Origin of the sequence: Pseudomonas sp. B21-054, from assembly GCF_026016345.1 — a bacterium.
Classification (GTDB): domain Bacteria; phylum Pseudomonadota; class Gammaproteobacteria; order Pseudomonadales; family Pseudomonadaceae; genus Aquipseudomonas.
Genome location: NZ_CP087204.1, coordinates 5,204,932 through 5,261,052, shown reverse-complemented (window position 1 = coordinate 5,261,052; position 56,121 = coordinate 5,204,932). Strand labels below are relative to the sequence as shown.

Genomic DNA, 56,121 nt, shown 5'->3' with positions numbered 1-56,121 from the left:
CCGTCAGCCCCGCCGGGGCTTTGGAATATATCCATGGACTTACCCAGTAGTTACTCAAAATTTCGCTTTGCCAATCATGAATTAACTGATTGATCCTTCCGGCGTGCTCCACTGCTGGGAGTGGAGTTCGCCTATGACCCAAGTAGAAGTAAAAAAAACGCAGGAAAGCCTTCAGGACCGTCTCGCTCAAGTCGTTGAGCTGCTGCATCGGCAGCGGGTCGTTGAAGACCTGACGCATCGCCAGGAAGGCGCGCATCAAGACCGGGTCGAGAACCTGGTTCATCGGCAGAACCTCGTCGAGTTGCAACGCAAGCTCGATGATCTGCACTCCGCCGACGTCGCCTACATTCTTGAAGCCTTGCCACTGGAAGAGCGCCTGACGGTCTGGCAGTTGGTCAAGGCCGACCGCGACGGTGACATCCTGCTCGAAGTGTCCGACTCGGTTCGTGAAACCCTGATCGCCGACATGGATGATCATGAGCTGTTGGCAGCGGCCAAGGAAATGGACGCCGACGAGCTCGCCGACCTGGCGCCCGAACTGCCGCGGGACGTCGTCCACGAACTGATGGAAACCCTCGATGGCCAGCAACGCGAGCGTGTGCGCTCGGCGTTGTCCTATGACGAGGAGCAGGTCGGTGCGCTGATGGACTTCGAGATGGTGACGATCCGCGAGGATGTCAGTCTTGAAGTGGTATTGCGTTACCTGCGTCGTCTCAAGGAGCTGCCGGGCCACACCGACAAACTCTTTGTAGTCGATTACGACGGCGTGCTGAAAGGCGTGCTGCCCATCAAGCGTTTGCTCGTCAACGATCCGGAAAAGCAAGTGGCCGAGGTCATGGCCAGCGATCCGGTGAGCTTTCACCCGGACGAAGACGCTTATGATGCGGCCCAGGCGTTCGAACGTTATGACTTGATTTCCGCTCCGGTGGTCGACAAGAACGGCAAGCTGATCGGCCGTCTGACCATCGATGAAATGGTTGACCTGATTCGTGAGGAAAGCGAAAGCGAAGTCCTCAACATGGCCGGTTTGCGCGAAGAAGAAGATATCTTCGCCTCGGTCTGGAAATCCCTGCGTAACCGTTGGGCCTGGCTGGCGATCAATCTGATTACGGCTTTCGTCGCCTCTCGGGTCATCGGCCTGTTCGAGGGTTCTATCGAGAAGCTGGTGGCACTCGCGGCGCTGATGCCTATCGTCGCCGGGATTGGCGGTAACTCCGGCAACCAGACCATCACCATGATCGTCCGTGCCATGGCGCTGGACCAGGTCAGTACCGGCAACACATCGCGACTGATGCGCAAGGAGCTGGCTGTATCCTTGATCAATGGCGTGATTTGGGGTGGTGTGATTGGTGTGGTGGCTTATCTGCTCTATGGCAGCTGGTCACTGGGGGTGGTCATGACCGCCGCGATGACACTCAACTTGCTGTTGGCGGCGTTGATGGGGGTACTGATTCCCATGACCCTGGCCCGCATGGGGCGTGACCCTGCCATGGGCGCCAGTGTGATGATCACTGCCGTGACCGACAGCGGCGGGTTCTTTATTTTCCTGGGGCTGGCGACGATTTTCCTGCTCTGAATCGCTGATCAAAAAGGCCCGCCTATCTGGCGGGCTTTTTTTATGGGTGTTCGAAAACACAGTTCGAGGACCAAACCCCGGGCAAAAAAAAAGCCAGCACAAGGCTGGCTTTAAGATCTTGGGTGCGATCAGGACGCGTCTGCGGCCATTTCTACATCATGGGCAATCAGCGAAACAAGAGCGTTCTGCTGGCGATGGGAGAGTTGTCGGAAGCGTTGCAGCAGCTCGCGCTCGTGCATCGACAGCTCCGGGCTGTCCAGGCGCATGCTGAGCTCTTCACCCAGCGCGCCTTCTTGAATAAGGCTTTGCTCAAGGCGCGCGATGATTTCAGAGTTCATGCTGCGGTGATGAGTGCGAGCCACCTCGGCAATGCGTTCCCGCATTCCGTCTGGCAAACGTACGACGAACTTGTCAGCCGTACGGCTGGAATAAACTGCCTTTGTCATTGGGCGCATATTTATTTAACCGGTTAGTTCAGGGGAGCGGTTCTCGGGATTGGCCGCGGGATGTCGATAGGACAAGCCCCTTGGCCAAATGTTCAACCTGAATTGTTAAGAGGCCCGCATCATGCCTCAAAATTGCCAGATCATTGGCGCCAATTCTGTGACAAATATTGATCCGGGTAAAGGCGTTATGCCAGTACCCTTCATCAAAAAATGCGGACTGGTTGGAAAAAATCAACAGGTCCGGCATTTGTGACCATCGCATCGTGTCTATGTGCCATACCGTCCGGCGGATAGCCGGAACAGGGCAAAGGCGTTTGCGTCCTTGGTTTGTATAGGATAGTGGCAATTGGCCGATTTACTAGCGCGAGCTCGCCAAAGATAGATGAGTGGCAGTCGGATGCGCGGTCTTATCGGCCTGTGATACGGGCGAGTTGAACCATTTGCCTACACTTAAAAAGCCATGGACGACATGACAAACGCAGGGCCGACCGTTAACATGCACGCCGTCCTTCGCACCACGGTTCTCGTGGTCGCTTTGTGTCTCAGTAGCTCAATTGGATAGAGCATCCCCCTCCTAAGGGGAAGGTTGGCAGTTCGAACCTGCCCTGGGACACCATATTTCCTGACGCCAGCCCTGCCCAATCTCTTCCATACTCTGTGCTTAACGGAACGCCATTTGCGGCCGATACCCTGATGAGCCCTGTTTTCTCCGGCGTTTCGGCGCGCAGGAATGGCTCGCAATGTGCGCCACGACACAGCCAGGGCAAGAGGTTTGGAAAACCCTTGATCGGGAATGGCTGGTGGCTATCATCTGCGCGCCCTACGGGCTGTGACACGGCGTTTTGTTGTTTTGCCATTGGGTTATCTTCTTACTTGCCTGGACATCCTCGATGCTGGCGTACCACCAAAAAAGTTTTCTGATCGTCGATGATTTCTCGGATTTCCGCAGCTCCGTTCGGTCCATGTTGCGTGAGCTGGGCGTCAAGGATGTGGACACCGCTGATACCGGTGAAGTGGCGCTGCGCATGTGCTCGCAGAAGCGCTATGACTTCATTTTGCAGGATTATCACCTGGGCGATGGCCGCAAGAACGGCCAGCAGGTGCTGGAAGACCTGATGGTCGAGAAGCTGATCAGCCATGAAAGTGTGTTTCTCATGGTGACGGCGGAAAGCAGCCAGGCAATGGTGCTCAGTGCCCTGGAGCACGAACCCGATGCGTACCTGACCAAACCGTTCAACCGCTCCGGCCTGGCTCAGCGGCTGGAGCGACTCGAGCAGCGCAAGACTTTGCTCAAGCCGATCCTGCAAGCCCTTGATCGGGGCAAGCCGATGGAAGTGCTCAATGCCTGTATCGCCCTGTGCAAGGAGGACCCGCGCTACGGGCCGTTGTGTCTGCGTTATCGGGCCGATGCGTTGCGCGACCTGAATCAGAACGAAGCCCTGGAGCGCCTGTACAACACCATTCTGGCCGACCGACCGTTGCCGTGGGCCTATGTGGGCCTGGGCAAGTTGATGTTCAAGCGCGGGCAGGTGGGGCAAGCCAAGGCGGTTTATGAAAAGGCCTTGAAAGTATTTCCGATGATGCCCGCGTTGTACGACGGCATGGCCGAAGTGTTGGTGGCCGAAGGTGACACGAAGCAGGCGCAGCACGTGTTGGAAGAAGCCGTGCGCCTGTCGCCCCTGGCGGTGCGTCGGCAATCGCTGTTGGGCAAACTGGCGATGACCAACGAGGATTATGAAACGGCATCCAAGGCCTATCGCCAGGCGGTCGGGCAGGGCGCGCAGTCGCGCTTCAAGGATCCGGAAAGCAACCTCGGCCTGGCCCATGCGTTGATCAGCAAGGGCAGTGAGAAAGGCCTGGATACCCGCACCCGGCTGGAGATCAATACGACCCTCAGCGCCGTGGCGAAAGAAAACCTCAACGACCCGGGCCTACAGGTGCGGGCGCGGCTGATGAAGGCTACGAGCCTGCTGCTCAATGACGCCGAAACCGCCGAAAAGCTCACTGAACAGGCCATGCAGCGCCTTGACGGCATGGAGCAGTTCATGAGCGCCGAAGCGGCGTTGCTGGTGGCCAAGCAGCTGCAAATGCTCGGTCAGGCCAGTGCCGGCGAATCGATGCTCAAGAACTGCGCGGAAATCTACGGCGACGACCCGACGGTGATGCAAGGCATCGCCAAGCTGACCGATGATCCGAACATCCTCAATCAAGGCAATGCCGCCGCCGAACTGAATCGCGACGGCGTGCGCGTCTACAAGACCGGCGACTTGCCGCAGGCGCGGGACCTGTTCCGCCGCGCCCTGAAGATGCAACCGAAGAACATCAGTATTGCCCTGAACATGGCGCAATCCTTGCTGCATGGCACCGATACCAGCGTGGAGTCGGAACTGCTGCAGGAATGTCGCGCCTGCCTGAAACTGGTGGGCATGATGCCCGATACCGATGCGCGTTTTGCGCGTTATCAGAAACTACGAAGCAAGGCATTTGGCGATGAATGACAGCGAACAGGCACTCGATTTTTCCACGGTGATCGCCTCTACCGTGCACGACATGAAGAATTCCCTGACCTTGCTCATGCAGGCACATACGCAATGGCTCGAGCGTTTGCCCGATCCCGAGCGGCAGAGCTCGGAGCAGGGCGTCATGGAGTTCGAGTTCGCCCACCTCAACGGCTTGCTGGTGCAATTGCTGGGGCTGTACAAACTGGGGGTCAACCAGCTGCCGTTGCATCCGGCCTACCATGAGCTGGATGACTTCATCGAGGCGCAACTGGCCGGCCATCAGGAGGTGTTTCGCAGTCGCGGGATCATGGCCACCTACGAAGTCGACCCGCTCAGTCCCTTGGGCTTTTTCGATCGTGAGCTGATTGCCTCGGTGCTCGACAACAGCATCAACAATGCGATTCGCCATGCGCGCCAAACGTTGCTGATCAGTGTGAGCGATGAGGCCGGGCAACTGGTGCTGACCATCAATGATGACGGCGAAGGGTACCCGCCCGAGATGATCGAGCGTCAGGCCGAATATGTGCAGGGCATCAATCACAGCAGCGGTAGCACCGGGCTGGGCTTGTACTTCGCGGCGCGGATCGCCGGGCTGCATCAGCGCGGCGGTTTATGCGGGCGTACCGAGATCGCCAATGGTGGAGTGCTGGGCGGGGGCGTGTTCCGGCTTTACCTGCCCTGAACATGCCCTCCATTGAGTATCCCTATCAACACAACCCCCGCTGTGGGAGCGAGCTTGCTCGCGATTAGCGTCAGCTCAGCCAATATTGAGTTGACTGATATACCGCTATCGCGAGCAAGCTCGCTTCCACAGTCGTACCGCATAAGGTTTTAATTGCCTCCGGGTGCTTGATATTCCGAACAGCCGAAGCCTATTTTGTACGGGTTGCCGTTCGCGGCTCGCACATAACAAGGATTGCGTCATGACGACCGATGGCCAGCGTTCACTCGCGCAGCGACTGACGGGCATTGATGAGATTGAATGCGTTACGCCGGATTTGAATGGTGTGCCGCGCGGTAAGGTGATGACGGCCGAGGGTTTCCTCGAAGGTCGGCGGTTGCAGATGGCGCGAGGGGTGTTGCTGCAATGCATCATGGGGGGATATCCGCCCTCACGTTTCTACGGCAGCGACGACGGTGACCTGGCACTGATGGCCGACCCGAACCAGATCCACCGCCTGCCCTGGAGCCAACAACCGCGTGCCCTGGCGATCTGCGATGCTGATGAGCTGACCGGTGAAAGCTCCCGGCTTTCCACGCGCGGCCAGCTCAAGACCGTTATCGCTCGCTATGCCGCCCTTGGCCTGGCGCCGGTGGTGGCCACCGAACTGGAGTTCTTCGTGTTCGCGCCCAACCCGGACCCGACCCAGCCATTCCAGCCGCCGGTGGGCCTGGATGGACGGCGCGAAGACGGCCATTCGGCGTTCAGCATCAGCTCCAACAATGGCCTGCGCCCGTTTTTCAGTGAGGTCTATGCATGCATGGCGGCGCTGGGCTTGCCTCGTGACACGTTCATGCATGAAATGGGCGTTAGCCAGTTCGAGATCAATCTGCTTCACGGCGACCCCTTGTTGTTGGCTGACCAGACATTTCTGTTCAAGCACCTGCTCAAGGAAGTGGCGCTCAAGCATGGCCTGACCGTGGTCTGCATGGCCAAGCCCTTGGCCCATACGCCGGGCAGTTCGATGCATATCCACCAAAGCGTCGTCGAGCTGGACAGCGGTCGCAACGTGTTCAGCGATGCGGCGGGCGAACCGACTGCGGCCTTTAGGCACTTCATCGGCGGGCAACAGGCTGGCATGGCGGATTTTACGGCGCTGTTTGCGCCGAACGTGAACTCCTACCAGCGCCTGTGTCATCCGTTTGCGTCACCGAACAATGCCTGTTGGTCCCATGACAATCGCTCGGCCGGCTTGCGCATTCCCGCCAGTTCGCCGGTGGCTCGTCGGGTCGAGAACCGTTTGCCGGGGGCCGATGCCAACCCTTACCTGGCGATTGCCGCCAGCCTGGCAGCCGGCCTTTATGGCATTGAACACCGGCTGGAACCGAGCGCCGCGATCCAGGGCGAATTCGAAGTGCCGGACAATCTGTCGCTGCCATGTACCTTGCATGCTGCCCTGGAGCGTCTGAAGCGTAGTCATTTGGCGAAGGAACTGTTCGGGACGGAGTTCATCGAAGGCTACATCGCCTCGAAGACCCTGGAACTGACCAGCTTCTTTGATGAAATCACGCCCTGGGAACGGCGTGTTCTAGCGGCCCAGGCATAACGAACCGTTGCATTAGGGCTATCGTCAACGATAGCCCTTACTTACCTCAAGGAGCCGCTCGGAACGCCGATGCGCCAAATCTGGAAACCTTTTCGAGCGCTTTATTTCGCCTCGCTGATGATGTTGATCGGCTCCGGCCTCTTGAGTACTTACCTCGCCTTGCGTCTGGCCGCCGACCACGTGGACAGCCTGTGGGTCGGTGCGCTGATGGCCGCCAACTATTTCGGCCTGGTGCTGGGCGGCAAGATCGGCCATCGGCTGATTGCCCGGGTCGGGCATATCCGCGCCTATTCGGCCTGCGCCGGGATCGTCGGTGCGGCGGTGCTGGGTCATGGCCTGGTGAACTGGCTGCCGGCGTGGATCGTGCTGCGGATGATTGTCGGCCTGGGCATGATGTGCCAGTACATGGTCATCGAGAGCTGGCTCAACGAGCAGGCCGATGCCAAGCAGCGCGGGACGGTGTTCAGCGGCTACATGATCGCTTCGTACCTGGGGCTGGTGCTGGGGCAACTGATTCTGGTCATGCACCCGGCCCTTGGCCTGGAGCTGCTGATGCTGGTGGCGCTGTGTTTTGCCCTGTGCCTGGTGCCAGTGGCGTTGACCCGGCGGATTCACCCGTCGGCGCTGCATCCGGCGCCGATGGAGCCGCGCTTCTTTATCAAGCGTGTGCCGCAGTCGTTGAGTACGGTGCTGGGCTCCGGGCTGATCGTTGGCTCGTTCTATGGCTTGGCACCGCTGTACGCCTCTCAGCAGGGCCTGTCGACCGAGCAGGTCGGTCTGTTCATGGGTAGCTGCATCTTCGCAGGGTTGCTGGTGCAGTGGCCGCTGGGCTGGCTGTCCGACCGTTATGACCGGGCGATGCTGATCCGCTGCTTTGCATTGTGTCTGGCGGTCTGTGCGCTGCCGTTGGCGATCCTGTCGAAGGTGCCACTGGAAGTCCTGTTCGTCGCGGGTTTTTTCTGCTCGCTGGTGCAGTTCTGTCTTTACCCGCTGGCGGTGGCATTTTCCAACGACCACGTCGAGGGTGATCGCCGGGTGTCACTGACGGCGATGCTGCTGGTGACCTACGGCGTGGGCGCCAGTATCGGGCCGCTGGTGGCCGGGGTGCTGATGAAGATGTTCGGCAGTCAGATGCTGTACGGCTTTTTCGCCTTCTTCGCGTTGGTGCTGGTGTGGCGGATCCGGCCGAAAGCGGTGACCAATCTGCATCAGGTCGATGACGCACCGCTGCATCACGTGGCGATGCCGGACAGCATGTCGAGTTCGCCGCTGGTGGCGTGCCTCGATCCGCGGGTGGATGAGCAGGTGGTGCAGGAACAGATGCAGGCACCGGCCACGCCGGACGTCGAGCCTGCGCCGGTTGCGGAGCCGGCCAGTGAAACCGATACCGAAGCTGCAGCTGCAGCTGCAACCGATGAGCCGCAGGCGCCCAGTTTTACCCAGGCCAGGCCTTGAAGCGGGCATAAAAAAACGGGCAGTCACCGCAAGGGACTGCCCGTTTTTTCATGGTGTGAAGAAGATCAGAGGTCGTCTTTATCGAAACGCCGGGCTTCGCGCTGCAACTGATAGACGAAGCGCTCAACCTGGCGCTGCACCAGGCCACTGATATTGTGGAAGCGCACACCGGCGAAGGTGGTGTTGATCCTTTCTTCGAAGTGCAGGTAACGCAGTTCTACCGGCGCGGTCATGTTGCCAAAGGGCAAGCCCGCGATGAAGCGCTCGTAGACCTGGCCCAGTTGCAGGCGCGCAGTAATGTCGCCTTCAAAGCGCAGCTTGCAACCGGTGGCGGAAATATCCAGCAGCTTGCCGTTTACCGGTGACTTGAGCTTGTCGCCAGCCAGTTCGACGTCCACCAGTTGCGCCAGTTTCAGGGCGGCGCGGAAGGCGTTGCGGCGTTGGTGGTAAACCACTTCGTCGGGCATGGCGCCGCGATAGCTGCGACCGTCTTTGGATTCATTGATGGTCAGCGGACCATTGCCTTCCCATGCAATGCGTACACCGTCATGAAAACCCTCGACACGAAACGGCTCGCCCGCCAACAGGAAGCGTTCACCGTCCCGTGGGATCATTTCGTCCAGGGCGATGGCGTTGCTCTCACGATCGACGTCCACCAAATAGCTCTGGAAGCGCTGGGTGCGTTCGTGGAAGGTAATGATCAGCGGGTCGTGGCTATCTTGCAGCATCCGCAGGTTGCCGGCGATTTCCAGGGGCGTGGTGAGGACCATGGGTGGCTGCGGAGCATCATCCGCGTTTGAGTCATTGAACACGGTGGGTCAATCTCCAGGCAAAATACGACTACAAATAGCCAGCATTTTGCCAGCATGTGGCGCGCGTTGATAGAGCGCAAGCATAGTGGGTTTCATGCCTGGCTGAGCGGGCGATGCTTGACCATCCGGGCGGTCGAGCCGCTGGCGTCATAAAGCGTCGGGATTTCGCCGCCATTGAGGATGCGCAACTGGTTGGCGGTCGCGGCCTGCTGGGTCTGGATCGATTGGCCATTGCGCGCGTTGGCGGCCTGGCACTGGGCCAGTAGGTCATTGAGCACTTGGCTCTGGGACAACAGCTGATCGCCAATCGATGATTGGCTGGCCAGTTGTTCAAGGCCGCTATTATTGGTAGGCAAGTTGAGGCTGGCGAGGATCTCGCTGCGCTTGCGGCCATGCTGATCGAGCAAAATGATCAATGCCTGTTTCTGCGCCAGAATGGTTTCCAGCAGCGGCATGTCGCGACCGTGCAGCGCCAGTGACTCGGCCTGCAATAACTCCAGCAATTGTTGTGCTGGAGCAAAGTCGTCGGTAATCAGTTGCAGTAAATTAGTGTCGTGCATGGCTGGCCTTGGGTCTTAGCGTCCAAAAGCCTGGCGCTGGCGGCGGCCTAGCGCTGGGCTTCGAAGTTGAGCAGTTTGCTGGCTACGCGGTTGCTGTCGACTTTATAGCTGCCATCGGCGATTGCTGCTTTCAACTCGGCCACGCGGGCGTTGTCGACGACAGGTTGATCGCGCAGCTTGTCAGTGACCTTCTGCAACTGCTGAGCCTCATTGCTGAGGTGTACCGACTCCCCGTTGCTGACAGTGCTGGCCTGTTCGGCCGGTACGGACTTGCCGGCTTCGGTAGTTTCCTGGCTGGCCTTGGTGCGCGTAGTGCCTGTCAACGGTGAAGAGCTGTTTAAACGATTGAAATCGATGACCATGGTAAAAAACCTCTGGGTATTTGGACGCTTGCCATGTTTTCGGCCATTCCCAAAAAAACTTTAGGCTCATTTATTCAATGAACGTGCGCACGTCTGCGCTTGCCTTTGCGTAAGGCACAGTCTAGGGAACACCCGGGTCAAGCGCCAGCTCTCTACCCATTTCTACCCGATCGCTACATAGCCACTTCCACTTGGCCAGGTGCTATTACCTGCGCCTTGATAACCCGTTGGGAATTGAGGTTTTTTACCCGAATCTGTTCACGCATGCCGCCTTTGGACAGGGCTTCGCCCGGCATCCGCACGGCCAGGGTCCCGCTGCGGGCGGTGATGACCACCTGATCGCCTTTGCGGATCACTTCGGCCTGTTCCAGGTGCACCAGGGTAATGACCTGATCGGCGACCATTGGTCGGACAAGTTTCTGACCGATCGCCTGATCGACGGAGGTCAGGAAACCCTGGGTGATCTGGCTGATGTCCCGTTCACGCAGCATCACGTCTTGAGGCTCGACAATTCCGGCCCGCTTGAGCGGACGGGTGGTGGTGACAATTTCGCGGAACAGGCGCACTTGAGCGGGTACGAACACCGTCCAGGGCGCGGCGCTGTCGCAACGAACCTTCACTGTGACCCGGCCCAGGGGCCTGGCCGGGCTCTCCAGTGATGCAGTCAATTCCTTGTCGCACATTGGCATGCGTAGGCGCGGATCGAGTTGATTGACTTCGATTTCGTAGCGACCTTCGGTTTGACTGGTGGCCAGATAGTCTTCTACGGTGAATTCAAGAAAGCCCTGAGTGACGCCGATAAGGAGATCAGGCAAGGTAACCGGAACATCAGCATGGGCAGGACCGCCCGAAGCGAACAGGCAGGCAGCCAACAGTGCACCGAGCCAATGGCGGCAGCGAGTGATCAGGCGTCGAGAAAATGTCGTTTGTGCGTTCATGCCGGTTGAATAGCAAGCCCCGTGCCGTTTAGTGATGAATGCGCGTCGGACACATTAGCGTTAGGTAGGAGTCAGGGCATGGCGGGAGTAATGGACTCGGTAAACCAGCGTACACAGCTGGTTGGTCAGAATCGCCTGGAGCTGTTGCTGTTCCGTCTCGATGGGCAGCAATTGTATGGAATTAACGTATTCAAGGTCCGCGAGGTGCTGCAATGTCCTAAGCTGACCCTAATGCCCAAGTCCAATCCCGTCGTGTGCGGTGTAGCGAATATCCGGGGCGCGACCATCCCGATTCTCGACCTGGCCATGGCGACCGGTTCCGGCCGGCTGCTGGACCAGAGCAATCCGTTCGTGATCATCACCGAGTACAACACCAAGACCCAGGGTTTCCTGGTTCGCTCGGTGGAACGCATCGTCAACATGAACTGGGAAGAGATTCATCCACCGCCCAAGGGCACCGGCCGCGATCACTACCTGACGGCGGTGACTCGGGTTGATAACCAGTTGGTGGAAATCATCGACGTGGAAAAAATCCTCGCCGAGGTGGCGCCGACCACGGAGACTATTTCCTTGGGTGTGGTGGATGCCGAAACCCAGCACAAGGCGATTTCGCTGCGGGTACTGACCGTCGATGATTCTTCGGTGGCACGTAAGCAGGTCACCCGGTGTCTACAAACGATCGGCGTTGAAGTGGTAGCACTGAACGATGGACGGCAGGCATTGGATTACCTGCGTGCGTTGGTCGATGAAGGCAAGAAGCCGGAAGAGGAGTTCCTGATGATGATCTCCGACATCGAGATGCCGGAGATGGACGGGTACACCCTGACTTCGGAAATCCGCAACGACCCGCGTATGCAAAAGTTGCATATCATCTTGCATACCTCGTTGTCCGGGGTGTTCAACCAGGCGATGGTCAAGAAAGTCGGTGCCGACGATTTCCTGGCCAAGTTCCGGCCCGATGACCTGGCTTCCCGGGTAGTCGATCGGATCAAGGCAGCAGAATAAAGGTTGGGCGCGCTGTGCGCCCGGCAAGCCAACACAATGAAAGAGGCGGTATTTTGTCTACGGGTAATTTGGATTTCGAACAGTTCCGGGTCTTCCTGGAAAAAGCCTGTGGCATTTTGCTTGGTGAGAACAAGCAATACCTGGTGTCGAGCCGTCTCAACAAGTTGATGGAGCAACAGGGCCTTAAATCGTTGGGTGAACTGGTGCAGCGTATCCAGACCCAGCCGCGCAGCGGTTTGCGCGAGATGGTGGTGGACGCCATGACCACTAACGAAACCTTGTGGTTTCGTGACACCTATCCATTCGAGGTGTTGAAGAACAGGGTGTTGCCGGCGGCCATCAAGGCCAGCCCGGGTCAACGCCTGCGGATCTGGTCGGCGGCCTGCTCGTCGGGGCAGGAACCCTATTCGCTGTCGATGACCATCGACGAGTTCGAGCGCTCCAACCTGGGCCAGTTGAAAGGCGGCGTGCAGATCGTCGCCACCGACCTGTCCGGGACCATGCTCAATAACTGCAAGACTGGCGAGTACGACAGCCTGGCCATCGGCCGTGGTTTGTCGCCGGACCGCCTGCAACGCTACTTCGACCCGAAAGGGCCGGGCAAGTGGGTGGTCAAGGCACCGATCAAGAGCCGGGTGGAGTTTCGCTCGTTCAACCTGCTGGACAGCTACGCCAGCCTGGGCAAGTTCGACATCGTGTTCTGCCGCAACGTGCTGATCTACTTTTCCGCTGAGGTGAAGAAAGACATCCTGCTGCGTATCCACAGCACCCTCAAGCCCGGCGGCTACCTGTTCCTCGGCGCCTCCGAAGCGTTGAACGGTTTGCCGGATCATTATCAGATGGTCCAGTGCAGTCCGGGGATCATTTACCAGGCGAAGTGATTCGCAGGGGTTGTCAAAAAACGGGAGTCCCCAGGGGCTCCCGTTTTTTTATGCCCGCTAATTTCCTCCCTATCACCCTTATCCCTGTGGGAGCGAGCTTGCTCGCGATAGCAGTTTGGCAGGCGACATCAATGTTGACTGACACACCGCTATCGCGAGCAAGCTCGCTCCCACATTTTTGACCTCTGTTGCCTGGATGAAAGCGGCAGAAAAGCGGCAGCCAGCGGAAGCCGATTGCCGCTTTTCTGGCATTGCCGCTTTGCCGATGCCCGCAAAGCCCCGGTTTATGGGGTTTTTGAAAGTGGCACGACGCTTGCTAAGTTCATCGTACGTAAATTCTGGTCACCCAAAGGTTTCCGACATGAGCATCAGCTTCGATAAAGCGCTCGGTATCCACGAACAGGCCCTGAGCTTCCGCGCCCAGCGTGCCGAAGTCCTGGCCAACAACATCGCCAACGCCGACACCCCGAACTATAAGGCTCGGGACCTGGATTTCTCTAAAGTGCTCGCCGAGCAGAACGAGAAGACCAAGAACGGCCACTTCGCCTTGAACATGACCAACAGCCGTCATATCGAAGCCGAAGGCCTGGGCAATGGCGACGAATCGCTGATGTACCGCACGCCGATGCAACCTTCGATCGACCAGAACACCGTGGACGCTCAACTGGAACAGTCCAACTACGCGGAAAACTCCGTGAACTTCCAGGCCAGCTTCACCCTGCTCAACAGCAAATTCAAAGGGCTGGTATCGGCCCTGCGTGGAGAGTAAGTCATGTCGATCGCGAGCGTATTTAACATCGCCGGCAGTGCCATGAGTGCCCAGACCACTCGCCTGAACACCGTCGCCAGTAACATCGCCAACGCCGAGACCGTTTCGTCGAGCATCGACCAGACCTACCGTGCCCGTCACCCGGTATTCGCCACCATGTACCAGGGCGGCCAGTCTGGCGGCAGCGACTCGCTGTTCCAGAACCAGGACGCCGCCGGCCAGGGTGTGCAGGTGCTCGGCGTGGTCGAAGACCAGAGCAACCTCGAGGCACGTTACGAGCCGAACCATCCGGCCGCTGACGCCAAGGGCTACGTCTACTACCCGAACGTCAACGTCGTCGAAGAAATGGCCGACATGATTTCCGCCAGTCGTTCGTTCCAGACCAACGCCGAAATGATGAACACCGCCAAAACCATGATGCAGAAGGTCCTGACCCTCGGTCAGTGATAAGGGGCGAGTCACATGAGCGTTACCAACACCACCAGCGGCTTGAGCCTCAACGAGATCCTCGCCAATTCCTCGGTCAAGACCAACAACACCTCCGATACCCTCGGGTCAATGACAGGTGCGGCGACCGGCAAGAAGGAGCTGGGCAAGGATGCGTTCCTGCAACTGCTCGTTACCCAGCTGAAGAACCAGAACCCGCTGGAGCCCCAGGACAACGGTGAGTTCGTGGCCCAATTGGCGCAGTTCAGCAGCCTGGAAGGTATCACCACCCTCAACGAGACAGTCAGCGGTATCGCCGGCAACTACAACTCGTCCCAGGCCTTGCAGGCCTCGTCGCTGGTCGGTCGCTCGGTCATCGCCCCAGGCGACAAAGCCGTGGTCGATACCTCCAAGAGCCTCAACGGCACGGTGGTGGTACCGACATCGGTGTCCTCCGTCGCGGTCAAGATCGTGGACAAGGACGGCAAGACCGTCCGCACCATCGACCTGGGCAGCCAGAACGCCGGCAATTCCGCTTTTATCTGGGACGGCAAGAACGATGCGGGCGCGACGGTCGAATCGGGCACTTACACATTCGCCGCCTCGACCACCATCGACGGCAAGGCGACGTCTCTGATCACCAACCTGCCGGCCACGGTCAGCAGTGTGACGATCAGCCAGACAGGGGGTGAGCTGATGCTCAACCTCGCCGGGCTGGGCAGCATCGCCCTGTCCAAAGTACAAACTATTGGTATGTAGAGCCGACTAACCCGGCAAAAGGAGTGCAATATGTCTTTCAATATCGGCCTTAGCGGTCTCTATGCAGCCAACAAACAGCTGGACGTGACCGGCAACAACATCGCCAACGTGGCGACCACCGGTTTCAAATCGTCCCGCGCGGAATTCGAAGACGTCTACTCGGCCACCAAGCTGGGTTCGGGCAGCAAGACCGTCGGCAACGGCGTGCGCCTGGCCAACGTTTCCCAGCAGTTCGGCCAGGGTGACGTCAACAACACCGGCAACGTGCTGGACATGGGCATCCAAGGGCAGGGCTTCTTTGTCCTGAGCAACGACGGCTCCCTGAGCTATACCCGTGCCGGTACCTTCAAGACCGACAAGGAAGGTTTCATCACCAACAGCGACGGCACTGCGCGTCTGCAAGGTTATGGTGTGGACGCCAACGGCAAGATCCAGAACGGGATCCTGACCGACCTGCGCATCGACACTTCGAACCTGCCGCCAAGTGCTACCAGCCTGATTTCGTCGACGATCAACCTGAACTCGACGGCGACGGCGATCACTGCGGCGTTCAACCCGACGGATACGGCCACCTTCACCAAGCAATTTACCACCCCGGTCTACGACACCCAGGGTAACCAGCATTCCATGGACCAGTACATGGTCAAGACTGCCGGCAACACGTGGAATGTCTATACGCTGATCGATGGTCGTAACCTCAATGGCTCCTTGCCGACTACGACGGGTGCAACTGCGCCGGTCCCTTCGACCATGAACTTCGATTCGAGCGGCAGGTTGACCACGGTCACCACTCCGCCAGCGACGGTCAATAGTGATCTGGTACTGACCGGTTGGGTTCCCGGCACCGTGACCAACGGCGTATGGGCCGCCAACGGCGCCGCGAGCGCGCCAACCATCACGATCTCCATGGGCAGCACCACCCAGTACAACGCTGACACCGCGCGCTCGATTCCAGCCCAGAACGGTTACGCCACCGGCCAGATCACCAACCTGACCATCGATGGCAGCGGTGTCTTGCTGGCCAACTTCAGCAACAACCAGACCAAGCCGATCGGCCAGCTCGCACTCGCCAGCTTCACCAACGAGCAAGGTCTGCAGCCGGTAGGCGGCACCGGTTGGAAAGAAACCTTCGCCTCGGGCATCCCGGGCTACGATGCCCCGGAAACCGGCACCCTGGGTTCGATCGTCTCCAACTCCCTGGAAGAGTCCAACGTCAACCTGACCAACGAACTGGTCGAGCTGATCAAGGCCCAGAGCAACTACCAGGCGAACGCCAAGACCATCTCCACCCAGAGCACCATCATGCAGACCATCATTCAGATGACCTGATGTCGACGGTTGCTTGACGCGGTACCAGGAGCCCCTCGCAGGAGGGGCTTTTTTGTACATGGGTGTTGTCAGTCGCCTCACCGCGAGCAGGGACATGTGCACGCAGGTCGATCGTTCCCACGCTCCCGCGTGGGAATGCCACCAGGGACGCTCCGCGTTCCGCTTCTGAAAGGTGACGCAGAGCGTCACGGGATGCATTCCCACGCAAAGCATGGGAACGATCATGTGCATGCAGGTCACAGTATGTGCGAGCTTGCTCGCGATGAGGGCTGTCCAGTTTTTCCACCCAAAAGAAAACCCCCGATAAACCAGCGGTCTATCGGGGGCTTCTTCAGCAGGCGTCTTTACACGCCCACCCACTCAGCTTATTGGCAAGCTTCGCAATCTGGCTCGTCGATCGCGCAGGCCTTTGGCACTGGCGCAGGTCCTGCTGGAGCCGCCAGGACCGAGTCGTCACCGTGGTTGCCGCCGCTGGAAACAGCGTTCAGCTTGCCGGTGTTGATGGTCGACTTCTCGGTGCTGGTGGCGGCCAGGGCACGGAGGTAGTAGGTGGTTTTCAGACCACGGTACCAGGCCATGCGGTAGGTCACGTCCAGCTTCTTGCCCGAGGCGCCGGCGATGTACAGGTTCAGCGACTGAGCCTGGTCGATCCACTTCTGGCGACGGCTGGCGGCGTCGACGATCCACTTGGTGTCCACTTCGAACGCGGTGGCGTAGAGCTCCTTGAGCTCTTGCGGGATGCGCTCGATCTGCTGCACCGAACCGTCGTAGTACTTCAGGTCGTTGATCATGACCGAGTCCCACAGGCCGCGAGCCTTGAGGTCGCGAACCAGGTACGGGTTGATCACGGTGAATTCGCCCGACAGGTTCGATTTCACATACAGGTTCTGGTAGGTCGGTTCGATCGACTGCGACACGCCAGTGATGTTGGCGATGGTGGCGGTCGGTGCGATGGCCATGATGTTGGAGTTACGGATGCCTTTCTGCACACGGGCGCGAACCGGTGCCCAGTCCAGGGATTCGTTCAGGTCAACGTCGATGTACTTCTGGCCGCGCTGGGCGATCAGGATCTGTTGCGAATCCAGCGGCAGGACGCCTTTGGACCACAGCGAACCCTGGAACGTCTCGTAGGCGCCGCGCTCGTCGGCCAGGTCGCAGGAAGCCTGGATCGCGTAGTAGCTGACCGCTTCCATGGACTTGTCGGCGAACTCGACGGCAGCATCGGAACCGTACGGGATGTGCTGCAGGTACAGCGCGTCCTGGAAGCCCATGATGCCCAGGCCGACCGGACGGTGCTTGAAGTTGGAGTTCTTCGCCTGTGGCACCGAGTAGTAGTTGATGTCGATCACGTTGTCGAGCATGCGCACGGCGGTGTTCACGGTGCGTTGCAGCTTGGCGGTGTCCAGCTTGCCGTCGGTGATGTGATTCGGCAGGTTGATCGAGCCCAGGTTGCAGACCGCGATCTCGTCCTTGTTGGTGTTCAAGGTGATCTCGGTGCACAGGTTGGAGCTGTGGACCACGCCCACGTGCTGCTGCGGGCTGCGCAGGTTGCACGGGTCCTTGAAGGTCAGCCATGGGTGGCCGGTCTCGAACAGCATCGACAGCATCTTGCGCCACAGGTCTTTGGCCTGGACGACTTTGAACAGCTTGATCTTGTTGTACTCGGTCAGGGCTTCGTAGTACTCGTAGCGCTCTTCGAAAGCCTTGCCGGTCAGGTCGTGCAGGTCTGGCACTTCGGACGGCGAGAACAGGGTCCACTTGCCGTCGTCGAAGACACGCTTCATGAACAGGTCAGGGATCCAGTTGGCGGTGTTCATGTCGTGGGTACGACGACGATCATCACCGGTGTTCTTGCGCAGCTCGATGAACTCTTCGATGTCCATGTGCCAGGTTTCCAGGTAGGCGCAGACCGCGCCTTTGCGCTTGCCGCCCTGGTTGACCGCGACCGCGGTGTCGTTGACCACTTTGAGGAACGGCACGACGCCTTGGGATTTGCCGTTGGTGCCCTTGATGTACGAGCCCAGCGCGCGAACCGGGGTCCAGTCGTTACCCAGGCCGCCGGCGAATTTCGACAGCATGGCGTTGTCGTGGATCGCGCCGTAGATGCCCGACAGGTCGTCCGGTACGGTGGTCAGGTAGCAGCTCGACAGCTGTGGACGCAGGGTACCGGCGTTGAACAGGGTCGGGGTCGACGCCATGTAGTCGAAGGACGACAACAGGTTGTAGAACTCGATGGCGCGGTCTTCGCGTTGCTTCTCTTCGATTGCCAGGCCCATGGCCACGCGCATGAAGAAAATCTGCGGCAGTTCGAAGCGGATACCGTCCTTGTGGATGAAGTAACGGTCGTACAGGGTTTGCAGGCCCAGGTAGGTGAACTGCTGGTCGCGCTCGTGGTTGATCGCCTTGCCGAGTTTTTCCAGGTCGAAGGAGGCCAGGACCGGGTTCAGCAATTCGTATTCGATACCCTTGGCGATGTAGGCCGGCAACGCCTTGGCGTACAGGTCGACCATTTCGTGGTGGGTCGCGCTCTCGGCGACTTCCAGGAAACTCAGGCCTTCGGCACGCAGGGTGTCCATCAGCAGTCGGGCGGTGACGAAGGAGTAGTTCGGCTCGCGTTCCACCAGGGTCCGCGCGGTCATCACCAGCGCCGTGTTGACGTCCTTGAGGGCGACGCCGTCATAGAGGTTCTTCAGGGTTTCGCGCTGGATCAGGTCGCCGTCGACTTCTTCCAGGCCTTCGCAGGCCTCGGTGACGATGGTGTTCAGGCGGCCCATGTCCAGCGGTGCCAGGCTGCCGTCGGCGCGGGCGATGCGGATCGACGGGTGCGCTTGAACCGGTGCGTCGGCCGGGGTGCGGATGGCGCGTTCCTTGGCGCGGGAGTCACGGTAGATCACGTAGTCGCGGGCCACTTTCTGCTCGCCGGCACGCATCAGGGCCAGTTCGACCTGGTCCTGGATTTCTTCGATGTGGATGGTGCCGCCCGAGGGCATGCGACGCTTGAAGGTCGCGGTGACCTGTTCGGTCAGGCGGGCCACGGTGTCGTGGATTCGCGACGAAGCGGCAGCGGTGCCGCCTTCAACTGCGAGAAACGCTTTGGTGATGGCGACGGTGATCTTGTCATCGGTGTAAGGAACGACAGTGCCGTTACGCTTGATCACACGCAGTTGGCCCGGCGCGGTGGCGGACAGATCCGGGCTCGAATCGGCGGCCAGCGGCGCGTTACCCTGCGGGTTCTCGCGAGTTGTGTCGGTGTGCATGGGTGTCTCCACGTTCTCTATGTTTGTTTGGGCGCCATTACGGTGCCCACCGTTCCGTCCTGAAGCACTACAACCGGCTGGAGCCGGGCATAACAACTTCGGGACAGTGGGAAGCAGGCGTTTAATACCGCTTCCATCCGAAGTTCTGGAGTGGCAGCAATAGACTGCAACACCCGTACCGTTTTGGTCGTTTTCGACCTTGAAACAGTTGCCATCCGCAGGGGCGGTCTGGGCTTTTGGAAATGCGGTATTTCAGGTGAACAGAAGCACGAAAAACGCTTGAATTCTCTGTCCAACTTGTGTTTGGTTTTTGGCCGAAAACCCTACATGTAGGGTTTTTTACGCGGCGGGCTACAAGATAATGCGTTTTGGGGGGTGATTGCAACGTACTACCTGTGGATAAGCCTGTGCGTAATTTGTGTGCGAAACGTGGAACGACGCTGTAGGCCGCGACCTAGCTGGAGCGGACCTTTTTTCATCGGTTTCGAGGATCCGAAAACTGCCAGAAGGTTTTTTGCGGCGCGGACGTTACCACACAAAATCCACCCGACCGAACGCATTTGTCCGCTTGTTTTCCAGGGGGGCGACGTTTATACAATCGGCGGGCGCACGGGCATGTTTATCCTCCTTTGATATGACAGAAAGAGGGGGGGCAATGCAGAACCACAATCTGTGGGAGCGAGCCTGCTCGCGATGACGGCGGCCTATTCAACATCGACTCTGACTGGTACACCGCTATCGCGAGCAAGCTCGCTCCCACAGGATTCGTGCCTTGTCAGTGATAGTGGCAGCATACCTTTCCTTATTAGGTTCTCAGCGTAAGAGGTCCCCCAGTGGAACAAGAAGCCTGGCAGGTATTGATCGTCGAAGATGACCAGCGTCTGGCCGAGCTGACCCGGGAATACCTCGAGAGCAACGGGCTGCGTGTCACCCTCGAGGGCAATGGCGCCGTGGCGGCGGCGCGGATCATTGCCGAGCAGCCGGATCTGGTCATTCTCGACCTGATGCTGCCTGGCGAAGATGGCCTGAGCATCTGCCGCAAGGTGCGCGAGCATTTCGACGGGCCGATCCTGATGCTCACCGCCCGCACCGACGACACCGATCAGATCCAGGGCCTGGACCTGGGCGCCGACGATTACGTCTGCAAGCCGGTTCGCCCGCGTTTGCTCCTGGCGCGCATCCAGGCCCTGCTGCGGCGCAGCGAGCCCGAATCGTCCGCGCCGCAAAAGCAGCGGCGCCTGGAGTTCGGTCCGTTGGTGGTGGACAACGCCTTGCGCGAAGCCTGGCTGCAGGGCAATGGCATCGAGCTGACCAGCGCCGAATTCGACTTGCTGTGGCTGCTGGTGGCCAATGCCGGGCGCATCCTGTCCCGGGAAGAAATCTTCACTGCCTTGCGCGGCATCGGCTATGACGGCCAGGACCGCTCCATCGACGTGCGCATCTCACGCATCCGTCCCAAAATCGGTGATGACCCGGACCATCCACGGCTGATCAAGACCATCCGCAGCAAAGGCTACCTGTTCGTTCCTGAAGCTTGTGTAGACGCCGCGCCGTGAACTCGATCTTCCTGCGCATTTATGGCGGCATGTGTGCGGCCCTGGTGCTGGTGGCGGTCCTTGGCGTGCTGGCCCTGCAGCTGCTCAACCAGACCCGCAGCGAGCAATACCGCGAGCGCCTGGCCCACGGCACGTTCTCGTTGATGGCCGACAACCTGCGGCCCATGAACGATACCGAGCGCCGGCGGGCATTAGCGGTGTGGGAGCGTCTGCTGGGCATTCCCCTGGCCTTGCAGACGTTCTCCCAGACCGACCTGGACCTCAGCCAGCGCACTCGCGTGTTGCGCGGCCAGGCGTTGGTGGAGCAGACCGGGCCCCATGCGGCGAAGGTCTATCGGCTGGTCAGCGATGGCGAACAGCTGATGCTGGCGGGGGAAGTCCAACAGATCAGCGAGCAACTGGCCCGGGCGACCATTTATCTGCTGGTCGACGAGCTGGTGCGTTATCCGGTGAATGAGCAACCCGAAAGACTTGCACAACTAAAGGAGGAAAAAGGCTTCGGTTTCGATTTGCGACTGATGACCGCCGAGCAGGCGGACATGGACGAAGACCAGCGCCGCCGGGTGTCCGAGGGCGACACGGTGATGGCGCTGGGCAAGGGCGGTGACTCGATCCGGGTGTTCGCCGGCATGGTCGGCACACCGTGGGTGCTGGAGATCGGCCCGCTGTACCAGATGAACCCCTATCCGCCGCAATGGTTGGTGCTGATCGCGGCGCTGGGGCTGAGCCTGATCGGGTTGATCGTCTACCTGTTGGTGCGCCAGTTGGAGCGACGTTTGCGTGGCCTGGAGTCGGCCGCTACGCAAATCGCCCAAGGCAGCCTGGAAACCCGGGTACCGGCCCGGGGGGCCGACTCGGTAGGGCGTCTGGCCGCGGCGTTCAACGGCATGGCCGAGCATTTGCAACAGCTGTTGGCGATCCAGCGTGAGCTGGTGCGGGCGGTGTCCCACGAATTGCGCACCCCGGTGGCGCGCCTGCGCTTCGGCCTGGAAATGCTCGGCAGTGCCTCCACACCCCAGGCCCGGGACAAATACTTGGCGGGCATGGACCACGACATCGAGGACCTGGACCGGCTGGTGGATGAAATGCTCACCTACGCGCGGCTGGAGCAGGGCTCGCCGGCCCTGAATTTCCAGCGGGTGGACCTGGATGCGCTGGTCAATCAGGTGATCGATGAGCTGGGGCCGTTGCGGGCGGGGATCACGGTCGAGCGCGGTCTATGCCTGTCGGCCGCCGACTGCGACGGTGCTTGGGTCGAGGCCGAGCCGCGATTCCTGCATCGTGCCCTGCAGAATCTGGTGGGCAATGCCATGCGTCATGCCAGTTCTCGGGTGACTGTCAGCTACCAGGTGGGTCAGTTGCGTTGTCGCGTGGATGTCGAGGATGACGGACCCGGCGTGCCGGAGGCGGCGTGGGAGCGGGTGTTCAAGCCCTTCCTGCGCCTGGACGACAGCCGTGCCCGGGCTTCGGGCGGTCATGGCTTGGGGCTGTCGATCGTGCGGCGGATCATCCACTGGCATGACGGTCGGGCATTGGTCGGCAAGAGCAAAAGCCTGGGTGGGGCTTGTTTCAGCTTGAGTTGGCCGAGGCATCAGGATAGGTCTTGAGAGGTGTAGTGCCTTTATCGCCGTCATCGCGAGCAAGCTCGCTCCCACATTTTGAATGCATTCCACCCTGTGGGAGCGAGCTTGCTCGCGATGAGGCCCTCACAAACGCCACCTTCCTCAGGCCTTGATCCCCACCAAACTCAACAACTGCCCATCCTTCACCCCAAACTGCGCCTCCAGTTCGCTGCCATGACGCCACTCGGTCGACAAGTCTGTCAGCAACCGCAGTCGCACTTGCCCACAGCGTGTCCATTCCAGTACTTCGGCGTGTTCGAAATAAAAGCGCTGCCCAACGATCGGGTACAACGCCTTGAACAGGCTTTCCTTCACTGAAAAGGTCAGGGTTACCAGCAAGGCCCGATCATCATGCGCAAGCGTTGCCATGCGCAGTAGCTCCGCAGGGGTGAGAATTTCACCGGCCAGGCGCTCGGCGCGTTCGGCGTCGAGCAGGTTTTCCAGGTCCATGCCCAGCCCTCGCCAGTGATTTTTGTTGGCGACAATGGCCGCTGCCCGGCCCGTGCTGTGGGTGATCGAGCCGCTGATGTGGGCCGGCCACACCGGGGCACGGTCCTCGCCGATGGTCGGCACGCAGGTCTGGCCGTCCAACTGGCGCAGGGCCGCCCGGGCGCAGATCCGCCCGGCGAGGAATTCAGCCTGACGCTTGGCCACCGAACGCTGGATGCTGGCCGGTGGTTCGATGGCGCTATTGGGAAAGTCATTGCCGGTCAGCAGCAGTGGATCAAAGCAGGTGCTCAACAGGACTGTATCGGACAGGGCTTCGGGCAACAGCCATTGATCATCCAGAGGCGTGCAGCAGGCGGGCAGGTCGGGGAGTGCGTTCATGTCCGGCATTTTGCCGGGTTGGCTTGAGGCTGGGTAGGGGGGCGTGCTTCATGGATAGAAGGGAGAGGGCTTTGGTGGCGAGGGAGCTTACTCCCCTTGGTCTGATGCGGATTAGCGTTGCGAACACCGTTGTGGCGAGGGGATTTATCCCCGCTGGGCTGCGAAGCAGCCCCACATTGGACACGGTTGTGCCTCAGGCCAAACGCAGGGGGGCCGCTTCGCGCCCCAACGGGGATAAATCCCCTCGCCACAGGGTTATGCGTCAGCCAAAGACTTTCTTGAAGAACTTCTGCATGTCCGCCCACGATTTTTCATCGGCAGCCTTGTTGTAGCCAATATCCGGCCCGCCATGCTCACCGTGGCTCAGGCGATCGGCGTCCGGGTTGCTGAAGCCGTGCTTGGCGTCTTTAAGGCTGACGAATTTATAGTCGGCGCCGGCTTTGTCCATTTCGCTCTTGAACGCAGCGACATTGTCCTCGGTGACCATGCTGTCCAGCGCGCCGTGCTCGACCAGGATCTTGGCCTTGACGCTGCCAGGCGTGGCCGGGGTATTGGTCACCAATGCACCGTGGAAGCTCACCACGCCGGCCAGCGGCACACCCTGGCGCGCTGCGTCCAGCACCACCTTGCCGCCGAAGCAGTAACCGATGGCGGCGATTTTGTCCGGATCGGTCTGGGGTTGTTTCTTCAACAGGTCGAGCCCGGCCTGGAACCGCGCACTGGCCGCCTTGCCGTCCTTGAGCGCCGCCTGCATGAACGCCATGGCGTCCTTGGGGTGCTCGGTGTTCTTGCCGGCGCCGTACATGTCGATGGCCAGGGCGCTGTAGCCCAGGCCGGCGAGGTCACGGGCGCGACGCTTGGCGTAATCGTTCAGCCCCCACCACTCGTGCACTACCACCACGCCCGGGCGCGGGCCTTTGACGGCGTCGTCGTAGGCGTAATAACCGATCAGTTGGGTGCCGTCGGCACTGGTGTAGGGGATTTCCTGGGTCTGGATGGCGGCGTGGCTCGTACCGCTGAGCGCCAGAAGTAAAACAGCAAGCAGCCTGCGCATGACGGATCTCCTTAAAAAGTGGTCCGCTCAGATTAGCCGATTCATTCAGCGCAGGTTCAGAGAACGTTCAAGGGGGGTTCAGGGACCGCTGGTTAACGTGGCTTCGACTTCACACATCACCCACGCTTCAAAGGAGCTCGACCATGACTTCCATGAAAAAACTGCTGTTGGCTTTCACTGTGTTGGGCGCCAGCGCCATGGCCCACGCCGACGACAACTTCGCCAGCCTGACCCTTGGCCAGACCAGCGACAAGGTCAAGAAATCCGACGCCCTGAACGACAACCTGAACCACCCGAACGCTGACGGCATCATCGGCAAGGACACCACGTATGGTGTGCGACTGGGCAAGCAAAACGAACAGGGTCGCTACTACGCTACCTATGACAACGTCTCGGGGACCCACAACGGCATCAAACTGCGCCAGGAAAACCTGCTGGGCAGCTACGATGTGTTCCTTCCGGTCACCAGCAGCACCAAACTGTTCGGCGGCGGTACGGCGGGCCTGACCAAGCTGACCCAGGACTCCCCTGGCTTCAGCCGCGACAGTGACATCGGCTACGCGGTGGGTTTGCAAGGCGGTGTCCTGCAACAAATTTCGCAAAACACCTCCGTGGAACTGGGTTACCGTTACCTGCGTAGCAACGCCAGCACCGAGATGAGCCCACCCGGTGGCGCCAAGGTCGGCTCGTTGGACCTGACCAGCAGCGCCCAGACTTACCTGTCCGCCAACTACACATTCTAAGCGGGCGAAAGTGAGGGTATCGAGCCGGATCGGCCCAAGACGATCCGGCGTCTTTCGTTGGGGTGCGCCGCACTGGATTGTTTGATTGCCTGGAGAGAGGCTCCATGAAATTACTGGTCGTCGAAGACGAAGCGCTGTTGCGTCATCACCTGCAAACCCGTCTTACCGACAGCGGCCATGTGGTACAGGCCGTGGCCAATGCCGAAGAAGCCTTGTATCAGGTTCGCGAATTCAACCATGACCTGGCGGTGATCGACCTGGGCTTGCCGGGCATCAGCGGGCTGGAATTGATCCGCCGGTTGCGCTCGCAGGACAAGACGTTTCCGATCCTGATCCTGACCGCCCGCGGCAACTGGCAGGACAAGGTCGAAGGCCTGGCCGCCGGGGCCGATGACTACGTGGTCAAGCCGTTTCAGTTCGAAGAGCTGGAGGCTCGACTGAACGCCCTGTTGCGGCGCTCCAGCGGCTTCACCCAGTCGACCATCGTGGCCGGTCCGTTGTTGCTCGACCTCAACCGCAAGCAGGCCTCCTTGGGTGACGAGCCCCTGGCGTTGACCGCCTACGAATATCGTATCCTCGAATACCTGATGCGCCATCACCAGCAAGTGGTGGCCAAAGATCGCTTGATGGAACAGCTTTACCCCGATGATGACGAGCGTGATCCCAATGTCATCGAAGTGTTGGTAGGGCGCTTGCGCCGTAAACTGGAAGCCCCGGCCGGCTTCAAACCGATCGACACCGTGCGGGGCCTGGGTTACCTGTTCAACGAGCGCTGCCAGTGATTCGTTCGCTACGGCTGCGGTTGATGCTGGCCGCCATGACCCTGGCGGTGCTGTTCATGCTGGCCTTGCTGCCGGCCATGCAAGGCGCGTTCAGCCTGGCGTTGCAGGAATCCATCGAGCAACGCCTGGCGTCGGACGTGACCACGCTGATTTCCGCCGCCCGGGTGGAAAACAATCGGTTGAAGATGCCGGCACAATTGCCCGACGAACGCTTCAACCTCGCCGATGCCCGTCTGCTGGGCTACATCTATGATCGAGAGGGCCGGTTGGTCTGGCGGTCCAAGGCTACCCAGGAAGAGAACATCAACTACACGCCGCGCTATGACGGCCAGGGCAATCAGTTCGCGCGCATCCGCGAAAACGACGGCCAGGAGTTCTTTGTCTACGACGTCGAGATCAAGCTGCTTGGTGGCCAGAATGCGGCGTTCAGTATCGTCACCCTGCAACCGGTTCGTGACTACGAAGTGACCCTGCAGGGCCTGCGGGACAATCTCTACCTGGGTTTTGGTGCTGCCCTGGCGGTGTTGCTGGCCCTGCTGTGGATCGGCCTGACCTGGGGCTTGCGGGCACTGCGGCGGCTGAGCCAGGAACTCGACGAAATCGAAAGCGGGGCCCGGGAAAGCCTCAGTACCGAGCATCCCCGGGAGCTGTTGCGCCTGACCGGTTCCCTCAATCGCTTGCTGGACAGCGAACGGGAGCAGCGCAGCCGCTATCGCGACTCCCTCGACGACTTGGCCCATAGCCTGAAAACCCCGCTGGCGGTGTTACAGGGTGTCAGCGAGGACATGGCCCGGCGCCCCGAGGACCGTGGACAGGCCTGGGTGCTGCAAGCCCAGATCGAGCGCATGAGCCAGCAGATAGGCTACCAGTTGCAGCGCGCCAGCCTGCGCAAAAGCGGGCTGGTACGCCACCAGGTGCCTTTGCGCCCGGTGCTGCAAAGTTTGTGCGACACCTTGGACAAGGTCTATCGCGATAAACAGGTCAATGTCGGTTTCGATCTTCCGGAGCACTGTCAGGTGCCGATCGAACAGGGCGCCTTGCTGGAGATGCTCGGCAACCTGCTGGAAAACGCTTATCGGCTTTGCCTGGGTGAGGTGCGGGTCAGCGTGCATCAGACCCTCGGCGGCCAGGAGTTGTGCGTCGAGGACGACGGGCCGGGCGTGCCACCGGATCAACGGGCGCGGATCCTCCAGCGTGGCGAGCGGCTGGACCGCCAGCATCCGGGGCAGGGCATTGGCCTGGCGGTGGTCAAGGACATCATCGAGAGCTATGGCGCACGGTTGACCTTGGGGGATTCAGCGCTGGGCGGGGCGGCGTTTCGGATTCATTTTCCGGTGGTTTGACTGAAGTTTTTTCGGTGGGTTTGCGGGCCTCATCGCGAGCAAGCTCGCTCCCACATTGGATTTCCAGCGCTCATAAATCCCTGTGGGAGCGAGCTTGCTCGCGATGAGGCCAGTCGCCACACCACAAAAGCCAATCAAAAAATCAGTTCTCCAGCTCCCTGTAGTCCCCTGGCGTCACCCCTGTCCACTTCTTGAACGCCCGGTGAAACGCCGACGGCTCCGAGAACCCCAGCTGCTCGGCAATCTGCTGCAACGACAAATCCGCACGCCCCAAATGGTAGATGGCGATATCCCGCCGCAACTGATCCTTGAGCTCCTGGAAGCTGGTGCCTTCCTCCCGCAGATGCCGGCGCAACGTCTGGGGACTGATGTGCAGATGGGCGGCCACGGTTTCCAGGTCGGGCCAGCGTGCGGTGTCGCGGCTGAGCAGGCGGCGCAGTTGGCTGCTCAGGCTGTGGCCATCGTCCGGTCGCGACAGCAGGTCGGCGGGGGAGCGTTCGAGGAAATGCTTGAGGGTTCGTTCGTCCTGCAGCAGCGGCATATCCAGGTAGCGACTGTGAAACAACAGGCTGCTGCTGGGGGCTTCGAATACCAGTGGACAGGGAAACAGCAGGTCGTATTCGGCGGCGTGGGCAGGCTTGGCGTAGCCGAAGGTCGCCTGTTCCAGGCCGATCCGCTGGCCGATCAGCCAACTGGCGAGACGATGCCAGACCACCAGCAGGCTTTCACTCAGGAAGTGATCCGGGTCCCACAGCGTCGAGTCGTTCAACACCAGTCGTACCCGCTCGCCGTCGGCCTCCAGGGTCAGGCTCGGGGCGTCGGGGAACAGGCTGTAGAACAACAGGCCGCGTTGAAGGGCCTTGCCCAGGGTACGGCAGTGGATCAGCGCGTGACACATCATTGCGAAGGTCCCGGGTTTGCTCGGGGCCTGGCCGAACCCCAGGTATTCGTCGTCCAGGTTTTGCCACAACGCTTGCAACAGACGGGTGAACTGCTCCGGCGCAATGCGCGCGCGCGGTTCATCCAGCAGCTCAGGGCTGACGCCCAGCTGTTGCAGCAAAGGAAAATAGTCGAACCCTTGCCGACGTGCGCCGCCCAGGGCTGCGCGGGCGAAATGGCTGGCAATCGTGCGTTGGCGCATGGCGAAAATCCGTCCGTTAAGCGGGCGATGGTAGCAGGGGCATGAAGCGGGGCAAGGCGGATATCCGCCAAATCCCGGAACAGTAGGTGGCCTGTCGGCGGAAATCCGCCACCTTACACGCCGTGTTTACCTTCATGTGAAATCAACAAACCCGTCTGCTATACCGGGTGTAGGACGTTTCGCAAAAATGGCACGTGGGTTGCACTACGTTACGTAGGTCTGCCGCGTGCAGCCGACAAAAACAAATCCCTCCAGCGCAGGAGGGTTCGCAATTGAGGTGTCGTGGATGACAGGTGGATGTCGTCACACGAGACACTTGAGGAAGGTTTGCCATGACGACTCGTCAGCCACTGTACAAATCCTTGTATTTCCAGGTGATCGTAGCCATTGCCATCGGCATTTTGCTCGGCCACTTCTACCCGCAGACCGGCGTTGCTCTCAAGCCATTCGGTGACGGGTTCATCAAACTGATCAAAATGGTCATTGCCCCGATCATCTTCTGTACCGTCGTCAGCGGTATCGGCGGCATGCAGAACATGAAGTCGGTGGGCAAGACCGGCGGCTACGCGCTGCTGTACTTCGAAATCGTTTCCACCATTGCCCTGCTGATCGGTCTGGTCGTGGTCAACGTCGTGCAACCGGGCGCCGGCATGCACATTGACGTATCGACCCTGGACACCAGCAAGATCGCCGGTTTCATCAACGCCGGTAAAGACCAGAGCATCGTCGCCTTCATCCTCAACGTGATCCCGAACACCATCGTCGGCGCGTTCGCCAACGGCGACATCCTGCAAGTGCTGATGTTCTCGGTGCTCTTCGGCTTCGCCCTGCATCGCCTGGGTGCCTACGGCAAGCCGGTGCTGGACTTCATCGATCGCTTCGCCCACGTGATGTTCATCATCATCAACATGATCATGAAGCTGGCCCCACTGGGCGCGTTCGGTGCCATGGCGTTCACCATCGGTGCCTACGGTGTCGGTTCGCTGGTGCAACTGGGTCAGTTGATGATCTGCTTCTACATCACCTGCGTCGTGTTCGTGCTGGTGGTGCTGGGCGCCATTTGCCGCGCCCACGGCTTCAGCGTCATCAAGCTGATCCGCTACATCCGTGAAGAACTGCTGATCGTGCTGGGTACTTCTTCGTCGGAATCGGCCCTGCCACGCATGCTGATCAAGATGGAGCGCCTGGGTGCCAAGAAATCTGTCGTAGGCCTGGTGATCCCGACTGGCTACTCGTTCAACCTCGACGGTACTTCGATCTATCTGACCATGGCGGCGGTGTTCATCGCTCAGGCCACCGATACCCAGATGGACCTGACTCACCAGATCACTCTGCTGCTGGTGCTGTTGCTGTCGTCCAAAGGTGCTGCTGGCGTGACCGGTAGTGGCTTCATCGTACTGGCGGCCACCCTGTCGGCCGTAGGTCACCTGCCGGTGGCCGGCCTGGCGCTGATCCTGGGTATCGACCGCTTCATGTCCGAAGCCCGCGCCCTGACCAACCTGGTGGGCAACGCTGTCGCCACCATCGTGGTTGCCAAGTGGGTCAAGGAGCTGGACGAAGACCAGCTGCAGACCGAGCTGGCTTCCGGTGGTCGCGGTATCTCCGACGTTCGTGAAGATGACGAGCAGATCGCCGCGGCGCAGATTGCAGCGGCTGAGACCTCTGCTCCAGGCACTGTGAAGTAATCTTCAGACTGCAATGAAAAACCCGCTTCGGCGGGTTTTTTTATTGAGCTGAATTATTCAGGTAAGAGTCTGTTTTTGTGGCGAGGGGATTTATCCCCGATAGGCTGCGCAGCAGCCTCCAGGATTATCAGCCCGTGCGATTTGAAGAGGGTTGCTGCGCAACCCAACGGGGATAAATCCCCTCGCCACAAGGGATCCCTGTCGGCCGTGAGCACAATCGTCATTCAAAGTGACAAGTCCAGTAATTGCCCCACCGCCAGTCCCTGCCTAGTCTTTAGCCGTCATCCTTCGGAGATCGCCCATGCAAGGTCCACTGGCATCGCTCAAGGTTCTGGACTTCTCGACCCTGCTGCCCGGCCCGTTCGCTTCGCTGTTGCTGGCGGACATGGGGGCCGAGGTGTTGCGCATCGAGTCGCCGACCCGCCCGGACCTGTTGCGGATACTGCCACCCCATGACCAGGACGTCTCGGCCAGTCATGCCTACCTCAATCGCAACAAGCGCAGCCTCGCGTTGGACCTCAAGCAGCCGGCGGCGCTGGAGGTGATCGAGCAGTTGCTGGGGGACTACGACATTCTGCTGGAACAGTTCCGTCCCGGCGTGATGGAGCGGCTGGGCCTGGGATACGAAGCCTTGAAAGCCATCAATCCGCGGCTGATTTACGTGTCGATCACCGGCTATGGCCAGACCGGCCCTTATAAGGACCGCGCCGGCCACGACATCAATTACCTGGCCCTGGCGGGGCTAGCTAGCCACACCGGCCGTGCCGACAGCGGGCCGTTGCCGCTGGGGATCCAGGCCGCGGACATTGCCGGCGGTTCGCTGCATGGGGTGATCGGGCTGTTGGCGGCGGTGATCGCCCGTCAGCAGACCGGGCAAGGCCAGCACCTGGACGTGAGCATGACCGACTGTGTGTTCAGCCTGAACGCCATGGCCGGTGCCGGTTACCTGGCCTGCGGTGTGGAGCCGGGTTGGGAAAATCAGATGCTCAACGGTGGCAGCTTCTACGACTATTACCGTACCCGGGACGGGCGCTGGATGTCGGTGGGCAGCCTGGAACCGGCTTTCATGCAGGCATTGTGCGGGACCTTGGGGCGACCGGAACTGGCGGCCCGGGGGCTGTCGCCGAAACCCGAGCAACAGCGCGAACTCAAGGAGGCCCTGCAAGCCGAGTTCGAGAAACATGATTTCGCCGAGCTTTGCAGCCTGTTTGCCGGGATCGATGCCTGTGTCGAGCCTGTGCTGAGCCTGGAAGAAGCCCTCGGGCATCCACAGTTACAGGCCAGGCAGGTGGTGACCCAAGTGCCCCGAGGCGATGGCACGAGCCAGGCGCAGATGGCCTGTCCGCTGAGGTTTTCAGCAGGGCTACCCGAACCTCGACATATTGGCGTGGGGCTGGGAGCGCATACGGATCAGGTGTTGGGGGAGTTGGGGTTTAGTGTTGAACGGATAGCTGAATTGCGCCGCAGCGGGGTGGTTTTGTAGCGTCTGTCAGGCCGCCATCGCGAGCAAGCTCGCTCCCACAGGGGGATGAGCGGCGAAGATCCAGTGTGGGAGCGAGCTTGCTCGCGATGAGGCCCTGCCAGTCCCCACAAAGCCTGACTACTCGACCCGGGTTTCCCCACTGAACACCAAGGTATTGCGACAGCTGCGGCACAAATACCGCCGCCCCTGGCGCACCAGGCTGTGGCGCTGGGCCGAGAACGGGAAGTCGCTGCCGTCGCAAGGGCATTTGTAGATGTAGCGAGTCACGCTGCGGCGTTTGATTTCGTAGGTGTGGCAGCGGTTGGGCGGCAGTTCGTACACCCCGCGCATGATCAGCTGCCACTCTTCGCCATGGGGCTGGATGCGCTCGCCAAACAGTTGATGGGCGATCAGGTGCGCGACTTCGTGGGCGACGGTCTGCTTGAGGAAATCGTCGGCGTTTTCCCGGTACAACTGGGGATTGAAGCGCAGCAGGTTTTCATGCAGGTGCGCGACACCGGCCTTCTGGCCACGCAATTTGAAGCTGACCACCGGGCGTTTGAAAGGACGTTTGAAAAAGGATTCGGCTTGTTGATAACACTCTTCGACGCGGGTATTGAGTTGCTCGAGCATGCTGTACGGATCTCCAGAAACCCGAGTATGCCGCAAGCGTCGACGGTTGCGAATCGCTCAGGCGCCCAGTGGTCGTTTCGAGCGTTCCAAACGCAGGAAGGCCGCCTTGCGGCGGCCTGTGTTGGCAGATCCTGCTTTTTTATTGGAGGGCACTACTTCAATTGGTATAGACCGGGCCGACGCCCAGCCCCCAGACAATCACCGTGAACGCCATGATGGCCACCAGCACCACCAGGCCGACGGCGAGCACCGAACTGGAAAACAGAAAGCCTTCATCCTGGGGGATGTTCATGAAGGTGGGCAGGCCCACATACAGCAGGTAGACCGTGTAGCAGATTGCCGCCGTGCCGACGATCATGCCCAGCCACATGTGTGGGTAGAGCGCCGCCAGGCCGCCAATGAACAAAGGTGTCGCGGTATAAGTGGCAAACGCGATGCAACGGGCCAGGCTTGGGTTGGCGTCATAGGTACGGGCCATCCAGTGGATAAAGGCACCCATCACCGCCACACCACCCAACATGGCCAGGTACGACATGATGGTCATCCACAGGGCGCTTTCCTGGGTCAGCATGACCGGTGGGCGATTGCCGATGACCCATCCCACCTGCGTGGTACCGATAAAGGCCGAAACTGCGGGAATGGCCGCCAGGATCAGCGTGTGGGTGAGGTACATGTGGCTGATGCTTTCCTCCTGATCGCCACGGATGTCTTTCCATTCTTGATCAGGGTGGGTAAAGAGCCCCACGACATGATGGATCATAGTCAGTCACTCCTTTGTTATTGCCATCGCCCCCCAACGGAGCGCCTACGCAGGCCAAGGTGGCCAAGTAAGTAAAGGTCTGAATATGTGTGCGACCTTATGTCGCAGTATAGAAAGGACTTATCGCCAGGGGGATGGGGGGCTTAGAGCAAATCGCGCTGTAAGAGAGGCTGTTGATAGCTAATTAGCTTCAAGCTTCAAGCTTCAGGCCGCAAGAGAGGGCACCGCGCCTGGCTTGCAGCTTGTAGCTTGTAGCTGCTTGAAAAGCTAAAATCCCGCCCTTTCGTCACACCTCACGGATTTCGCGTCATGGGCACTCTTACGGTCAACCAGAACAAACTGCAAAAGCGCCTGCGCCGCCAGGCCGGTGAGGCGGTCGCCGATTTCAACATGATTGAGGACGGCGACAAGGTCATGGTTTGCCTGTCCGGCGGCAAGGACAGCTATACCTTGCTCGATGTGCTGATGCATTTGCAGAAAGTTGCACCGATCAAGTTCGACATCGTCGCGGTGAACATGGACCAGAAGCAGCCCGGCTTCCCCGAGCATGTGCTGCCGGCCTACCTCGAGTCGCTGGGCGTGGAATATCACATCGTCGAGAAAGACACCTATTCGGTGGTCAAGGAATTGATCCCCGAAGGCAAGACCACCTGTTCGCTGTGCTCGCGCCTGCGTCGCGGCACGCTCTACACCTTCGCCGACGAGATCGGCGCGACCAAGATGGCCTTGGGTCACCACCGCGACGACATCGTCGAGACATTCTTCCTGAACATGTTCTACAACGGCTCGCTCAAGGCCATGCCGCCCAAGCTGCGGGCCGACGACGGGCGCAACGTGGTGATCCGCCCGCTGGCCTATTGCAGCGAGAAAGACATCCAGGCCTATTCGGATTTCAAGCAGTTCCCGATCATCCCCTGCAACCTCTGCGGCTCCCAGGAAAACCTGCAACGCCAGGTGGTCAAGGAGATGCTCCAGGAGTGGGAACGCAAGACCCCGGGCCGTACCGAGAGCATTTTCCGCGGTTTGCAGAACGTCATTCCATCGCAACTGGCAGACCGTAACCTGTTCGACTTCACCAACCTGCGCATCGACGAAAACGCCACGCCGCGGTTCGTCAACGTGGTGAACCTCTGACGCTCCCAACCGCTCTATTCACGGCGCCATTGGCCATACGGGCCGCTGGCGCCGTTTTCATTTCCGACCCCAGGAGAGGGCATGCGCGATTACAAGTGGCTGCACGAGTTTTGTCTGAACCGCTTCGGCTCGGCGACTGAACTGGAAGCCCACCTGCCGGTTCCCAAGACAGCGGCGCAACTGCGCAAGATCAGCGACGACCGTTACCTGTCGACTATGGCGCTGCGGGTGTTCCGCGCCGGGCTCAAGCACAGCCTGGTGGACGCCAAGTGGCCGGCGTTCGAAGAGGTGTTTTTCAAGTTCGACCCGGAAAAAGTCGTGCTGATGAGTGCCGAGCACCTGGAGCGGCTGATGCAGGACGCGCGGATCATCCGCCACCTGGGCAAGCTCAAGAGCGTGCCGCGCAACGCGCAACTGATATTGGACGTGGCCCATGAAAAGGGCAGCTTCGGCGCATTGATCGCCGACTGGCCGGTGACCGACATCGTCGGCCTGTGGACGTACCTGAAAAAACACGGCCATCAACTGGGCGGCCTGTCGGCGCCGCGTTTCCTGCGGATGATGGGCAAGGACACCTTCGTGCCCAGTTATGACGTGGTGGCTGCCCTCAATGCCCAGGACATCATCGACAAAGTCCCCACCAGCCTGCGTGACCTGGCGACGGTGCAGAATGCTTTCAACCAGTGGCATGAAGAGAGTGGGGGAAGGCCTATGAGCCAGATATCGATGATGCTGGCGTATACCGTGAATCATTGAGCCCGCGTTGCGGCCATCGCGAGCAAGCTCGCTCCCACAGGGTGCCATCGAGTCCCTGTGGGAACGAGCTTGCTCGCGATAACGGTGTATCAGGCGACGGAAATCTCGCCTTCCCCCGCCAACCGCCGGTTCAACTGGAACCGCCAGCGCACATACAGCAGGGCCGAGCAGAACACCACCACGCTCGCCGCCATTTCCAGCACGCCGAACCATTGCCGGTTTGGATCATAGGCCGCCAGTGCGCCTTTGATGAAATACAGGTTCACCACGAAGCACATCCATGAGTGTCCACGGGCGCTGCCGCTGAGCATGCCGGGTGCCAGTATCAGCAGCGGTACCAGCTCGATCAGCAGAATCACCCAGGGCCGCGCGCCGTGCAGGTCGGCGATCAGCAAGTAATACCCGCTGAGCAACCCCACCAGGCCGAGAAAGCACAGCAGGCTGAGGGTTCGGGCGATGCGTACGCGCGGTTCCAGCCACTGGATGGACGGCAGGATTTTCGGCTTCTTAGCCACGGCCGTTCTCCAGCAGTTGGGCGGTTTTCGCCAGCCGCGAGCCCAGGGCCCGGCACAAGGCGACTTCGTGTTCGTTCAAGCCGCTTTTGCCGTCGGCGCCGGCGTGATGACTCGGGCCGTACGGCGTACCGCCACCGACGGTATCGATCAAAGCCGATTCACTGTAGGGCAGGCCGGTGATCAGCATGCCGTGGTGCAACAACGGCAGCATCATCGACAGCAGGGTGGTTTCCTGGCCGCCGTGCAGGCTTGCCGTGGACGTGAATACCCCGGCCGGCTTGCCCACCAGGGCGCCGGTCAACCAGAGATTGCTGGTGCCGTCGAGAAAGTACTTCAGCGGCGCGGCCATGTTGCCGAAACGGGTCGGGCTGCCCAGGGCCAGGCCGGCGCAGTTCTTCAGATCATCGAGGGTGGCGTACAGCGGGCCTTGTTCGGGGATGTCCGGGGCCACCGCTTCGCACTTGGTGGAAATCGCCGGCACCGTACGCAGCCTGGCTTCCAGCCCCGCCTGCTCGATGCCACGGGCGATCTGCCGGGCCATTTCGTTGGTGGAGCCGCTGCGGCTGTAATACAACACCAGGATGTATGGCGTGCTCACGGCAGGATCTCCAGGATCTTCTCCGGTGGACGGCCGATCACGGCCTTGCCAGCGGTTTCAAGAATCGGCCGTTCCATGAGTTTCGGGTGGGCGGCAATGGCAGCGATCAACTGGGCCTGGCTCAGGCTCTGGTCGGCCAGGTTCAGCGTGGTGTATTCCTCCTCGCCGGTGCGCAGCAGCTGCCGGGCACTGATGCCCAGCTTGCCCAGCAGGCGTTCAAGCTGGGCGGCGTCGAGCGGGGTTTCCAGGTAGCGGACCACGGTGGGCGCCAGGCCTCGGGCCTCCAACAGTTCCAGCGCACCGCGGGATTTCGAGCAGCGCGGGTTGTGATAAAGCGTCAGATCGGTCATGAGCGGGTCGCATCTTGCGTAAGGTGGCGGCTATTCTACTGTGCTGCGAGACGCCCGGCACGTCGAGAGAGGTCGATGGGTTGCGGCAGCGTTTACATTCAGACAAGGATTGGCACATGGCAAGGCGATTGACGGCGGCACTGACATTCATCGGCATCTTGTTGCTCGCCGGCTGCGGAAACGACTACGGGGTGGACCAGAACGGCCAGGCCATCGCCTCGCAACGGCTGGACAAGCAATGGCTGGTGCTCAACTACTGGGCCGAGTGGTGCGCGCCGTGCCGCACCGAGATCCCGGAATTCAATGCCTTGGCCGAACAGCTCAAGGGGCGAAATGTCGGTGTGTTCGGGGTCAATTTCGACCAGGTGCAGGGCGAAGAGCTCAAGAGCGCGAGCGACAAGATGGGGATTCGTTTTACGGTGTTGGCCCGGGATCCGGCCGAGATCTTCGACCTGCCTCGCAGCGAGGGGCTGCCGGTGACCTACATCATCGATAACCAAGGCAAGGTGCGCGAGCAGTTGCTGGGAGAACAGACGGCGGCGGGGGTGATGGCCAAGCTTGAGGCGTTGCAGGCGTTCAAATAACCCCCGTTATGGCAGGCGGGATACCTTGTGGCGAGGGGATTTATCCCCGCCGGGCTGCGCAGCAGCCCCCTGCGTCCCGTCTGACGCACCACGGTAGCAAGTAGGTCTGGGGCCGCTTCGCGACCCAGCGGGGATAAATCCCCTCGCCACAGGGGACCCATGCCAGATTCAGGATCTCCCCTTGGAGGCCTCAACCTTCTTCCAACCACCACCGCAGCGGTTTGCCCTGGGCCGGCCAGAAGCGCATTTGCTCGATGGGCGAGACGTCCCAGCGCTCGACTTTTTCCAGTGCCTGCAAAAAACGCGTCTCTTGCTCCATCACCGCCGGGGCACACAGCTTACGCGTGCTGCCGATCTTGCCGAAGCTCAAACGGTGGCCTTCCAGGGTGTAGGGCGCGAACCAGTGGTTGCAGCCGCCGTTGCCATACGCCCGGCCATCGTCACCGAGGGTGATGGTCAGGTGGCTATAGTCCATCAACGGCCGTTCGCCGATCCATTCCAGGATGTAGCTGCGGTTGTGTTGCAATTGCACCGGTTCGGCGGCGCACCCCATCAGGCCGGCGCTGATCAGCGCAGCCAGGGCCTGGCGCTTCATCAGGCGGCTTCCTGGCATTTCGGGCACAGGTGTTTTTCACCGACGCTGGTCCAGCCCAACTCGGCGATGCGCGCGCTGGCCGCCGGTTTCTGGGCCTTGACGCCGAGCTTGGCATCGACGGCGAATTCGAAGCTCAGTGCCTTGGCGCAACCGTCGCAGTTGACCTGCCAGGTATGAATCGCCAGTTCGCCGAACACCGGGCCAGTGGTCATGGCGGTCCATTGGCCCATGGGCTTGAGCAGGTGCCGAACGGTGTCCACGGTCAGTCGCATGGACAAATCCTTGCTGCCCTTGAGGGTGACGAGCAGTACATCGTTGGCCTGGATCGAACCGCCATTGCCGGTAACCTGGTAGCGACCCGGCGCCAGGGCGCGGACTTCGGTCAGGGTGTGCTGGGGGTTCATCAGGGTGTAGCGGAAATCGTGTTCGGCCATGGGTCCTCCAAATAGGCGCGACATGCTAGCACGGGGCATGGCTTGGGATAGTCAACCACGAATCTTGCCGACGAAACTCCCCCCCTGTGGGAGCGAGCAAGCTCGCTCCCACAGGGGGGGGGTGGTTCAGGTTTAGCGGTCCACCAGGTTCTGCGGTGCGCCGGCGGCCCAGGCAGCAATGTTGTCCAGGGTGGTCACGGCAATCGCCGCCAAGGCTTCATGGGTCAGGAATGCCTGGTGCGCGGTGACCACCACGTTGGGGAAGGTCAACAGCCGTGCCAGCACATCGTCCTGCAAGGGCAGGTCGGAGCGGTCCTTGAAAAACAGTTGGGCCTCTTCTTCATACACGTCCAATCCCAAGTAGCCCAACTGGCCGCTTTTCAACGCATCGATCAAGGCTGGCGTGTCCACCAGGCCACCACGCCCGGTATTGATCAGCATGGCGCCGCGCTGCATCGTGGCCAGCGATTGGGCGTTGATCAAGTGATGGCTCTGTTCGTTCAGCGGGCAGTGCAGGCTGATGACCTGGGCTTGCGCCAGCAGATCGGCCAGGGGCAAGTAGCGAGCCCCCAAGGCTTCGACCTGAGGGTTGGGGTACGGATCGTAAGCCAGTAACTGACAGCCGAAACCGGCCATGATCCGTGCGAACGTGACGCCGATCTGCCCGGTGCCGATCACGCCGACGGTCTTGCCCACCAGGTCGAAACCGGTCAGCCCGTGGAGACTGAAATTGCCGTCCCGGGTGCGGTTGTAAGCGCGGTGCAGGCAGCGATTGAGCGCCATGATCAACGCCACGGCATGTTCAGCCACGGCGTGGGGCGAGTAGGCCGGCACCCGGACGATGCTCAGCCCCAGGCGCTTGGCGGCGGGTAAGTCGACATGGTTGTAGCCGGCCGAGCGCAGGGCGATCAGCCGAGTGCCACCGTTTGCCAACCGCTCCAGTACCGGGGCGCTCAGGTCATCGTTGATAAAGGCACATACCACTTCATGCCGTTCGGCCAGGGCCACGGTGTCCAGGTCCAGGCGGGCCGGCTGGAAGTGCAGTTCAAGGCCGGCGGGCGCCGGGGCTTTATTGAAACTGTCGCGGTCGTAGGTCTGGCTGCTGAAAAAAATCACGCGCATGGCGGCCTCCTGGCATTGGAATGGACTCAGCTTAACCGCCGTTATCCTCGCCGTTACTGCCCTGGATCAGGCGCTGATGCGTGCTTCACTGGCCAGGCGGTTGATGGCGCGCTCCAGGTCTTCCAGGGCGGCAGCGGCTTTCGGGTCCTGTTGCTTGAGCAGGGTTTCGCTGCGCTGGCAGGCGGCGCGCAATTGCGGGACGCCGCAGTAGCGTGTGGCGCCGTGCAGGCGATGGACCCGTTCGATCAGGGCGTTGTGATCGTTGGCTTCGCTGGCCTGGCGGATCGCTTCGCGGTCGGCTTCCAGGGACGCCAGCAGCATCGCCAGCATGTCTGCCGCCAGGTCGGCCTTGCCGGCGGCCAGGCGCAGGCCTTCTTCGTGATCGAGTACGAGCAGTTCGCTGCCGCCCTGGGCGTCGCCGCTGCGCTCCGGTGACTGATTGCGCAAGGCCAGGCCGGTCCACTTGAGCACCACTTGGGCCAGTTGTCGTTCGCTGATGGGCTTGGTCAGGTAGTCGTCCATGCCGCTTTGCAGCAGGGCGCGTTTTTCGTTGGCCATGGCATGGGCGGTGAGGGCGACGATCGGCAGTGGCGTGCAGTGCCGCTCGCTTTCCCATTGGCGGATCGCCTCGGTGCTCTGGCGACCGTCCATACCGGGCATCTGCACGTCCATCAGCACCAGGTCGAAGGTTTCCTTCTGCACGGCCTTGACCGCCGCATAACCGCTTTCCACGGCCAGCACCTTGGCGCCCATGTCTTCGAGCAGGGTTTGCACCAGCAGCAGGTTGGCCGGGTTGTCGTCCACGCACAGGACTTTGGGCGCGCGGCTGGCCACCGGTTCATGGGGTTCGCTGCGGGTCGGGCGTGGGTTGACCAGATCGGAAAGCGAACGGCGCAACTTGCGAGTGCAGGCCGGCTTGGCCTGCAGCTGACTGTGGGGGTTGGGCACCGAGAGGTGATACAGCGTCTGTTCGGTGGTGGGGCATAGCACCAGCACCTTGCAGCCCAGGTGTTCGAGGTCCCAGATATGCTGATTGAGGCGTTCGGGCGGCATGTCGTTGCTGGTGATGCCCAGCACGGCCAAGTCGATGGCTTGTTCGGTCTGGTGCGCGACGGTGACACCGTTGGTGAGGCTTTCCAAGGTGTTGAACGGCGTCACTTGCAGGCCGCAATCCTCGAGCTGGTGCTGCAAGGCCTGGCGCGCCAGTTCATGGTTCTCCAGCACCGCCACGCGTCGGCCCAGCAACGGCGGGCCGGGCAAGTCCTCGGCGTCGTCGCGGGTCTTGGGCAGGCGCAGGCTGATCCAGAACTCCGAGCCCTCGCCCGGTGTGCTGTCGACCCCGATTTCCCCGCCCATTTGCTCCACCAGGCGCTTGGAAATCACCAGGCCCAAGCCCGTGCCGCCCGGTTGCCGGGACAGCGAATTGTCGGCCTGGCTGAACGCTTGGAACAGCGCCCGCACGTCCTGGTTGGACAGGCCGATGCCGGTGTCCTGGATGCTGATGCGCAACTGCACGCTGTCTTCGTGTTCGTCCTCGAGCATGGCCCGGGCGACGATAGTGCCTTCGCGGGTGAACTTGATGGCGTTGCTCACCAGATTGGTGAGGATCTGCTTGAGGCGCAACGGATCGCCCACCAGCGACAGCGGCGTGTCCCGGTACACCAGGCTCACCAGCTCCAGTTGTTTGGCGTGGGCGGCCGGGGCGAGGATGGTCAGGGTGTCTTGCAACAGATCGCGCAGGTTGAATGGGATGTTGTCGAGCACCAGCTTGCCGGCCTCGATCTTCGAGAAGTCGAGGATTTCGTTGATGATCCCCAGCAGGCTGTCGGCGGATTTTTCAATGGTGCCCAGGTAATCGAGCTGGCGCGGGGTCAGTTCGCTTTTCTGCAATAAGTGGGTGAAGCCGAGAATGCCGTTGAGTGGCGTGCGGATTTCATGGCTCATGTTCGCCAGGAACTCGGACTTGATCCGGCTCGCCTCCAGGGCTTCCTTGCGGGCCAGGTCCAGTTCGATGTTCTGGATCTCGATGGTTTCCAGGTTCTGGCGCACGTCTTCGGTGGCCTGGTCGATGCTGTGTTGCAATTCTTCCTGGGCGTTCTGCAATGTGCCGGCCATGCGATTGATGCCCGAGGCCAACTCATCCAGCTCCTGGCTGCCCAGCGGCGGCAGGCGGGTTTCCAAGTGGCCATCCTTGAGCTGCGCCACGGCTTGTTTGATCTGGCTCAGCGGTCGGTTGATCGTGCGGCCCATGCGCAAGGCCAGCAATGCAGTCAGGCCCAGTCCGGCGGTGATCAGCAGCAGGCTGGCGAACAGGCTGCGGTAGCCGCGCAGCAACATGCCGCTGTGGGACAACTCCAACTCGACCCAGCCCAGCAGGCGGTCGGCTTCTTCGGGAATCAGTTCGCCGGCCAGATTGCGGTGCTTGCCGAATACCGGCAGCAAGTAGCGCGTGGCGTCGTTGCCGGTGCGTTGCAGCAGTTGGGCACTGTTGCCTTCCGGCGCCCGGTTAAGCATGGTCGGGCCGGCGTGAGCCAGCGACGTGCGGTCGGGGGCGAGGAAGGTCACGGCACGCACGTCCGTTTGTTCGAGGGACTGCGTGGCGACACGCTCCAGCAGCTCGGTGTCCTGGCGGCTCATGGCCGGGGCGACTAGCGGGGCAAGCTGTTCGGCGATCATCTCGCCTCGTTGCAACAGCTGGGCGTGCAGGTCCGATTGCTGCATCCAGGTGAAATAGCCGCCCAGCACCAGCGCCATCAGGCTGGTTGGCAACAGGGTCAGCAACAGGACACGGCCTTTGATTCCCAGTTTCTTGAGCACACTTGTCTCCTGCATCCAGCGGGTTTGATTGAACTTGCACGCATCCGGCATGCAATACCTGCGCAGTGTAGCGATTTGCGGGCGGGCAATCTTCGTAAAATTCATGCCTGCCGTGCATCCGTACTGCCAATCCTGTAATGACCTGGCAAGCAACCTCCGGGCCTGTGTCCGCTCAGACTCGCCCATCGGACCTTCGGTCGGGCCTGTCAACGTTGACAGGTGTTGTTTTCGTTCTTCTGTTTAAGCTCGGTCTCGTTGAACTGCATAGAAACAACGGGAGAACAACATGAATACCAAGCATGCAGAAGAAAGATTGAAAGCTGTAAAGATTGCACCCCGACTTGATGCGAAAGGCTCAATAACTATCTCGCTTAATGGACAGGTTACGAAAACCGAGGATGTTCATATCCTGGATCAACCCGGTCACTCCATTGTGGGGCTCATAGGGGAGGGTATTGTCATCGTGCAGTTCAGCTCACTGACAGCACCTGGTACCTATGAGATCAAGGAACATGGTATCTGGATATATATGTCGTTCCACGGTTTCCAGGGGGAGGCGGCAACCGGAGCCTTGACCCTTGACACCATCGAGACGAAAAGCAAGTACAGAGGTCATTTTGATGTGAAGACCTCGGATCACCAAAAAGTCGATGGGATATTTGACGTCCAGAGGGTATAGGTTTGGATGTTGAGGGTAGGGGGGCGCCTCCATGTGTAAGGTCCCCCCATCAGACTTCGTTCACTGTTCATGTTCGCGACGTTAGCGATGAGTTTCAGCCGATGTGCAGCCTCCTCGCCCCTGCCACTCAGAAAATAGCTTGAGGCCGCTACGCCGGCAGGCGGAAGCAAGCTCACTCGTCACACCTTGGCTCGCTTATTCCCATAAGCCATAACCACCACACTTTGCGTGATATGGCCGCGCCAGGTTTGCCGGTATGATAGGCGCCCCCGCAGTCCGGATTGCGAATACGCCATGACTTTGCAGTACCCCACCATCGCCGATTGCGTCGGCAACACTCCGCTGGTCCGTTTGCAACGCCTGCCCGGCGTCACCAGCAATACGCTTTTGCTCAAGCTCGAAGGGAATAACCCGGCGGGTTCGGTCAAGGACCGGCCGGCGCTGTCGATGATTACCCGTGGCGAATTGCGCGGGCAGATCCAGCCCGGTGACACGCTGATCGAGGCGACCTCCGGCAACACCGGCATCGCCCTGGCCATGGCGGCGGCGATCAAGGGCTACAAGATGATCCTGATCATGCCCGACAACTCCAGCGCCGAACGCAAGGCGGCGATGACCGCCTATGGCGCCGAGTTGATCCTGGTGACCCAGGAGCAGGGCATGGAAGGCGCCCGGGACCTGGCCGAGCGCATGCAGGCCGAAGGGCGTGGCAAGGTGTTGGACCAGTTCGCCAACGGCGACAATCCCGAGGCCCACTACACCACCACCGGCCCCGAGATCTGGCGCCAGACCGACGGCACCATCACCCATTTCGTCAGCTCGATGGGCACCACCGGTACCATCATGGGCACCTCGCGCTACCTGAAAGAACAGAACCCGAACGTGCAGATCATTGGCCTGCAACCGATGGAAGGCTCGGCCATCCCCGGCATCCGTCGCTGGCCCGAAGAGTATCTGCCGAAGATCTACCAGGCCGAGCGCGTGGACCGCATCATCGACATGGCCCAAAGCGAAGCCGAGGACGTGACCCGTCGCCTGGCGCGTGAAGAGGGCATCTTCTGCGGCGTGTCTTCGGGCGGTGCCGTGGCGGGAATGCTGCGTCTGTCGAAGGAAGTTGAAAACGCGGTGATCGTCGCGATCATCTGCGACCGTGGCGACCGTTACCTGTCGACCGGCATTTTCGACGCGCCCAACTGATGGCCAAGCAAGAGAGAGGCCTGCGCTTCCAACCCAGCGGCGGAAGCCGGGCCCCGCAAGTGCCCACCGGTAAAAAGCAGCGCTTGACCATCGAGCGCCTGGCCAACGATGGCCGGGGCATCGCCTTTGTCGACGGGCGCACCTGGTTTGTCATCGGCGCCCTGGCTGGCGAAGAGGTCGAGGCGCGGGTGCTGGGGGCCCATGGCAAAGTGGTCGAGGCCCGGACCGAGCGTGTGTTCCTGCCTAGTGAACTGCGGCGTGCGGCGCCGTGCATCCATGCCGGTCGTTGCGGCGGTTGCAGCGTCCAGCATTTGCCCCATGACGAACAACTCGCCCTGAAACAGCGCATGCTTGCCGAGCAGTTGTCGCGGGTGGCCGGAGTGGAACCGCAAGAATGGGCGGCGCCATTGAGTGGGCCTGAGTTCGGTTATCGGCGTCGCGCCCGCGTGGCGGTGCGCTGGGATCAGAAGGCGAAAAAGCTCGAAGTGGGTTTGCGCGCCGTCGGCAGCCAGGACATCGTTGCCATCGGCGATTGCCCGGTACTGGTACAGCCCTTGCAGCCGATCATGAGCCGTCTACCGGACATGCTTCGACGCTTGAGCAAACCCCAGGCCCTGGGGCACGTGGAATTGTTCGCCGGCTCGTCCCTGGCGGTGCTGCTGCGGCACATGGCGCCGTTGTCGGACGCCGACCTGACGATCCTCAAGGACTTCTGTGTTTTCCACGAGGCCCAGTTGTGGCTGCACGGCGAAGGCGAGCCGCAACCGGTCGATCCAGGGCAAGCCTTGGGTTATCGCCTGGAGACCTGGGACCTGGACCTGGCTTACCGGCCGGGGGATTTCATCCAGGTGAACGCCGGGGTCAACGAAGCGATGATTGCCCAGGCGCTGCAATGGCTTGCGCCCCAGGCCGAGGAGCGGGTGCTGGATCTGTTCTGTGGATTGGGCAACTTTGCCTTGCCCCTGGCCCGGCATGTGCGCCAGGTGGTGGCCGTGGAAGGCGTGCAAACCATGGTGGACCGCGCGGCGGCCAATGCCGTCAGCAACAATTTGAATAACACTGCCTTTTTTCAGGCCGATTTATCCCAGCCACTGGCAGGTGCCGAATGGATCGGCGAAGGCTTTTCTGCGGTACTCTTGGACCCACCCCGTGACGGTGCTTTCGAGGTGGTGCGCAAGCTGGCGTCCCTGGGCGCCAGGCGGTTGGTATATGTATCGTGCAACCCGGCAACTTTGGCGCGGGACACGGTCGAATTGATCAAGCAGGGCTACCGGTTAAAACGTGCCGGGATTCTCGATATGTTTCCTCAAACGGCGCATGTCGAGGCCATGGCGTTATTTGAAGCGAGCCAGGATGGCTTGTCCGACTGACCCGTTCGTGCCAACCCGTCACAGCCCTGTGCGGAAACACGAGCAGCGAAGGTCAGCGATGTTGACGCATTGAATCTGCGTCGTAGGGAAGGTAAGTAAAGATGGTACAGGTGAGAGCACACCAGCCGATCAACACCGACGGCAGTATCAACCTCGAGGCTTGGCTCGATCATGCGGTCAGTGTCGACACGGCACTGGATCGCGAAGCCTTGAAGGAAGCCTGCGAGTTCGCTCGCGAGGCGGAACAACAACACAACGCGGCGAAAAACCTGTGGTCCGAAGGCACCTCGAGTTTCCAGACGGGCCTTGAGATCGCCGAGATCCTCGCCGACCTCAAGCTCGACCAGGATTCGCTGGTGGCCGCGGTGCTGTACCGGGGCGTGCGCGAAGGCCAGATCCAGCTACCGGTGGTCAGCCAGCGCTTCGGCACGGTGGTCGCCAAGCTGATCGACGGCGTGCTGCGCATGGCCGCCATCAGCGCCAGCCTCAGTCCGCGCCAATCCATGGTCCTGGGCACCCAGGGCCAGGTGGAAAACCTGCGCAAGATGCTGGTGGCCATGGTCGACGACGTGCGCGTCGCGCTGATCAAGCTGGCCGAACGAACCTGCGCGATCCGTGCGGTGAAAGGCGCCGATGACGAAAAGCGCAACCGCGTCGCCCGGGAAGTGTTCGATATTTATGCCCCCCTGGCCCACCGTCTTGGCATCGGTCACATCAAGTGGGAGCTGGAGGACCTGTCCTTCCGCTACCTGGAGCCCGATCAGTACAAGCAGATCGCCAAGCTGTTGCATGAGCGGCGCCTGGATCGCGAGCGCTTCATCACCGATGTGATGACCCAACTGCGGGAAGAATTACAGGCCACCGGCGTCGAAGCCGACATCAGTGGCCGGGCCAAGCACATCTATTCGATCTGGCGCAAAATGCAGCGCAAGGGCCTGGAGTTCAGCCAGATCTACGACGTTCGCGCCGTTCGCGTCCTGGTTCCGGAAATGCGCGATTGCTACACCGCGCTGGGGATCGTCCACACGTTGTGGCGGCACATTCCCAAGGAGTTCGACGACTACATCGCCAACCCCAAGGAAAATGGCTATCGCTCGCTGCACACGGCGGTGATCGGCCCGGAAGGCAAGGTGCTGGAAGTACAGATCCGTACCCACGCCATGCACGAGGAAGCCGAGCTGGGGGTCTGCGCCCACTGGAAATACAAGGGCACCGACGTCAAGTCCGGCTCCAATCATTACGAAGAGAAAATCTCCTGGTTGCGCCAGGTGCTGGAGTGGCACGAGGAACTGGGCGATATCGGTGGCCTGGCCGAACAGCTGCGGGTCGATATCGAGCCGGACCGGGTCTACATTTTCACCCCCGACGGCCACGCCATCGACCTGCCCAAGGGCGCGACGCCGCTGGACTTCGCCTACCGGGTCCACACCGAGATCGGCCACAACTGCCGTGGCGCCAAGATCAACGGGCGGATCGTGCCGCTCAACTACAGCCTGCAGACCGGGGAACAGGTCGAGATCATCACCAGCAAGCACGGCACGCCGAGCCGCGACTGGCTGAACCCGAACCTGGGCTACATCACCACGTCGCGGGCGCGGGCGAAAATCGTCCACTGGTTCAAGCTGCAGGCCCGCGACCAGAACGTCGCCGCCGGCAAGACCCTGCTCGAGCGCGAACTCAGTCGCCTGGGCCTGCCGCAGGTGGATTTCGACAAGCTGGCCGAAAAAGCCAACATGAAAACCGCCGAGGACATGTTCGCCGCCCTCGGTGCCGGCGATCTGCGCCTGGCGCAACTGGTCAACCTGGCCCAGCAACTGGTGGAGCCGGAACGCGGCAACGAGCAACTGGAACTGATCCCGCGCAAGGCCACCGGCTACAAGCCAGGCAAGCGCGGCGACATCCAGATCCAGGGCGTGGGCAACCTGATGACCCAGATGGCCGGCTGCTGCCAGCCGTTGCCGGGAGATGCGATCGTCGGCTACATCACCCAGGGCCGTGGCGTGAGCATTCACCGCCAGGACTGCGCCTCGGTGTTGCAACTGGCCGGGCGCGAACCGGAGCGGATCATCCAGGTCAGCTGGGGCCCGGTGCCGGTGCTCACCTACCCGGTGGACATCGTCATCCGCGCCTACGACCGCTCCGGCCTGCTGCGTGACGTGTCCCAGGTGTTGCTGAACGAGCGGATCAACGTGTTGGCGGTCAACACCCGCTCGAACAAGGAAGACAACACCGCGCTGATGTCCCTGACCATCGAGATTCCAGGGCTGGATGCGCTGGGGCGGTTGCTGGGGCGGATTTCCCAGTTGCCGAACATCATCGAGACCCGGCGTAACCGGACGCCGGGTTAAGCGCAGTCCAAACATGTGGGAGCGAGCTTGCTCGCGATAGCGGTCTATCAGTGACAGAGAGCGTGGCTGACACACCGCAATCGCGAGCAAGCTCGCTCCCACAGGGTTATTTTGTGATGAGATGGATTGATGTATAGCCTCGAAGACCTGCTCCACCTCATGAACCGCCTGCGGGACCCGCAGTACGGCTGCCCGTGGGACATCAAGCAAACCTACGCGACCATCGTCCCCCATACCCTGGAAGAGGCCTACGAAGTGGCCGATGCCATCGAGCGTGGCGATTTCGATCATTTGCAGGGCGAGTTGGGCGACCTGTTGTTCCAAGTGGTGTATTACAGCCAACTGGCCCGGGAGGAAAACCGCTTCGAATTCGCCGGCGTGGTCGACAGCATCACCCGCAAGCTGATCCGTCGCCATCCCCATGTGTTTCCTACCGGTGATCTTTACGCGCCGGTGGACATCCCGCGCCTGAGCGAAGAACAGGTCAAACACCGCTGGGAGGAAATCAAGGCAGAGGAGCGTGCTGAGAAGGCTTCGGCACCGGAGCAGTTATCGTTGCTCGACGATGTGCCAGCGGCCTTGCCTGCGTTGTCCCGTTCGGCGAAGTTGCAGAAGCGTGCGGGGCAGGTCGGTTTCGACTGGCCGGGCCCGTTGCCGGTGCTCGACAAGGTCCGGGAGGAGTTGGACGAAGTCCTCGAAGCCATGGCCGACAATGATCCGGTCGCCATCAGCGACGAGATCGGCGACCTGCTGTTCAGCGTGGTAAACCTGGCCCGGCACCTGAAAGTCGACCCGGAAACCGCCCTGCGTGGCGCCAACGGGAAATTCGAACGACGCTTCCGATTTATCGAACAGGCATTGCGCGACACCCACCGTCCCATGGAAGATTGCACCCTCGAAGAGTTGGACGCCTTGTGGGGCGAAGCCAAACGTCAGGAAAAGAATTTGCCCAGCTGTGGCTGAGGCCGTTGCCTAAGTGAGTAAGCATCATGAGCCTTTCCCTTCGCGACCAGTTGCTCAAAGCAGGGCTGGTCAACCAAAAGCAGGCCAAACAGGTCGGCAAAGAGAAACAGAAGCAGCAGCGCCTGGCCCACAAAGGCCAGATCGAACTGGACGACTCCCAGCAGCGCGCGGCCCAGGAGGCCATGGCCGAGAAGGTCAAGCGCGACCAGGAACTCAACCGTCAGCAGCAGGAAAAGATCGAGCAGAAAGCCCGGGCCGCGCAGATCAAGCAATTGATTGAAGTCTCGCGCCTGCCGAAGCTGACCACTGAGGATTACTACAACTTCGTCGACGACAAGAAGGTCAAGCGCATCTCGGTCAACACGCTGATGCGCAACAAGCTGAGCAGTGGCTCGCTGGCGATCGTCCACCATGCCGGCGGTTATGAAGTGATCCCGCGCGAGGCGGCCTTGAAGATTCAGGAACGCGATCCCAAGCGCATCGTCCAGCTCAACACCCAGACCGAAGAGGTGGATGCTGATGATCCGTATGCGGCGTATCAGATTCCGGATGATTTGATGTGGTAAGAGCGGCGCAATGCCGTTGAGCTGAAACACAAAACCTGTGGGAGCAGCTTGCTCGCGATGGCGTCATATCAGTCAATGTCTCTGTCGCTGATATACCGTTATCGCGAGCAAGCTCGCTCCCACAGGTGTTTTTTGTTGTTCAGGATTCTGCCATTTCACGCGAGCGCAGCCGTTCCTCGCGCTCCAGCTCAGCCTTGTAGCTATGAGCATCCGTCTCCGAGTGGAACATGCCCACCAGCAGATCCTGTTGATGCACATCCCAGATTCGGATACCGGCGGCAATGCCTTCGTGGGACATGTGGGCGTCGTCGCGTTCAGTTACTTTCACAGTCATCTTGCAAGCTCTCCAATCTCTGTTATCTGCAGCAAGGCGTGTGCAGGCCTTTGTTATAGATTTTGATAGCGTGCTAAGTAAACGCCTGGACCCGTTAAGAAGTTTTCATGAAAGTCGCAACAATCCTCCAGGCCCGGCGGTGCGCGGCATTCGGTCGCAGGCGTTATTCATGAAGAAGATTTCATGTTGCAGTGGTGGTCCTCCATGAGCACAGGGGATTAGGCATTCATGAAAACGAGGGCAAGAAAAAGCCCCGCAGGTGCGGGGCTTCTTGATATCAGTGTCGATCAGCTGCCTTTCACAGGCTTGCCGTTGACCGTGCCGTCCAGGAGCATGATGTTGTACTCCTTGCCGTCAGTCTCGACCTGTTGCAGGCGCACCAGCAGATAATCCCAGTCCTTGGCGAACCAGAGCACGGTGATGCGCTTGCTTTGTGTCGGGTCGCGCACGCGCTCGACCTTGATTGCCTCGATCTGGCCGGCCTTGGTGTCGACCTTTTCCGAGCCCAGCACGCGGAAGTCATAGGTATCGATTTCGCCATCATCGACGACCTGATAGCTCATGCTTTTCTTGCCGGCCGCCACGTCGTGCTGCAGGGCCAGTTGATAAGTGGATTTATCGACCATGCCACGGTTGAGCGGCAGCTTGACCGCGTCACCGCGATCGGTACCGGTGACCATCTTGGTGTTCCAGTCGAAGTCCAGGTCGGCCTTCTTGGCCTTGCCCAGGCCACCGCGTTCGAAGTGGTAGGACTGTGGCAGCAAAGTGTCCTTGTCCAGGGTCAGGGTGCTTTCTTCGGTCAGGCTGGCGATCATCATCGAAGCCTTGAAGCTCAGCTTCCAGGTGCCATTGGCTTCCTTGGTCAGGCTGCGCTCGGCGGTACCGCTCATGGGCAACTGTTTCCAGTCGGCGGTGTAGCTGGCGGAGAACGGTTGAAGTTCCGAAGCCTGTGCCAAGGGCAAGGCAAGCAGAGCGCAAGCGAAGAGCAGGGCGCGACGCATAAAATCTCCTAGTATCGAATCAAATGGCCGCTGGCGGCGAGTAACTGGCCGTCCAGTGAGGCTCCGCGATCGTCGAGGGTCAGCCGTCCTTCGGCAAACCAACGCACGGCCATCGGGTAGATCTGGTGCTCGCGGGCGTGAACCCGTTGCGCCAGGCTGTGCGGCGTGTCGTGCAACTCTACCGGTATTACTGCCTGTACGACCAGTGGTCCGCCATCGAGTTCCTCGGTGACAAAGTGCACCGAGCAGCCGTGCTCCGTGTCTCCGGCTTCCAGGGCCCGCTGGTGAGTGTGTAACCCTTTGTATTTGGGCAGCAGCGAGGGGTGGATATTGAACAGGCGACCCTGGTAGTGACGCACGAAGCCGGCGCTGAGGATGCGCATGAAGCCGGCCAGTACCACCAGTTGCGGGTTGAAGGTATCGATCTGTTCCATCAGCGCGGCGTCGAAGGCTTCGCGGCCATCGAACGCCTTGTGATCCAGGACGCGGGTGTCGATACCCGCCTCCCGGGCGCGTTGCAGGCCGTAGGCATCGGCGCGGTTGGAAATCACCGCGCGGATACGGACCGGGCTGTCGCCGGTCCGCGTACTGTCGATCAAGGCCTGCAAGTTACTGCCGGTGCCGGACAGCAGCACCACCACGTCACAGGTCGCGGACATCAGTGGGCCTTAAGGTTTTTCAGCTCGACCTGGGCAGCACCTTCGGCGGCGGTGGCGATCTGGCCGATGACCCAAGGCTGCTCGCCGGCTTCACGCAATACGTTCAGGGCGCTCTCGACGTGCTCCTGGGCCACGCAAATCACCATGCCCACGCCGCAGTTCAGCACGCGGTGCATTTCGGTTTCATCGACGTTGCCTTTCTCTTGCAGCCAGTCGAACACCGCTGGACGGGTCCAGCTCGCCACGTCGACCACGGCCTGGGCGCCTTTTGGCAGCACGCGCGGGATGTTGTCCAGCAGGCCACCACCGGTGATGTGGGCCATGGCCTTGACGGCGCCGGTGTCCTTGATCAGCTTGAGCAGCGGCTTGACGTAGATGCGAGTCGGGGCCATCAGCAGGTCGGCCAGTGGCTTGCCGTCGAGCTGGGTGTTTTCGATCTCGGCACCGGAGACTTCGATGATCTTGCGGATCAGCGAGTAGCCGTTGGAGTGCGGGCCGGAGGACGGCAGGGCGAGCAGGGCATCGCCGGCGGCGACTTTCGAACCGTCGATGATCTCGGCTTTCTCTACCACGCCGACGCAGAAACCGGCCAGGTCGTAGTCTTCGCCTTCGTACATGCCGGGCATTTCAGCGGTTTCACCGCCGACCAACGAGCAGCCGGCCAATTCACAGCCGGCGCCGATGCCGGTCACGACCTGGGCGGCGGTGTCGACGTTCAGTTTGCCGGTGGCGTAGTAGTCGAGGAAGAACAGCGGCTCGGCACCGCAGACCACCAGGTCGTTCACGCACATGGCCACCAGGTCGATGCCGATGCTGTCGTGCTTGTTCAGGTTCAGTGCCAGGCGCAGCTTGGTGCCGACGCCGTCGGTGCCCGAGACCAGCACCGGTTGCTTGTAGCCGGCCGGGATCTCGCAGAGGGCGCCGAAACCGCCCAGGCCGCCCATGACTTCCGGACGCGCAGTGCGCTTGGCGACGCTCTTGATGCGTTCGACCAATGCTTCACCGGCGTCGATGTCTACACCGGCGTCCTTGTAGCTCAGGGAGGGTTGCTTGCTCATGATCCAGGCCTTTAGGGGGGATTTCTGGGTAACGACCGACGCCGGGGCCATTGAATAACCGTTGTACGAATTATTCCGGGAGCCCAGCCATTGCCGGTCTGCGAAGGCGCGCGATTTTATCAGGCTTGAGGGGCAGCGGCCATCCTCGCGCCGACGGGCAGGGACATATCCACGGAAAAAAACCGATATTTCTTATATTGGTACTGCGTAGCGCGTCTGTATAAGGTGTAGCGGTAACCGGCTATGGTGATGACAGTGCGAAACTTCCATCGGGCGTGTGAATGTTTTGCCGGGTGTTGTGGTCACAGCCATGCTCAATCTTCTTCACACGGCCTGTTCCAGCCGTTATGTCCGGGAATTTTCCATGCGTTTGTTCAAATTCTTGTCTGTGGGCTGCCTGTCGCTGATCAGCCTGGCGAGCCATGCCGAAACCCTCAATGGCCTGTATCAAGTGCTCGAGCCGGTCAGCAACCAATCCCCGGAAGAGCGCAACCAGGCAACTTTGCGCGCGCTGGACACGCTGGTGCTGCGCCTGACCGGTGACGCCAAGGCCGCCCAGAATCCGGGCCTGGCGGCGATCCGCAAGGATCCGCAACAGATCATTCTTCAATATGGCTATGATGCCGGCCCTCCAGAAAGCCTCAAGGTGGACTTCGATCCGGCGAGCTCCGATCGGGCCTTGCGTTCGGCGGGGTTGTCGTTGTGGGGCGCGAACCGGCCATCGATCCTGGGGTGGTGGCTGAACGACTCGACCGAGGGCTCCAGCCTGGTGGGTGATGGCCAGGCCAGCGCCGCGCCACTGCGGCGTGCCGCCCAGCACCGGGGGTTGCCGTTGCACCTGCCGCTGGCGGATTTGAGCGAGCAGATCGTCGCCACCGCGCCGAACCTGGAAGGCAACGACCCGGCGCCTTTGCGTGATGCCTCGGAGCGATACGCGACGGACGCCTTGCTGGCGGTTCATGCCAAGGAAGAGGGCGGGCAGTGGCATGGGACCTGGCGCCTGTGGTTGGGCGACCAGCGCGAGCAGGGCACCGCCCAAGGCGCCGATCCTGCCGCCCTGGCCGATGCGGTGATGTTGGCGGTGAGTCAACGGCTGGCGCCGCGTTTCGTCGCCAAGCCGGGCGTGGCCACCGAACAATTGCTGGAAGTGCAGGGCATGAATCTGGAGCGTTATGCGGCCCTTGGGCGTTTGCTCGAACCGTTTGGTGGGCAGTTGCAGCGGGTTGAAGGCGACCGGATCGTCTATCGGGTCAACGGCAGCGCCGAGCAACTGAAAGCGCAGCTGGCCCTGGCGAAGTTGCAGGAAGTGCCTGCCGGTGAGCCTGTTGCGCCAGAAGCTGCGCCTCAGCCAGCCGCCGACGGCTCGGTTCCGGTCGCCGCGCCAACGCCTGCGCCGGCGGCCAATCTGCGGTTCCGTTGGTAGGTTTTCTTTCTTTATATAGCTAGGGAGTGGTTCATGGGCGATACGCGGCGTTGGTTCTGGTTGGGTGGGGTCGCCCTGCTGATTGCGCTTATCTATTTGCTGCATCCGATCCTCACGCCGTTCCTGGTTGCGCTGTTGTTGGCCTATCTGTTCGATCCGGTGGTGGATCGCCTGGAAAAACTCGGCCTGTCGCGAACCTGGGGTGTGGTGGCGGTGTTTGCGCTGTTCACGCTGATTGTGAGCGCCCTGTTGCTGGTGCTGATACCGATGCTCGCCAAACAACTGGTGCGCCTCTACGAGTTGGCGCCGCAGATGCTCGATTGGTTGCAGCACAGCGCGGTGCCGTGGGTGCAGTCGAAGCTGGGGTTGGCGGACGGTTTCTGGAAGTTCGACAAGGTCAAGGCGGCCATCAGCGAGCACATGGGCCAGACCACCGACATCGTTGGCGTGGTGTTGAGCCAGGCCACGGCCTCGGGCCTGGCGTTGATCGGTTGGCTGGCGAACCTGGTGCTGATTCCGGTGGTGGCCTTTTATCTGCTGCGGGATTGGGACTTGATGATGGCCAAGATCCGCAGCCTGCTGCCGCGTCACCGCGAAGAACGCATCATGACCCTGACCGGCGAATGCCACGAAGTGCTGGGGGCATTCGTGCGCGGGCAGTTGCTGGTGATGGTGGCGCTGGGTTTCATCTACGCGGCTGGCTTGATGCTCGTGGGGCTGGAGTTGGGGCTGTTGATCGGCCTGATCGCCGGCCTGGCGGCCATCGTGCCGTACATGGGGTTTGTGATTGGTATCGGCGCGGCGTTGATCGCCGGGTTGTTCCAGTTCGGCGGCGACTTGTACCCGATGATCGGCATCGTGGCGGTGTTCATGGTCGGGCAGGCCCTGGAGGGCATGGTGCTGACGCCGCTGTTGGTGGGCGACCGGATTGGCCTGCATCCCGTGGCGGTGATCTTTGCGATCCTGGCCGGTGGCGAGTTGTTCGGTTTCACCGGGATCCTGCTGGCGCTGCCGGTGGCGGCGGTGATCATGGTGCTGGTGCGGCATATGCACGATCTGTACAAGGATTCGGACATTTACAGCGGCGCCGAAGACCCTGATCTGTAGGGTGAATGACCGGCGGGGTGTCAGGGAAACTGACGCTCCGCGCCCTTGTCGCTGCAAACCTTTGATTTTGCTCGTGGTCCGGCGCATTGTGCGGTCCGTGTCACGGGTATAAACTTTGCGAACTTTACACAGAGGCCACTAACGGTTCCTTTGGAACTGTTCAGTCAGCATGAAACCGATTCAGCTGCCCCTAGGTGTGCGTCTGCGTGATGACGCCACCTTTATCAATTACTACCCAGGCGCCAATGCCGCTGCACTCGGCTATGTCGAGCGGCTCTGCGAAGCCGACGCCGGCTGGACTGAAAGCCTGATTTATCTGTGGGGCAAGGACGGAGTGGGGCGCACGCACCTGTTGCAGGCGGCGTGCCTGCGGTTCGAGCAGTTGGGCGAACCGGCCGTCTATCTGCCGCTGGCTGAATTGCTGGATCGCGGCGTTGAAATCCTCGACAACCTTGAGCAGTACGAACTGGTCTGCCTGGACGACCTCCAGGCGGTGGCCGGCAAGGCCGATTGGGAAGAAGCGCTGTTTCATCTGTTCAATCGGTTGCGCGACAGCGGCCGGCGGTTGCTGATCGCCGCCTCGACGTCGCCGCGAGAGCTGCCGGTGAAGCTGGCGGACCTCAAGTCCCGTCTCACCCTGGCGCTGATTTTCCAGATGCGGCCACTTTCCGACGAAGACAAACTCCGCGCCTTGCAGCTGCGTGCTTCCCGACGTGGCCTGCACCTGACCGACGAAGTCGGGCATTTCATCCTTACCCGTGGTACCCGCAGCATGAGCGCGCTGTTCGAATTGCTCGAACGCCTCGACCAGGCCTCCCTTCAGGCCCAGCGCAAGCTGACTATTCCTTTTTTGAAAGAAACTTTAGGCTGGTAGAACTGTCGCCAGATGATGGCTTAAAGCCTCTTTCGGGCGCGGTGAACCCCCGGTTTTGCTGGGCTGCAGGGCTGCAACCCGCCCAGGCTGGGCTTAAGCGCTTAGATGTAAAGGTGAAACCGAGAAGTCACATTTGCATCGATTGAATTTGCAAATGAGGTTGATAGAAGGCATAGTCTCGCCATCTTTACTACTTCAGCCACGGTCGTGCCCATGCTAAATCGCTTCGCACCCCTCGTGCCTCTCGCACTCGTTACCCTGTTGTTCGGTTGCGCTGCCCACTCCCCAGTGTCCCAGCAAGCACCACAACCACAGGTCAAGAACTCCGTTACCGCCCAGTCTTCCTCCGTTGCGTTCCAGGAAGAAATGGCCTCCGACAAAGAGCTGGCAGCTTTCGCCGGCAGCAAGCCTTATCAGCTTCCGGTGCTGGCCGACAGCATTCTGGAGCGTGGTATGTCGTTGATCGGTACCCGCTACCGTTTTGGCGGTACCTCTGAAGCCGGCTTCGATTGCAGCGGTTTCATCGGCTATCTGTTCCGCGAGGAGGCCGGCATGAACCTGCCGCGTTCCACGCGCGAAATGATCAACGTGAACGCTCCGCTGGTTGCGCGCAACCAACTGGAACCTGGTGACCTGCTGTTCTTCAGCACCAACGGTCGTCGCGGTCGTGTCAGTCACGCCGGTA

General features: G+C 60.7%; 53 protein-coding genes and 1 tRNA gene (1 of these 54 only partly in view). 32 read left to right on the top strand and 22 right to left on the bottom strand.

Features of this window, described 5'->3' with window-relative positions:
- The first annotated feature begins 133 nt into the window (after window positions 1-133).
- A complete protein-coding gene (mgtE, locus tag LOY70_RS22785) occupies window positions 134-1,576 on the top strand; it encodes a magnesium transporter (RefSeq protein ID WP_025215096.1) in 1,443 nt (480 codons plus the stop codon).
- A gap of 128 nt (window positions 1,577-1,704) precedes the next feature.
- Here the strand turns inward: mgtE and LOY70_RS22780 are convergent, their stop codons facing one another.
- On the bottom strand, window positions 1,705-2,031 hold the full coding sequence (locus LOY70_RS22780) for an Arc family DNA-binding protein (protein ID WP_123346336.1): 327 nt from the start codon (window positions 2,029-2,031) through the stop codon (window positions 1,705-1,707).
- A 530-nt stretch (window positions 2,032-2,561) separates the two neighbouring features.
- On the opposite strand from LOY70_RS22780, the gene LOY70_RS22775 reads away from it, so the two are divergent.
- From LOY70_RS22775 to LOY70_RS22755, 5 genes are all read left to right on the top strand, one after another.
- Window positions 2,562-2,638: transfer RNA gene (locus LOY70_RS22775), tRNA-Arg, on the top strand.
- Window positions 2,639-2,912: 274 nt separating this feature from the next.
- Window positions 2,913-4,520: a tetratricopeptide repeat-containing response regulator gene (locus tag LOY70_RS22770; protein WP_265029405.1), complete on the top strand. Its 1,608-nt coding sequence runs from the start codon at window positions 2,913-2,915 to the stop codon at window positions 4,518-4,520.
- Complete coding sequence (locus tag LOY70_RS22765; protein ID WP_123415777.1) at window positions 4,513-5,205, top strand: sensor histidine kinase; 693 nt, start codon at window positions 4,513-4,515, stop codon at window positions 5,203-5,205. The genes LOY70_RS22770 and LOY70_RS22765 overlap by 8 nt, the downstream gene beginning before the upstream one ends.
- A gap of 343 nt (window positions 5,206-5,548) precedes the next feature.
- The gene (locus LOY70_RS22760) at window positions 5,549-6,790 is read left to right on the top strand and encodes a glutamine synthetase family protein (protein ID WP_265038155.1); all 1,242 of its coding nucleotides are present in this window, start codon (window positions 5,549-5,551) and stop codon (window positions 6,788-6,790) included.
- 69 nt (window positions 6,791-6,859) lie between these two features.
- Window positions 6,860-8,245, top strand: coding sequence for an MFS transporter (locus LOY70_RS22755; RefSeq protein ID WP_265029404.1), 1,386 nt, complete (start codon window positions 6,860-6,862; stop codon window positions 8,243-8,245).
- Window positions 8,246-8,310: 65 nt separating this feature from the next.
- On the opposite strand, the gene LOY70_RS22750 is transcribed toward LOY70_RS22755, so the two are convergent.
- The 4 genes from LOY70_RS22750 to flgA all read right to left on the bottom strand — a co-directional run bounded on the left by LOY70_RS22750 (window position 8,311) and on the right by flgA (window position 10,917).
- A complete protein-coding gene (locus LOY70_RS22750; protein WP_265029403.1) occupies window positions 8,311-9,057 on the bottom strand; it encodes a flagellar brake protein in 747 nt (248 codons plus the stop codon).
- Between the two features lie 92 nt (window positions 9,058-9,149).
- Window positions 9,150-9,617 (bottom strand): flagella synthesis protein FlgN, encoded by a 468-nt coding sequence (locus LOY70_RS22745; RefSeq protein ID WP_265029402.1) that lies wholly within the window; start codon window positions 9,615-9,617, stop codon window positions 9,150-9,152.
- A gap of 47 nt (window positions 9,618-9,664) precedes the next feature.
- A complete protein-coding gene (flgM, locus tag LOY70_RS22740) occupies window positions 9,665-9,979 on the bottom strand; it encodes a flagellar biosynthesis anti-sigma factor FlgM (protein WP_265029401.1) in 315 nt (104 codons plus the stop codon).
- A gap of 173 nt (window positions 9,980-10,152) precedes the next feature.
- The gene (flgA, locus tag LOY70_RS22735; protein ID WP_123346294.1) at window positions 10,153-10,917 is read right to left on the bottom strand and encodes a flagellar basal body P-ring formation chaperone FlgA; all 765 of its coding nucleotides are present in this window, start codon (window positions 10,915-10,917) and stop codon (window positions 10,153-10,155) included.
- 78 nt (window positions 10,918-10,995) lie between these two features.
- Here flgA and LOY70_RS22730 point away from each other — a divergent pair, with 78 nt between their 5' ends.
- The 6 genes from LOY70_RS22730 to flgE all read left to right on the top strand — a co-directional run bounded on the left by LOY70_RS22730 (window position 10,996) and on the right by flgE (window position 16,086).
- Window positions 10,996-11,922: a chemotaxis protein CheV gene (locus tag LOY70_RS22730; RefSeq protein ID WP_123346292.1), complete on the top strand. Its 927-nt coding sequence runs from the start codon at window positions 10,996-10,998 to the stop codon at window positions 11,920-11,922.
- Window positions 11,923-11,975: 53 nt separating this feature from the next.
- Entirely contained in the window at window positions 11,976-12,803 is an 828-nt protein-coding gene (gene cheR, locus LOY70_RS22725) for a protein-glutamate O-methyltransferase CheR (RefSeq protein ID WP_265029400.1), read from the top strand.
- A 361-nt stretch (window positions 12,804-13,164) separates the two neighbouring features.
- On the top strand, window positions 13,165-13,572 hold the full coding sequence (gene flgB, locus LOY70_RS22720) for a flagellar basal body rod protein FlgB (protein WP_003204732.1): 408 nt from the start codon (window positions 13,165-13,167) through the stop codon (window positions 13,570-13,572).
- A 3-nt stretch (window positions 13,573-13,575) separates the two neighbouring features.
- Complete coding sequence (flgC, locus tag LOY70_RS22715; protein ID WP_025215084.1) at window positions 13,576-14,019, top strand: flagellar basal body rod protein FlgC; 444 nt, start codon at window positions 13,576-13,578, stop codon at window positions 14,017-14,019.
- Window positions 14,020-14,034: 15 nt separating this feature from the next.
- Window positions 14,035-14,757: a flagellar hook assembly protein FlgD gene (gene flgD, locus LOY70_RS22710; protein ID WP_265029399.1), complete on the top strand. Its 723-nt coding sequence runs from the start codon at window positions 14,035-14,037 to the stop codon at window positions 14,755-14,757.
- 30 nt (window positions 14,758-14,787) lie between these two features.
- Entirely contained in the window at window positions 14,788-16,086 is a 1,299-nt protein-coding gene (gene flgE / locus LOY70_RS22705) for a flagellar hook protein FlgE (protein ID WP_265029398.1), read from the top strand.
- A 365-nt stretch (window positions 16,087-16,451) separates the two neighbouring features.
- On the opposite strand, the gene LOY70_RS22700 is transcribed toward flgE, so the two are convergent.
- Window positions 16,452-19,343, bottom strand: a complete 2,892-nt coding sequence (locus tag LOY70_RS22700; protein WP_123346276.1) for a ribonucleoside-diphosphate reductase subunit alpha — start codon at window positions 19,341-19,343, stop codon at window positions 16,452-16,454.
- Window positions 19,344-20,176: 833 nt separating this feature from the next.
- On the opposite strand from LOY70_RS22700, the gene LOY70_RS22695 reads away from it, so the two are divergent.
- Together LOY70_RS22695 and LOY70_RS22690 are read left to right on the top strand one after the other, a co-directional pair.
- Window positions 20,177-20,899: a response regulator gene (locus tag LOY70_RS22695; RefSeq protein WP_123346274.1), complete on the top strand. Its 723-nt coding sequence runs from the start codon at window positions 20,177-20,179 to the stop codon at window positions 20,897-20,899.
- On the top strand, window positions 20,896-22,506 hold the full coding sequence (locus LOY70_RS22690) for an ATP-binding protein (RefSeq protein WP_123346272.1): 1,611 nt from the start codon (window positions 20,896-20,898) through the stop codon (window positions 22,504-22,506). Before LOY70_RS22695 ends, LOY70_RS22690 begins: the two co-directional genes overlap by 4 nt.
- Before the next feature lie 117 nt (window positions 22,507-22,623).
- On the opposite strand, the gene LOY70_RS22685 is transcribed toward LOY70_RS22690, so the two are convergent.
- Window positions 22,624-23,349, bottom strand: a complete 726-nt coding sequence (locus LOY70_RS22685; RefSeq protein ID WP_265029397.1) for a 4'-phosphopantetheinyl transferase family protein — start codon at window positions 23,347-23,349, stop codon at window positions 22,624-22,626.
- Between the two features lie 262 nt (window positions 23,350-23,611).
- Window positions 23,612-24,403: a dienelactone hydrolase family protein gene (locus LOY70_RS22680; protein ID WP_265029396.1), complete on the bottom strand. Its 792-nt coding sequence runs from the start codon at window positions 24,401-24,403 to the stop codon at window positions 23,612-23,614.
- A gap of 143 nt (window positions 24,404-24,546) precedes the next feature.
- Between LOY70_RS22680 and LOY70_RS22675 the strand changes: the two genes are divergently transcribed.
- From LOY70_RS22675 to LOY70_RS22665, 3 genes are all read left to right on the top strand, one after another.
- Entirely contained in the window at window positions 24,547-25,146 is a 600-nt protein-coding gene (locus LOY70_RS22675; protein WP_265029395.1) for a porin family protein, read from the top strand.
- 104 nt (window positions 25,147-25,250) lie between these two features.
- Entirely contained in the window at window positions 25,251-25,928 is a 678-nt protein-coding gene (locus tag LOY70_RS22670) for a response regulator (protein ID WP_025215075.1), read from the top strand.
- Window positions 25,925-27,271, top strand: coding sequence for an ATP-binding protein (locus LOY70_RS22665; protein ID WP_265029394.1), 1,347 nt, complete (start codon window positions 25,925-25,927; stop codon window positions 27,269-27,271). The genes LOY70_RS22670 and LOY70_RS22665 overlap by 4 nt, the downstream gene beginning before the upstream one ends.
- A 142-nt stretch (window positions 27,272-27,413) precedes the next feature.
- On the opposite strand, the gene LOY70_RS22660 is transcribed toward LOY70_RS22665, so the two are convergent.
- Entirely contained in the window at window positions 27,414-28,412 is a 999-nt protein-coding gene (locus tag LOY70_RS22660) for an AraC family transcriptional regulator (RefSeq protein WP_265029393.1), read from the bottom strand.
- A gap of 332 nt (window positions 28,413-28,744) precedes the next feature.
- Between LOY70_RS22660 and LOY70_RS22655 the strand changes: the two genes are divergently transcribed.
- Both LOY70_RS22655 and LOY70_RS22650 read left to right on the top strand, forming a co-directional pair.
- Window positions 28,745-30,097 carry a dicarboxylate/amino acid:cation symporter gene (locus tag LOY70_RS22655; protein ID WP_265029392.1) on the top strand — a complete coding sequence of 451 codons (1,353 nt, stop codon included), beginning with the start codon at window positions 28,745-28,747 and terminating at the stop codon, window positions 30,095-30,097.
- Window positions 30,098-30,398: 301 nt separating this feature from the next.
- Entirely contained in the window at window positions 30,399-31,580 is a 1,182-nt protein-coding gene (locus LOY70_RS22650; RefSeq protein ID WP_265029391.1) for a CaiB/BaiF CoA transferase family protein, read from the top strand.
- Window positions 31,581-31,697: 117 nt separating this feature from the next.
- On the opposite strand, the gene LOY70_RS22645 is transcribed toward LOY70_RS22650, so the two are convergent.
- Together LOY70_RS22645 and LOY70_RS22640 are read right to left on the bottom strand one after the other, a co-directional pair.
- On the bottom strand, window positions 31,698-32,192 hold the full coding sequence (locus tag LOY70_RS22645) for a SprT family zinc-dependent metalloprotease (RefSeq protein ID WP_025215070.1): 495 nt from the start codon (window positions 32,190-32,192) through the stop codon (window positions 31,698-31,700).
- A gap of 157 nt (window positions 32,193-32,349) precedes the next feature.
- Window positions 32,350-32,952 (bottom strand): Yip1 family protein, encoded by a 603-nt coding sequence (locus LOY70_RS22640; protein ID WP_123346254.1) that lies wholly within the window; start codon window positions 32,950-32,952, stop codon window positions 32,350-32,352.
- Between the two features lie 309 nt (window positions 32,953-33,261).
- Between LOY70_RS22640 and ttcA the strand changes: the two genes are divergently transcribed.
- Both ttcA and LOY70_RS22630 read left to right on the top strand, forming a co-directional pair.
- Window positions 33,262-34,086, top strand: a complete 825-nt coding sequence (ttcA, locus tag LOY70_RS22635; RefSeq protein ID WP_003204698.1) for a tRNA 2-thiocytidine(32) synthetase TtcA — start codon at window positions 33,262-33,264, stop codon at window positions 34,084-34,086.
- Window positions 34,087-34,167: 81 nt separating this feature from the next.
- Entirely contained in the window at window positions 34,168-34,842 is a 675-nt protein-coding gene (locus LOY70_RS22630; RefSeq protein ID WP_123346251.1) for a DNA-3-methyladenine glycosylase I, read from the top strand.
- Window positions 34,843-34,931: 89 nt separating this feature from the next.
- On the opposite strand, the gene LOY70_RS22625 is transcribed toward LOY70_RS22630, so the two are convergent.
- The 3 genes from LOY70_RS22625 to arsC are packed head-to-tail and all read right to left on the bottom strand — an operon-like array spanning window position 34,932 to window position 36,305.
- Window positions 34,932-35,357 carry a DUF2069 domain-containing protein gene (locus LOY70_RS22625; RefSeq protein ID WP_265029390.1) on the bottom strand — a complete coding sequence of 142 codons (426 nt, stop codon included), beginning with the start codon at window positions 35,355-35,357 and terminating at the stop codon, window positions 34,932-34,934.
- A complete protein-coding gene (wrbA, locus tag LOY70_RS22620) occupies window positions 35,350-35,955 on the bottom strand; it encodes an NAD(P)H:quinone oxidoreductase (protein ID WP_265029389.1) in 606 nt (201 codons plus the stop codon). The genes LOY70_RS22625 and wrbA overlap by 8 nt, the downstream gene beginning before the upstream one ends.
- Window positions 35,952-36,305: an arsenate reductase (glutaredoxin) gene (gene arsC, locus LOY70_RS22615; RefSeq protein WP_265029388.1), complete on the bottom strand. Its 354-nt coding sequence runs from the start codon at window positions 36,303-36,305 to the stop codon at window positions 35,952-35,954. Before arsC ends, wrbA begins: the two co-directional genes overlap by 4 nt.
- A 116-nt stretch (window positions 36,306-36,421) precedes the next feature.
- Here arsC and LOY70_RS22610 point away from each other — a divergent pair, with 116 nt between their 5' ends.
- On the top strand, window positions 36,422-36,889 hold the full coding sequence (locus tag LOY70_RS22610) for a TlpA family protein disulfide reductase (protein ID WP_265029387.1): 468 nt from the start codon (window positions 36,422-36,424) through the stop codon (window positions 36,887-36,889).
- 190 nt (window positions 36,890-37,079) lie between these two features.
- Here LOY70_RS22610 and LOY70_RS22605 read toward each other — a convergent pair whose 3' ends face one another.
- From LOY70_RS22605 to LOY70_RS22590, 4 genes are all read right to left on the bottom strand, one after another.
- Entirely contained in the window at window positions 37,080-37,484 is a 405-nt protein-coding gene (locus LOY70_RS22605; RefSeq protein WP_265029386.1) for an META domain-containing protein, read from the bottom strand.
- A complete protein-coding gene (locus LOY70_RS22600) occupies window positions 37,484-37,918 on the bottom strand; it encodes a hypothetical protein (RefSeq protein ID WP_123415802.1) in 435 nt (144 codons plus the stop codon). The genes LOY70_RS22605 and LOY70_RS22600 overlap by 1 nt, the downstream gene beginning before the upstream one ends.
- Before the next feature lie 132 nt (window positions 37,919-38,050).
- A complete protein-coding gene (locus LOY70_RS22595; RefSeq protein WP_265029385.1) occupies window positions 38,051-39,040 on the bottom strand; it encodes a 2-hydroxyacid dehydrogenase in 990 nt (329 codons plus the stop codon).
- Window positions 39,041-39,106: 66 nt separating this feature from the next.
- Window positions 39,107-41,857 (bottom strand): response regulator, encoded by a 2,751-nt coding sequence (locus LOY70_RS22590; RefSeq protein ID WP_265038153.1) that lies wholly within the window; start codon window positions 41,855-41,857, stop codon window positions 39,107-39,109.
- A 286-nt stretch (window positions 41,858-42,143) separates the two neighbouring features.
- Here LOY70_RS22590 and LOY70_RS22585 point away from each other — a divergent pair, with 286 nt between their 5' ends.
- The 6 genes from LOY70_RS22585 to LOY70_RS22560 all read left to right on the top strand — a co-directional run bounded on the left by LOY70_RS22585 (window position 42,144) and on the right by LOY70_RS22560 (window position 48,980).
- A complete protein-coding gene (locus tag LOY70_RS22585; protein WP_063324749.1) occupies window positions 42,144-42,536 on the top strand; it encodes a hypothetical protein in 393 nt (130 codons plus the stop codon).
- Between the two features lie 294 nt (window positions 42,537-42,830).
- Window positions 42,831-43,733, top strand: a complete 903-nt coding sequence (cysM, locus tag LOY70_RS22580) for a cysteine synthase CysM (protein WP_123415807.1) — start codon at window positions 42,831-42,833, stop codon at window positions 43,731-43,733.
- The gene (rlmD, locus tag LOY70_RS22575) at window positions 43,733-45,103 is read left to right on the top strand and encodes a 23S rRNA (uracil(1939)-C(5))-methyltransferase RlmD (protein ID WP_265029384.1); all 1,371 of its coding nucleotides are present in this window, start codon (window positions 43,733-43,735) and stop codon (window positions 45,101-45,103) included. Before cysM ends, rlmD begins: the two co-directional genes overlap by 1 nt.
- A 101-nt stretch (window positions 45,104-45,204) precedes the next feature.
- A complete protein-coding gene (gene relA / locus LOY70_RS22570; RefSeq protein ID WP_025215051.1) occupies window positions 45,205-47,451 on the top strand; it encodes a GTP diphosphokinase in 2,247 nt (748 codons plus the stop codon).
- A gap of 129 nt (window positions 47,452-47,580) precedes the next feature.
- Window positions 47,581-48,414, top strand: a complete 834-nt coding sequence (gene mazG, locus LOY70_RS22565) for a nucleoside triphosphate pyrophosphohydrolase (RefSeq protein ID WP_123415809.1) — start codon at window positions 47,581-47,583, stop codon at window positions 48,412-48,414.
- A gap of 26 nt (window positions 48,415-48,440) precedes the next feature.
- On the top strand, window positions 48,441-48,980 hold the full coding sequence (locus LOY70_RS22560) for a DUF2058 domain-containing protein (RefSeq protein WP_207965666.1): 540 nt from the start codon (window positions 48,441-48,443) through the stop codon (window positions 48,978-48,980).
- A 139-nt stretch (window positions 48,981-49,119) separates the two neighbouring features.
- Here the strand turns inward: LOY70_RS22560 and LOY70_RS22555 are convergent, their stop codons facing one another.
- The 4 genes from LOY70_RS22555 to purM form a co-directional block, all read right to left on the bottom strand.
- The gene (locus tag LOY70_RS22555) at window positions 49,120-49,314 is read right to left on the bottom strand and encodes a hypothetical protein (protein ID WP_025215049.1); all 195 of its coding nucleotides are present in this window, start codon (window positions 49,312-49,314) and stop codon (window positions 49,120-49,122) included.
- Window positions 49,315-49,601: 287 nt separating this feature from the next.
- Entirely contained in the window at window positions 49,602-50,315 is a 714-nt protein-coding gene (locus tag LOY70_RS22550; protein ID WP_123346224.1) for a DUF3108 domain-containing protein, read from the bottom strand.
- 8 nt (window positions 50,316-50,323) lie between these two features.
- Window positions 50,324-50,974, bottom strand: a complete 651-nt coding sequence (purN, locus tag LOY70_RS22545; RefSeq protein WP_123346222.1) for a phosphoribosylglycinamide formyltransferase — start codon at window positions 50,972-50,974, stop codon at window positions 50,324-50,326.
- Entirely contained in the window at window positions 50,974-52,032 is a 1,059-nt protein-coding gene (gene purM, locus LOY70_RS22540) for a phosphoribosylformylglycinamidine cyclo-ligase (protein WP_265029383.1), read from the bottom strand. Before purM ends, purN begins: the two co-directional genes overlap by 1 nt.
- 364 nt (window positions 52,033-52,396) lie before the next feature.
- Between purM and LOY70_RS22535 the strand changes: the two genes are divergently transcribed.
- From LOY70_RS22535 to LOY70_RS22520, 4 genes are all read left to right on the top strand, one after another.
- Window positions 52,397-53,455 (top strand): DUF2066 domain-containing protein, encoded by a 1,059-nt coding sequence (locus LOY70_RS22535; RefSeq protein ID WP_265029382.1) that lies wholly within the window; start codon window positions 52,397-52,399, stop codon window positions 53,453-53,455.
- A gap of 33 nt (window positions 53,456-53,488) precedes the next feature.
- Window positions 53,489-54,562: an AI-2E family transporter gene (locus LOY70_RS22530; protein WP_265029381.1), complete on the top strand. Its 1,074-nt coding sequence runs from the start codon at window positions 53,489-53,491 to the stop codon at window positions 54,560-54,562.
- 169 nt (window positions 54,563-54,731) lie between these two features.
- On the top strand, window positions 54,732-55,436 hold the full coding sequence (gene hda, locus LOY70_RS22525; RefSeq protein WP_003178999.1) for a DnaA regulatory inactivator Hda: 705 nt from the start codon (window positions 54,732-54,734) through the stop codon (window positions 55,434-55,436).
- A 213-nt stretch (window positions 55,437-55,649) separates the two neighbouring features.
- Window positions 55,650-56,121, top strand: the 5' portion of a protein-coding gene (locus LOY70_RS22520) for a C40 family peptidase (RefSeq protein WP_123346216.1). Its footprint extends 155 nt past the window's final position; the window shows 472 of its 627 coding nt (coding positions 1-472); its start codon is at window positions 55,650-55,652; its stop codon lies beyond the right edge, outside the window.

Coding starts and splice junctions, on each gene's coding strand:
- mgtE (WP_025215096.1), top strand. CDS start 134: ATGACCCAAGTAGAAGTAAAAAAAACGCAGGAAAGCCTTCAGGACCGT.
- LOY70_RS22780 (WP_123346336.1), bottom strand. CDS start 2,031: ATGCGCCCAATGACAAAGGCAGTTTATTCCAGCCGTACGGCTGACAAG.
- LOY70_RS22770 (WP_265029405.1), top strand. CDS start 2,913: ATGCTGGCGTACCACCAAAAAAGTTTTCTGATCGTCGATGATTTCTCG.
- LOY70_RS22765 (WP_123415777.1), top strand. CDS start 4,513: ATGAATGACAGCGAACAGGCACTCGATTTTTCCACGGTGATCGCCTCT.
- LOY70_RS22760 (WP_265038155.1), top strand. CDS start 5,549: ATGACGGCCGAGGGTTTCCTCGAAGGTCGGCGGTTGCAGATGGCGCGA.
- LOY70_RS22755 (WP_265029404.1), top strand. CDS start 6,860: ATGCGCCAAATCTGGAAACCTTTTCGAGCGCTTTATTTCGCCTCGCTG.
- LOY70_RS22745 (WP_265029402.1), bottom strand. CDS start 9,617: ATGCACGACACTAATTTACTGCAACTGATTACCGACGACTTTGCTCCA.
- flgM (WP_265029401.1), bottom strand. CDS start 9,979: ATGGTCATCGATTTCAATCGTTTAAACAGCTCTTCACCGTTGACAGGC.
- flgA (WP_123346294.1), bottom strand. CDS start 10,917: ATGAACGCACAAACGACATTTTCTCGACGCCTGATCACTCGCTGCCGC.
- LOY70_RS22730 (WP_123346292.1), top strand. CDS start 10,996: ATGGCGGGAGTAATGGACTCGGTAAACCAGCGTACACAGCTGGTTGGT.
- flgB (WP_003204732.1), top strand. CDS start 13,165: ATGAGCATCAGCTTCGATAAAGCGCTCGGTATCCACGAACAGGCCCTG.
- flgC (WP_025215084.1), top strand. CDS start 13,576: ATGTCGATCGCGAGCGTATTTAACATCGCCGGCAGTGCCATGAGTGCC.
- flgD (WP_265029399.1), top strand. CDS start 14,035: ATGAGCGTTACCAACACCACCAGCGGCTTGAGCCTCAACGAGATCCTC.
- flgE (WP_265029398.1), top strand. CDS start 14,788: ATGTCTTTCAATATCGGCCTTAGCGGTCTCTATGCAGCCAACAAACAG.
- LOY70_RS22700 (WP_123346276.1), bottom strand. CDS start 19,343: ATGCACACCGACACAACTCGCGAGAACCCGCAGGGTAACGCGCCGCTG.
- LOY70_RS22685 (WP_265029397.1), bottom strand. CDS start 23,349: ATGAACGCACTCCCCGACCTGCCCGCCTGCTGCACGCCTCTGGATGAT.
- LOY70_RS22680 (WP_265029396.1), bottom strand. CDS start 24,403: ATGCGCAGGCTGCTTGCTGTTTTACTTCTGGCGCTCAGCGGTACGAGC.
- LOY70_RS22675 (WP_265029395.1), top strand. CDS start 24,547: ATGACTTCCATGAAAAAACTGCTGTTGGCTTTCACTGTGTTGGGCGCC.
- LOY70_RS22670 (WP_025215075.1), top strand. CDS start 25,251: ATGAAATTACTGGTCGTCGAAGACGAAGCGCTGTTGCGTCATCACCTG.
- LOY70_RS22660 (WP_265029393.1), bottom strand. CDS start 28,412: ATGCGCCAACGCACGATTGCCAGCCATTTCGCCCGCGCAGCCCTGGGC.
- LOY70_RS22655 (WP_265029392.1), top strand. CDS start 28,745: ATGACGACTCGTCAGCCACTGTACAAATCCTTGTATTTCCAGGTGATC.
- LOY70_RS22650 (WP_265029391.1), top strand. CDS start 30,399: ATGCAAGGTCCACTGGCATCGCTCAAGGTTCTGGACTTCTCGACCCTG.
- LOY70_RS22645 (WP_025215070.1), bottom strand. CDS start 32,192: ATGCTCGAGCAACTCAATACCCGCGTCGAAGAGTGTTATCAACAAGCC.
- LOY70_RS22640 (WP_123346254.1), bottom strand. CDS start 32,952: ATGATCCATCATGTCGTGGGGCTCTTTACCCACCCTGATCAAGAATGG.
- ttcA (WP_003204698.1), top strand. CDS start 33,262: ATGGGCACTCTTACGGTCAACCAGAACAAACTGCAAAAGCGCCTGCGC.
- LOY70_RS22630 (WP_123346251.1), top strand. CDS start 34,168: ATGCGCGATTACAAGTGGCTGCACGAGTTTTGTCTGAACCGCTTCGGC.
- arsC (WP_265029388.1), bottom strand. CDS start 36,305: ATGACCGATCTGACGCTTTATCACAACCCGCGCTGCTCGAAATCCCGC.
- LOY70_RS22610 (WP_265029387.1), top strand. CDS start 36,422: ATGGCAAGGCGATTGACGGCGGCACTGACATTCATCGGCATCTTGTTG.
- LOY70_RS22605 (WP_265029386.1), bottom strand. CDS start 37,484: ATGAAGCGCCAGGCCCTGGCTGCGCTGATCAGCGCCGGCCTGATGGGG.
- LOY70_RS22600 (WP_123415802.1), bottom strand. CDS start 37,918: ATGGCCGAACACGATTTCCGCTACACCCTGATGAACCCCCAGCACACC.
- LOY70_RS22595 (WP_265029385.1), bottom strand. CDS start 39,040: ATGCGCGTGATTTTTTTCAGCAGCCAGACCTACGACCGCGACAGTTTC.
- LOY70_RS22585 (WP_063324749.1), top strand. CDS start 42,144: ATGAATACCAAGCATGCAGAAGAAAGATTGAAAGCTGTAAAGATTGCA.
- cysM (WP_123415807.1), top strand. CDS start 42,831: ATGACTTTGCAGTACCCCACCATCGCCGATTGCGTCGGCAACACTCCG.
- rlmD (WP_265029384.1), top strand. CDS start 43,733: ATGGCCAAGCAAGAGAGAGGCCTGCGCTTCCAACCCAGCGGCGGAAGC.
- relA (WP_025215051.1), top strand. CDS start 45,205: ATGGTACAGGTGAGAGCACACCAGCCGATCAACACCGACGGCAGTATC.
- mazG (WP_123415809.1), top strand. CDS start 47,581: ATGTATAGCCTCGAAGACCTGCTCCACCTCATGAACCGCCTGCGGGAC.
- LOY70_RS22560 (WP_207965666.1), top strand. CDS start 48,441: ATGAGCCTTTCCCTTCGCGACCAGTTGCTCAAAGCAGGGCTGGTCAAC.
- LOY70_RS22555 (WP_025215049.1), bottom strand. CDS start 49,314: ATGACTGTGAAAGTAACTGAACGCGACGACGCCCACATGTCCCACGAA.
- LOY70_RS22550 (WP_123346224.1), bottom strand. CDS start 50,315: ATGCGTCGCGCCCTGCTCTTCGCTTGCGCTCTGCTTGCCTTGCCCTTG.
- purN (WP_123346222.1), bottom strand. CDS start 50,974: ATGTCCGCGACCTGTGACGTGGTGGTGCTGCTGTCCGGCACCGGCAGT.
- purM (WP_265029383.1), bottom strand. CDS start 52,032: ATGAGCAAGCAACCCTCCCTGAGCTACAAGGACGCCGGTGTAGACATC.
- LOY70_RS22535 (WP_265029382.1), top strand. CDS start 52,397: ATGCGTTTGTTCAAATTCTTGTCTGTGGGCTGCCTGTCGCTGATCAGC.
- LOY70_RS22530 (WP_265029381.1), top strand. CDS start 53,489: ATGGGCGATACGCGGCGTTGGTTCTGGTTGGGTGGGGTCGCCCTGCTG.
- hda (WP_003178999.1), top strand. CDS start 54,732: ATGAAACCGATTCAGCTGCCCCTAGGTGTGCGTCTGCGTGATGACGCC.